Source organism: Streptomyces sp. NPDC002994 (assembly GCF_040611155.1).
Classification (GTDB): domain Bacteria; phylum Actinomycetota; class Actinomycetes; order Streptomycetales; family Streptomycetaceae; genus Streptomyces.
This window is the reverse complement of record NZ_JBEXNQ010000032.1, coordinates 1-57,671: the sequence shown is the minus strand read 5'-3', so window position 1 is coordinate 57,671 and position 57,671 is coordinate 1. Positions and strand designations below refer to the sequence as shown.

General features: G+C 68.4%; 50 protein-coding genes and 3 tRNA genes. 23 read left to right on the top strand and 30 right to left on the bottom strand.

Annotated elements, in window-relative coordinates; all coding sequences use genetic code 11:
• Positions 1-239: 239 nt before the first annotated feature.
• Positions 240-322 (bottom strand) — tRNA-Leu (locus ABZX79_RS32025).
• A 378-nt stretch (positions 323-700) separates the two neighbouring features.
• On the opposite strand from ABZX79_RS32025, the gene ABZX79_RS32020 reads away from it, so the two are divergent.
• The 7 genes from ABZX79_RS32020 (at position 701) to ABZX79_RS31990 (ending at position 10,126) form a co-directional block, all read left to right on the top strand.
• Positions 701-1,582, top strand: a complete 882-nt coding sequence (locus ABZX79_RS32020; protein ID WP_355265559.1) for a DUF3662 and FHA domain-containing protein — start codon at positions 701-703, stop codon at positions 1,580-1,582.
• Between the two features lie 10 nt (positions 1,583-1,592).
• A complete protein-coding gene (locus ABZX79_RS32015; RefSeq protein ID WP_028810660.1) occupies positions 1,593-2,102 on the top strand; it encodes an FHA domain-containing protein in 510 nt (169 codons plus the stop codon).
• A gap of 137 nt (positions 2,103-2,239) precedes the next feature.
• The gene (locus ABZX79_RS32010) at positions 2,240-3,772 is read left to right on the top strand and encodes a Stp1/IreP family PP2C-type Ser/Thr phosphatase (protein WP_355265555.1); all 1,533 of its coding nucleotides are present in this window, start codon (positions 2,240-2,242) and stop codon (positions 3,770-3,772) included.
• A 22-nt stretch (positions 3,773-3,794) separates the two neighbouring features.
• Complete coding sequence (locus ABZX79_RS32005) at positions 3,795-5,210, top strand: FtsW/RodA/SpoVE family cell cycle protein (RefSeq protein ID WP_214967347.1); 1,416 nt, start codon at positions 3,795-3,797, stop codon at positions 5,208-5,210.
• Positions 5,207-6,667, top strand: a complete 1,461-nt coding sequence (locus tag ABZX79_RS32000) for a penicillin-binding protein 2 (protein WP_355265551.1) — start codon at positions 5,207-5,209, stop codon at positions 6,665-6,667. Before ABZX79_RS32005 ends, ABZX79_RS32000 begins: the two co-directional genes overlap by 4 nt.
• Before the next feature lie 168 nt (positions 6,668-6,835).
• Positions 6,836-8,881: a Stk1 family PASTA domain-containing Ser/Thr kinase gene (gene pknB / locus ABZX79_RS31995; RefSeq protein ID WP_355265549.1), complete on the top strand. Its 2,046-nt coding sequence runs from the start codon at positions 6,836-6,838 to the stop codon at positions 8,879-8,881.
• Between the two features lie 216 nt (positions 8,882-9,097).
• Positions 9,098-10,126 (top strand): restriction endonuclease, encoded by a 1,029-nt coding sequence (locus ABZX79_RS31990; protein WP_355265546.1) that lies wholly within the window; start codon positions 9,098-9,100, stop codon positions 10,124-10,126.
• 150 nt (positions 10,127-10,276) lie between these two features.
• On the opposite strand, the gene ABZX79_RS31985 is transcribed toward ABZX79_RS31990, so the two are convergent.
• From ABZX79_RS31985 to ABZX79_RS31960, 6 genes are read right to left on the bottom strand one after another with little or no spacing between them, the layout of a single operon-like run.
• Positions 10,277-11,023, bottom strand: coding sequence for a class E sortase (locus tag ABZX79_RS31985; RefSeq protein WP_355265543.1), 747 nt, complete (start codon positions 11,021-11,023; stop codon positions 10,277-10,279).
• 51 nt (positions 11,024-11,074) lie between these two features.
• Positions 11,075-12,448, bottom strand: coding sequence for a class E sortase (locus tag ABZX79_RS31980; protein WP_355265540.1), 1,374 nt, complete (start codon positions 12,446-12,448; stop codon positions 11,075-11,077).
• Positions 12,445-13,083, bottom strand: coding sequence for an aminodeoxychorismate/anthranilate synthase component II (locus ABZX79_RS31975; protein WP_355265537.1), 639 nt, complete (start codon positions 13,081-13,083; stop codon positions 12,445-12,447). The genes ABZX79_RS31980 and ABZX79_RS31975 overlap by 4 nt, the downstream gene beginning before the upstream one ends.
• Positions 13,080-13,250, bottom strand: coding sequence for a hypothetical protein (locus ABZX79_RS31970; protein WP_214967332.1), 171 nt, complete (start codon positions 13,248-13,250; stop codon positions 13,080-13,082). Before ABZX79_RS31970 ends, ABZX79_RS31975 begins: the two co-directional genes overlap by 4 nt.
• Before the next feature lie 58 nt (positions 13,251-13,308).
• A complete protein-coding gene (locus tag ABZX79_RS31965; protein ID WP_355265533.1) occupies positions 13,309-14,010 on the bottom strand; it encodes a class E sortase in 702 nt (233 codons plus the stop codon).
• 20 nt (positions 14,011-14,030) lie between these two features.
• Positions 14,031-14,798, bottom strand: a complete 768-nt coding sequence (locus tag ABZX79_RS31960) for a DUF881 domain-containing protein (RefSeq protein WP_355265530.1) — start codon at positions 14,796-14,798, stop codon at positions 14,031-14,033.
• A gap of 142 nt (positions 14,799-14,940) precedes the next feature.
• Here ABZX79_RS31960 and crgA point away from each other — a divergent pair, with 142 nt between their 5' ends.
• Positions 14,941-15,201, top strand: a complete 261-nt coding sequence (gene crgA, locus ABZX79_RS31955; RefSeq protein WP_214967326.1) for a cell division protein CrgA — start codon at positions 14,941-14,943, stop codon at positions 15,199-15,201.
• A 299-nt stretch (positions 15,202-15,500) separates the two neighbouring features.
• On the opposite strand, the gene ABZX79_RS31950 is transcribed toward crgA, so the two are convergent.
• Both ABZX79_RS31950 and ABZX79_RS31945 read right to left on the bottom strand, forming a co-directional pair.
• Positions 15,501-16,349 carry a rhomboid family intramembrane serine protease gene (locus ABZX79_RS31950; RefSeq protein WP_355265527.1) on the bottom strand — a complete coding sequence of 283 codons (849 nt, stop codon included), beginning with the start codon at positions 16,347-16,349 and terminating at the stop codon, positions 15,501-15,503.
• Between the two features lie 138 nt (positions 16,350-16,487).
• Positions 16,488-17,015 carry a peptidylprolyl isomerase gene (locus ABZX79_RS31945; RefSeq protein ID WP_355265524.1) on the bottom strand — a complete coding sequence of 176 codons (528 nt, stop codon included), beginning with the start codon at positions 17,013-17,015 and terminating at the stop codon, positions 16,488-16,490.
• A gap of 243 nt (positions 17,016-17,258) precedes the next feature.
• Between ABZX79_RS31945 and ABZX79_RS31940 the strand changes: the two genes are divergently transcribed.
• From ABZX79_RS31940 to ABZX79_RS31930, 3 genes are all read left to right on the top strand, one after another.
• Positions 17,259-17,969: a DUF5324 family protein gene (locus tag ABZX79_RS31940; protein WP_355265521.1), complete on the top strand. Its 711-nt coding sequence runs from the start codon at positions 17,259-17,261 to the stop codon at positions 17,967-17,969.
• A gap of 163 nt (positions 17,970-18,132) precedes the next feature.
• Positions 18,133-19,872: a histidine kinase gene (locus tag ABZX79_RS31935; protein ID WP_355265664.1), complete on the top strand. Its 1,740-nt coding sequence runs from the start codon at positions 18,133-18,135 to the stop codon at positions 19,870-19,872.
• Between the two features lie 27 nt (positions 19,873-19,899).
• On the top strand, positions 19,900-20,559 hold the full coding sequence (locus tag ABZX79_RS31930) for a response regulator transcription factor (protein ID WP_355265518.1): 660 nt from the start codon (positions 19,900-19,902) through the stop codon (positions 20,557-20,559).
• Positions 20,560-20,613: 54 nt separating this feature from the next.
• Here ABZX79_RS31930 and ABZX79_RS31925 read toward each other — a convergent pair.
• A tRNA-Ala gene (locus ABZX79_RS31925) sits at positions 20,614-20,686 on the bottom strand.
• Between the two features lie 161 nt (positions 20,687-20,847).
• On the opposite strand from ABZX79_RS31925, the gene ABZX79_RS31920 reads away from it, so the two are divergent.
• Both ABZX79_RS31920 and ABZX79_RS31915 read left to right on the top strand, forming a co-directional pair.
• Positions 20,848-21,396, top strand: coding sequence for a DNA-binding protein (locus ABZX79_RS31920; protein ID WP_355265515.1), 549 nt, complete (start codon positions 20,848-20,850; stop codon positions 21,394-21,396).
• Positions 21,397-21,427: 31 nt separating this feature from the next.
• Positions 21,428-22,828, top strand: coding sequence for a serine/threonine-protein kinase (locus ABZX79_RS31915; RefSeq protein ID WP_355265512.1), 1,401 nt, complete (start codon positions 21,428-21,430; stop codon positions 22,826-22,828).
• 33 nt (positions 22,829-22,861) lie between these two features.
• On the opposite strand, the gene ABZX79_RS31910 is transcribed toward ABZX79_RS31915, so the two are convergent.
• From ABZX79_RS31910 to dnaA, 13 genes are all read right to left on the bottom strand, one after another.
• Positions 22,862-24,211: a hypothetical protein gene (locus ABZX79_RS31910; RefSeq protein ID WP_355265509.1), complete on the bottom strand. Its 1,350-nt coding sequence runs from the start codon at positions 24,209-24,211 to the stop codon at positions 22,862-22,864.
• The gene (locus ABZX79_RS31905) at positions 24,208-24,810 is read right to left on the bottom strand and encodes a hypothetical protein (RefSeq protein WP_355265506.1); all 603 of its coding nucleotides are present in this window, start codon (positions 24,808-24,810) and stop codon (positions 24,208-24,210) included. Before ABZX79_RS31905 ends, ABZX79_RS31910 begins: the two co-directional genes overlap by 4 nt.
• Before the next feature lie 797 nt (positions 24,811-25,607).
• Positions 25,608-25,940 (bottom strand): hypothetical protein, encoded by a 333-nt coding sequence (locus ABZX79_RS31900; RefSeq protein ID WP_355265503.1) that lies wholly within the window; start codon positions 25,938-25,940, stop codon positions 25,608-25,610.
• Between the two features lie 286 nt (positions 25,941-26,226).
• The gene (locus tag ABZX79_RS31895) at positions 26,227-26,361 is read right to left on the bottom strand and encodes a DLW-39 family protein (protein ID WP_355265500.1); all 135 of its coding nucleotides are present in this window, start codon (positions 26,359-26,361) and stop codon (positions 26,227-26,229) included.
• Between the two features lie 290 nt (positions 26,362-26,651).
• Positions 26,652-26,725 (bottom strand) — tRNA-Ile (locus ABZX79_RS31890).
• A gap of 61 nt (positions 26,726-26,786) precedes the next feature.
• Positions 26,787-27,416: a DUF3566 domain-containing protein gene (locus ABZX79_RS31885; protein ID WP_355265497.1), complete on the bottom strand. Its 630-nt coding sequence runs from the start codon at positions 27,414-27,416 to the stop codon at positions 26,787-26,789.
• 93 nt (positions 27,417-27,509) lie between these two features.
• On the bottom strand, positions 27,510-30,164 hold the full coding sequence (gene gyrA / locus ABZX79_RS31880; protein ID WP_355265494.1) for a DNA gyrase subunit A: 2,655 nt from the start codon (positions 30,162-30,164) through the stop codon (positions 27,510-27,512).
• A 55-nt stretch (positions 30,165-30,219) separates the two neighbouring features.
• A complete protein-coding gene (gyrB, locus tag ABZX79_RS31875) occupies positions 30,220-32,292 on the bottom strand; it encodes a DNA topoisomerase (ATP-hydrolyzing) subunit B (protein ID WP_355265491.1) in 2,073 nt (690 codons plus the stop codon).
• Positions 32,293-32,562: 270 nt separating this feature from the next.
• Complete coding sequence (locus ABZX79_RS31870; RefSeq protein WP_355265488.1) at positions 32,563-33,147, bottom strand: DciA family protein; 585 nt, start codon at positions 33,145-33,147, stop codon at positions 32,563-32,565.
• Positions 33,144-34,274 carry a DNA replication/repair protein RecF gene (gene recF, locus ABZX79_RS31865; RefSeq protein ID WP_355265485.1) on the bottom strand — a complete coding sequence of 377 codons (1,131 nt, stop codon included), beginning with the start codon at positions 34,272-34,274 and terminating at the stop codon, positions 33,144-33,146. The genes ABZX79_RS31870 and recF overlap by 4 nt, the downstream gene beginning before the upstream one ends.
• 34 nt (positions 34,275-34,308) lie before the next feature.
• Entirely contained in the window at positions 34,309-35,187 is an 879-nt protein-coding gene (gene gnd, locus ABZX79_RS31860; protein WP_355265482.1) for a phosphogluconate dehydrogenase (NAD(+)-dependent, decarboxylating), read from the bottom strand.
• A 69-nt stretch (positions 35,188-35,256) separates the two neighbouring features.
• Positions 35,257-36,387, bottom strand: coding sequence for a DNA polymerase III subunit beta (gene dnaN, locus ABZX79_RS31855; protein ID WP_355265479.1), 1,131 nt, complete (start codon positions 36,385-36,387; stop codon positions 35,257-35,259).
• Positions 36,388-37,260: 873 nt separating this feature from the next.
• The gene (dnaA, locus tag ABZX79_RS31850) at positions 37,261-39,000 is read right to left on the bottom strand and encodes a chromosomal replication initiator protein DnaA (protein ID WP_355265476.1); all 1,740 of its coding nucleotides are present in this window, start codon (positions 38,998-39,000) and stop codon (positions 37,261-37,263) included.
• A gap of 366 nt (positions 39,001-39,366) precedes the next feature.
• On the opposite strand from dnaA, the gene rpmH reads away from it, so the two are divergent.
• The 9 genes from rpmH to ABZX79_RS31805 all read left to right on the top strand — a co-directional run bounded on the left by rpmH (position 39,367) and on the right by ABZX79_RS31805 (position 46,178).
• A complete protein-coding gene (gene rpmH / locus ABZX79_RS31845; RefSeq protein WP_078606731.1) occupies positions 39,367-39,504 on the top strand; it encodes a 50S ribosomal protein L34 in 138 nt (45 codons plus the stop codon).
• Between the two features lie 18 nt (positions 39,505-39,522).
• A complete protein-coding gene (gene rnpA / locus ABZX79_RS31840) occupies positions 39,523-39,894 on the top strand; it encodes a ribonuclease P protein component (RefSeq protein ID WP_214967164.1) in 372 nt (123 codons plus the stop codon).
• Positions 39,891-40,232: a membrane protein insertion efficiency factor YidD gene (yidD, locus tag ABZX79_RS31835; protein ID WP_355265472.1), complete on the top strand. Its 342-nt coding sequence runs from the start codon at positions 39,891-39,893 to the stop codon at positions 40,230-40,232. The genes rnpA and yidD overlap by 4 nt, the downstream gene beginning before the upstream one ends.
• A 3-nt stretch (positions 40,233-40,235) precedes the next feature.
• Positions 40,236-41,471: a membrane protein insertase YidC gene (gene yidC, locus ABZX79_RS31830; protein ID WP_355265469.1), complete on the top strand. Its 1,236-nt coding sequence runs from the start codon at positions 40,236-40,238 to the stop codon at positions 41,469-41,471.
• Positions 41,472-41,487: 16 nt separating this feature from the next.
• A complete protein-coding gene (locus ABZX79_RS31825; protein WP_355265466.1) occupies positions 41,488-42,000 on the top strand; it encodes a R3H domain-containing nucleic acid-binding protein in 513 nt (170 codons plus the stop codon).
• 106 nt (positions 42,001-42,106) lie between these two features.
• Positions 42,107-42,823 carry a 16S rRNA (guanine(527)-N(7))-methyltransferase RsmG gene (rsmG, locus tag ABZX79_RS31820; protein WP_355265463.1) on the top strand — a complete coding sequence of 239 codons (717 nt, stop codon included), beginning with the start codon at positions 42,107-42,109 and terminating at the stop codon, positions 42,821-42,823.
• 253 nt (positions 42,824-43,076) lie between these two features.
• A complete protein-coding gene (locus tag ABZX79_RS31815) occupies positions 43,077-44,153 on the top strand; it encodes a ParA family protein (RefSeq protein WP_355265661.1) in 1,077 nt (358 codons plus the stop codon).
• Positions 44,150-45,253, top strand: coding sequence for a ParB/RepB/Spo0J family partition protein (locus tag ABZX79_RS31810; RefSeq protein WP_355265460.1), 1,104 nt, complete (start codon positions 44,150-44,152; stop codon positions 45,251-45,253). The genes ABZX79_RS31815 and ABZX79_RS31810 overlap by 4 nt, the downstream gene beginning before the upstream one ends.
• A 307-nt stretch (positions 45,254-45,560) precedes the next feature.
• Entirely contained in the window at positions 45,561-46,178 is a 618-nt protein-coding gene (locus ABZX79_RS31805; RefSeq protein WP_214967151.1) for a GNAT family N-acetyltransferase, read from the top strand.
• 80 nt (positions 46,179-46,258) lie between these two features.
• Here the strand turns inward: ABZX79_RS31805 and trxA are convergent, their stop codons facing one another.
• The 7 genes from trxA to ABZX79_RS31770 form a co-directional block, all read right to left on the bottom strand.
• Positions 46,259-46,609, bottom strand: coding sequence for a thioredoxin (gene trxA / locus ABZX79_RS31800; RefSeq protein ID WP_355265456.1), 351 nt, complete (start codon positions 46,607-46,609; stop codon positions 46,259-46,261).
• Positions 46,610-46,661: 52 nt separating this feature from the next.
• On the bottom strand, positions 46,662-47,636 hold the full coding sequence (gene trxB / locus ABZX79_RS31795; RefSeq protein ID WP_355265453.1) for a thioredoxin-disulfide reductase: 975 nt from the start codon (positions 47,634-47,636) through the stop codon (positions 46,662-46,664).
• 125 nt (positions 47,637-47,761) lie between these two features.
• Positions 47,762-48,655: a hypothetical protein gene (locus ABZX79_RS31790; protein ID WP_355265450.1), complete on the bottom strand. Its 894-nt coding sequence runs from the start codon at positions 48,653-48,655 to the stop codon at positions 47,762-47,764.
• Positions 48,652-49,365 carry an RNA polymerase sigma factor SigM gene (gene sigM / locus ABZX79_RS31785; protein WP_355265447.1) on the bottom strand — a complete coding sequence of 238 codons (714 nt, stop codon included), beginning with the start codon at positions 49,363-49,365 and terminating at the stop codon, positions 48,652-48,654. The genes ABZX79_RS31790 and sigM overlap by 4 nt, the downstream gene beginning before the upstream one ends.
• 29 nt (positions 49,366-49,394) lie before the next feature.
• Positions 49,395-51,110, bottom strand: coding sequence for a serine/threonine protein kinase (locus ABZX79_RS31780; protein WP_355265444.1), 1,716 nt, complete (start codon positions 51,108-51,110; stop codon positions 49,395-49,397).
• Positions 51,111-51,232: 122 nt separating this feature from the next.
• A complete protein-coding gene (gene murJ / locus ABZX79_RS31775) occupies positions 51,233-53,431 on the bottom strand; it encodes a murein biosynthesis integral membrane protein MurJ (RefSeq protein ID WP_355265441.1) in 2,199 nt (732 codons plus the stop codon).
• A 160-nt stretch (positions 53,432-53,591) separates the two neighbouring features.
• Positions 53,592-55,940, bottom strand: a complete 2,349-nt coding sequence (locus tag ABZX79_RS31770) for a DUF6049 family protein (protein ID WP_355265438.1) — start codon at positions 55,938-55,940, stop codon at positions 53,592-53,594.
• A 183-nt stretch (positions 55,941-56,123) separates the two neighbouring features.
• Between ABZX79_RS31770 and ABZX79_RS31765 the strand changes: the two genes are divergently transcribed.
• Positions 56,124-57,566: a CCA tRNA nucleotidyltransferase gene (locus ABZX79_RS31765; RefSeq protein WP_355265435.1), complete on the top strand. Its 1,443-nt coding sequence runs from the start codon at positions 56,124-56,126 to the stop codon at positions 57,564-57,566.
• Positions 57,567-57,671 lie beyond the last annotated feature (105 nt).

The following is a 57,671-nucleotide window of genomic DNA, read 5'->3' as shown; positions in this document are numbered from 1 at the left end:
CCAGCGCCAACACCCCCACGGCGTACGCCCAGGAAGGCACCCGCCGCAACGCCTGCACAGCGCGCCGCCAGGGCGGGGGTATTCGCTCCCCTCACAGCGGCCGCGACATCAGCCACGCGCCACGACAACGGCAGCCTTCCTGCGGCTCACCCCGAGATCCCCCACCCCGAACAGAACCCACAAACAGAAACGGGCCCCATCGCGTAAACGATGAGGCCCGGATCATGGGTCAAACTAAGTGCGCGAGGGGGGATTTGAACCCCCACGTCCCTAAGGACACTGGCACCTGAAGCCAGCGCGTCTGCCGTTCCGCCACTCGCGCATGAGTGGTGCCGTTCGAATCTCTCACTGGTTTGTGCGAGCGCCTGACGACATGCAGAAGATTAGCACGGTGGCCAGGGTGGATTCACACCCGTTGTTCGGGGGGACCCGAGGAAGGGAACGAGGAAGGAACCAGGTGCGGACGACGGGCAGCAAGGAAGGGACCGAGCCCAGAGAACGATCAAGGGAACGCCGCCGCCCGTGACCCACTCCTCCAGAGTGCCCACCGAGTGCGGGACACTGTCAGCAGGCCACCTCTACGATCCCTGTGAGAGGTGACACTCATCCACTGTGCAGACAAGGGGAACCAGCCGATTTCCCGACGCGTGGATACGATCAGTAAGCAGTACCAGGACGGCAACGACGGAGGAGGTGCCTCATGGGAGTCCTGAAGAAGTTCGAGCAGCGACTCGAAGGTCTGGTCAACGGCACCTTCGCCAAGGTGTTCAAGTCCGAAGTCCAGCCCGTCGAGATCGCCGGCGCCCTCCAGCGCGAGTGCGACAACAACGCGACGATCTGGAACCGCGAGCGGACCGTCGTCCCCAACGACTTCATCGTCGAGCTCTCCACCCCGGACTACGAGCGCCTCAGCCCGTACTCCGGCCAGCTCGGCGACGAGCTCTCCGGCCTGGTCCGCGACTACGCGAAGCAGCAGCGCTACACCTTCATGGGCCCCATCAAGGTCCACCTGGAGAAGGCCGAAGACCTCGACACCGGTCTCTACCGCGTACGCAGCCGCACCCTCGCTTCGAGTACGTCGCAGGCAGCCCCGCCGCAGAGCCCGGCCCCCGGCCGGCACAGCCCCGCACCCGCCGCCCCCCGCGGCGGCGGCTACGGCTACCCGCCGTCGGCCGCCCCCGGAGCGCCCCCCATGCCCGCGGCCCCGCCATCCGGCGCGAGGCCCGCGGGACCGGCAGCCGCGCCCGCCGACCGCAGACCGGCCGGACCGGGCGCGGGCCCCGGCCCCATGCCCGGCGCACAGACGCGGCGCTGGATCGAGATCAATGGCACACGCCATCAGATGTCCCGCCCGACGCTGGTGCTGGGCCGCAGCACCGAAGCCGACGTGCGGATCGACGACCCCGGCGTATCGCGCCGGCACTGTGAGATCCGGACCGGAACGCCCCCGACGATCCAGGATCTCGGGTCCACCAACGGCATCGTGGTGGACGGACAGCACACCACCCGCGCTACGCTCCGCGACGGCTCGCGGATCGTCGTGGGCAGCACGACCATCGTTTATCGGCAAGCCGAAGGGTGAAGCGGGGGCAATGTCAGAGCTGACCCTGACGGTCATGCGGCTAGGTTTCCTGGCCGTTCTGTGGCTGTTTGTGATTGTGGCCGTCCAGGTCATCCGCAGCGATCTGTTCGGTACGCGGGTAACGCAGCGCGGCTCACGCCGCACCGCGTCCGCCGACGCCAGACCGCAGCAGGCCGGACGCCAGCAACAGGCTGCGGCGCCGCCGCAGCAGCGCCAGCGCCGCGGCGCCCCCACAAAGCTGGTGGTGTCCGAAGGCACACTCACCGGCACGACGGTGGCCCTCCAAGGGCAGACCGTCACGCTGGGGCGGGCGCACGATTCGACGATCGTGCTGGACGACGACTACGCGTCCAGCCGTCATGCCAGGATCTACCCGGACCGTGACGGCCAGTGGATCGTCGAGGATCTCGGGTCCACCAACGGCACGTATCTCGACCGGACCCGACTCACCACCCCGACCCCCATTCCGCTGGGCGCGCCGATCCGCATCGGCAAGACCGTCATCGAGCTGCGGAAGTAGTGCTACACCATGAATGAGCGCGAGCGGAGCGAGCGAGCCGCGGCGGCCGTGACAGCGGATCCCCGATGGCTCCCGACCGGAGGGTGGGCAGTGTGGCTCGAGACCGGCTGTACCCGGAGCCGACGGGCGAGGTGCGCATGAGTCTGTCACTGCGCTTCGCCGCCGGATCGCACAAAGGCATGATCCGGGAAGGCAACGAGGACTCCGGTTACGCCGGCCCACGCCTTCTCGCCATCGCCGACGGCATGGGCGGACAGGCCGCGGGCGAAGTGGCGAGCTCCGAGGTCATCTCGACCCTGGTCACGCTCGACGACGACGTACCCGGCTCGGACATCCTCACCTCGCTCGGCACCGCCGTGCAGCGGGCCAACGACCAGCTGCGCATGATGGTCGAGGAAGACCCCCAGCTGGAGGGCATGGGCACCACGCTCACCGCCCTCCTGTGGACCGGTCAGCGCCTCGGGCTCGTACACGTCGGCGACTCACGGGCGTACCTGCTCCGCGACGGCGTACTGACGCAGATCACACAGGACCACACCTGGGTGCAGCGCCTCGTCGACGAGGGCCGCATCACCGAGGAAGAAGCCACCACCCACCCGCAGCGCTCCCTGCTGATGCGCGCCCTGGGCAGCGGCGACCACGTCGAACCCGACCTCTCCATCCGTGAGGTCCGGGCCGGCGACCGCTACCTGATCTGCTCCGACGGCCTGTCCGGCGTCGTCTCCCACCAGACCATGGAAGAGACGCTCGCCAGCTACCACGGCCCCCAGCAGACCGTGCAGGAGCTCATCCAGCTCGCCCTGCGCGGCGGCGGACCCGACAACATCACCTGCATCGTCGCGGACGTCCTCGACGTCGACGGCAACGACACCCTGGCCGGGCAGCTCAACGACACCCCCGTCGTCGTCGGCGCGGTCGCCGAGAACCAGATCCAGCAGGCCGCCGACAACGCGGCCGCGATGCAGACCCCCGCGGGCCGCGCGGCCGGCCTCGGCCGGCCCGTTCCCCCGCAGTCCGCACCGGGAGGCGCCTTCGGCCCTCCCGGCAGCGGTGACAACGGCGGTTACGGAGCGGCCCCCGACGGCGCCTTCGGTGCGTACAGCGACGAGGACTTCGTCAAGCCGCGCGCCGGCCGCAGGTGGCTCAAAAGATCGCTCTACCTGATGCTCGCCCTCGCCGTCGTAGGCGGCGGTCTGTACGGCGGCTACCGCTGGACCCAGACCCAGTACTACGTCGGCGCGAACGACGAGCACGTCGCGCTCTACCGGGGCATCAGCCAGGACCTCGCCTGGGTCTCCCTCTCGGAGATCGAGAAGGACCACCCCGAGATCGAACTCAAGTACCTCCCGCCCTACCAGCGCAAGCAGGTCGAGGCGACCATCACCGAGAGCAGCCTCGCCGACGCACGCGAGAAGGTCGCCGAACTCGGCACCCAGGCCTCCGCGTGCAAGAAGGACGAGGAGCGCCGCAAGGCAGAGCGCGAAAACCGCGAGAAAGCAGCGCGTACGGGCGAGGGCGAGGCAGGCGGCACGACCGGCTCCGGCGCCACGACACAGGCCGCCCAGACCGCCCAGACCCAGAAAATTCCGACGGCTACAGCTCCGCCCACACCTGGCCCCAGCCTCTCCGAGGAAGAGCAGAAGCTCGTCTCGCAGTGCGGTAAGCCGTAAAGCCGTAGGGGGCCTTACCACCATGAGCGTTGTCACCAACACGACCACCATCGGCGCGATCGAAGCACCGAGCCGGCGCAACACCGAGCTCGCCATGCTCGCGTTCGCCGTCATCATCCCGGTCTTCGCGTACGCCAACGTCGGCCTCGCCAAGGACGGCAGCCTGCCCGCCGGCATGCTCGGCTACGGCATCGGGCTCAGCCTCCTCGCGGGCGTCGCGCACCTGATGGTGCGCAAGTTCGCGCCGTACGCCGACCCGCTGATGCTGCCACTGGCCACCCTCCTCAACGGGCTCGGCCTGGTGCTGATCTGGCGGCTCGACCTGGAGCCGTCCATCACCACACCCGCGCTGGGCGGCGCGATGGCACCCAAGCAGATGATGTGGTCGGCGGTCGGCGTCGCACTGTTCCTGTGCGTCCTGCTGTTCCTCAAGGACCACCGCGTACTCCAGCGCTACACGTACATCTCCATGGTCGTGGCCCTCGTACTGCTGATCCTGCCCATGTTCTTCCCCGGCGTGAACGGCGCGAAGATCTGGATCACCATCCCCGGCCTCGGATCACTCCAGCCAGGCGAATTCGCGAAAATCATCATCGCGATCTTCTTCGCCGGCTACCTCATGGTGAAACGCGACGCCCTCGCCCTGGCCAGCCGCCGCTTCATGGGCATGTACCTGCCCCGCGGCCGCGACCTCGGACCGATCCTCGCCATCTGGGCCCTCAGCCTCATGATCCTGATCTTCGAGACCGACCTGGGCACCTCGCTGCTCTTCTTCGGCCTCTTCGTGATCATGCTGTACGTCGCCACCGAACGCACCAGCTGGGTCGTCTTCGGCCTCACCCTCAGCGCCGCCGGCGCCGTCGGCGTCGCCTCCTTCGCCAGCCACGTACAGACCCGCGTCGACAACTGGCTCAACCCCCTCGCGACGGTCTGCAACGCCGCCGGCGAGTGCGGCCTCGTCACCGAGACCGCCCAGTCCGTGTACGCCTTCGGCTCCGGCGGCCTCTTCGGCTCCGGACTCGGCCAGGGGTACTCCAAGCTCATCGGCGGCATCGCCCCCAAGAGCGACTACATCCTCGCCACCGTCGGCGAGGAAATGGGCCTCACCGGCCTCATGGCGATCATCCTGCTGTACGGCCTGCTCATCGAGCGCGGCGTACGCACCGCACTCGCCGCCCGAGACCCCTTCGGCAAGCTCCTCGCCATCGGCCTCTCCGGCGCCTTCGCCCTCCAGGTCTTCGTCGTCGCCGGCGGCGTCACCGGCGTCATCCCGCTGACCGGCATGACCATGCCGTTCCTCGCGCAGGGCGGCTCCTCCGTCATCGCCAACTGGGCACTCATCGCCATCCTGCTGCGCATCAGCGACACCGCGCGCAGGCCCGCGCCCGCCCCCGCACCTACCTCCGACGCCGAAATGACCCAGGTGGTCCGCCCGTGAACAAGCCCCTGCGCCGGGTCGCGATCTTCTGCGGCCTCCTCGTCCTCGCCCTGCTCGTACGCGTCAACTGGGTGCAGTACGTCAAGGCCGACGAGCTCACCAAGGACCCCAATAACCGCCGTGTCCTGATCGACCGCTACGCCCACAAGCGCGGCGACATCATCGTCGACGGCAAGGCCATCACCGGGTCCGTCGAGGCCAAGAACGGTGACCTCAAGTACAAGCGGACCTACAAGGACGGCGCCATGTGGGCCCCCGTCACCGGCTTCGCCTCCCAGGTCTACGGCGCCACCCAGCTCGAAAGCATCGAGGACGACATCCTCACCGGCACCGACGACCGGCTGTTCTTCGACCGGACGCTCTCCATGTTCACCGGTGACAAGAGGCAGGGCGGCAACGTCCTCACCACCCTCAACGGTGACGCCCAGCGCGCCGCGTACAACGGCCTCAAGGGCAAGAAGGGCGCCGTCGCCGCTCTCGACCCGCGCACCGGCAAGATCCTCGCGCTGGCCAGCGCACCCTCGTACGACCCCTCGACGATCGCCGGCATGGGCGACGGCAAGGCGTGGGAGAAGATCGACAAGAAGCTCAACCCGGACGACCCGTCGCTCAACCGCGCGCTTCGCCAGACCTACCCGCCCGGCTCGACGTTCAAGGCGGTCACGGCCGCAGCGGCCCTGGAGCACGGCCTGTACGACAACGTCGACGAGAAGACCAAGTCGCCGCTGCCGTGGAGGCTGCCGCTCTCCACCAAGAACCTGGTGAACGACGGCAACCACCCCTGCGAGAACGCCACCCTGCGCGTCGCCCTCCAGTGGTCCTGCAACACGGTCTTCGGCAAGATCGGCGCCGACCTCGGCAACGAGAAGATGCTGGAGACCGCGGAGAAGTTCGGCTTCAACGAGGAGCAGTTCGTCCCGGTGCGCGCCACCGCGAGCGTGTTCTCCAAGGACATGGACAAGGCCGGGACCGCGCTCTCCTCCATCGGCCAGTTCAACACCGCCGCCACCCCCCTGCAGATGGCCATGGTGACCGCCGCCATCGCCAACGACGGCAAGCTGATGAAGCCGTACATGGTCGACCGGCTCACCGACCCGAACCTGGACGTCCTGGAGAAGACGAGCCCCGAGGAGATGAGCCAGCCGCTCTCTCCCGAGAACGCTCAAAAGCTCCAGGAAATGATGGAGACGGTCGTCAAGGAGGGCACCGGCACCAGGGCCCAGATCCAGGGCGCCACCGTCGGCGGCAAGACCGGCACCGCCCAGCACGGCGTCGACAACAGTGAGAAGCCGTACGCCTGGTTCATCTCGTACGCCAAGACCGACAACGGCTCACCCGTCGCGGTCGCCGTCGTCGTCGAGGACGACAACGCGAACCGTGAGGACATCTCCGGCGGCGGTCTCGCGGCCCCCATCGCGAAGGACGTGATGCAGGCGGTGCTCGAGAGGGAGAAGTGACGCCGGTCACCTGACGGCCGCGTACGCCCACGTCGCGGTACCGGTCGGGTATCAGCTGACAGTCACGGGAGGATCGGATACGGCCCGCCCGGTACCGTATGCGCGGACAGCACACCGCCGGACCACACACCGGTGCGGTCGGGACAGACGGAGAGGGCTGGATTAGCTATGGAAGAGCCGCGTCGCCTCGGCGGCCGGTACGAGCTGGGCTCGGTGCTCGGCCGTGGTGGCATGGCCGAGGTCTACATCGCGCACGACACCCGGCTCGGCCGCACCGTCGCCGTGAAGACGCTGCGGGTGGATCTCGCCCGCGACCCGTCCTTCCAGGCCCGGTTCCGCCGCGAGGCCCAGTCCGCGGCCTCGCTGAACCACCCGGCGATCGTCGCGGTCTACGACACCGGCGAGGACTACGTCGACAACGTCTCCATCCCGTACATCGTGATGGAGTACGTCGACGGGTCGACCCTGCGTGAGCTGCTGCACTCCGGGCGCAAGCTGCTGCCCGAGCGCACCCTGGAAATGACCGTAGGCATCCTCCAGGCGCTCGAGTACTCGCACCGCGCCCAGATCGTGCACCGCGACATCAAGCCGGCGAACGTCATGCTGACGCGCACCGGCCAGGTCAAGGTCATGGACTTCGGCATCGCCCGCGCCATGGGCGACTCCGGCATGACCATGACGCAGACCGCCGCGGTCATCGGCACCGCCCAGTACCTCTCCCCGGAGCAGGCCAAGGGCGAGCAGGTCGACGCCCGCTCGGACCTCTACTCCACCGGCTGCCTGCTCTACGAGCTGCTGACCGTACGGCCGCCGTTCATCGGGGACTCCCCGGTCGCGGTCGCCTACCAGCACGTACGGGAAGAACCGCAGCCCCCGTCGAACTTCGACGCCGAGATCACGCCCGAAATGGACGCCATTGTCCTGAAGGCGCTGGTCAAGGACCCTGACTACCGCTACCAGTCCGCCGACGAGATGCGCGCCGACATCGAGGCCTGCCTCGACGGCCAGCCCGTCGCGGCCACCTCCGCGCTCGGCGCGGTCGGGTACGGCGGCTACGGCCACGGCGGCCACGGCGACGACCAGCCCACCACGGCGATGCGCTCCGCCGACGGCGGCGGTGCCCCCACGTCGATGCTCCCGCCGGTCAACCCGGACGACGGCGGCTACGGCTACGACGACCGCCCGGACCGCCGCAGGCAGCAGAAGAAAAGCAACCTCTCGACGATCCTGCTCGTCCTCGCGGGCATCCTCGTCCTCGTCGGCGCGATCCTGATCGGCAAGGCAGTCTTCGGCGGCGAAAGCGACAAGGGCACCCGCACGGTGCCGCTCCTGGTCGGCGAGACACTCGCCAAGGCGAAGGATCTCGGCACGAACGCCGACCTCACCGTCCAGGTCGGCGAGCGCAAGGAGTGCGAAGAGCAGCCCAAGGGCAAGATCTGCAGCCAGTCCCCGGACAGCGGCCAGGAGGTCAAGGAAGGCGACACCATCACGGTCGTCGTCTCCACGGGCGCTCCGAAGATCGAAGTCCCCGACGTCATGGACCAGTCGAGGGACCGGGCCACCAAGAACCTCGAAGACAAGGGCTTCAACGTCGACACCGAGCAGGTCGAGTCCGAGAAGGAACCCGGCACGGTCGTCGACCAGGACCCGGAGGGCGGCACAAAGGCGGAGAAGGGCGAGACGGTCACCATCTCCATCGCCAAGTCCACCAAGGCGGATGTCCCGCCGGTCGTCGGCCAGACCTTCGACGCGGCCCAGAAGCAGCTCACGGACCTCGGCTTCCAGGTCACCCGCGTCGATGAAGAATCGACCCAGCCCCCGAACACGGTCATCAAGCAGGACCCCGTGGGCAACAGCCAGACCGACAAGGGCGGCACCATCACCCTGACCGTCGCGAAGGCCCCCGCCCAGGAACAGGTCGCGGTACCGGCCGTGGCCGGCCAGAAGGTCAAGGACGCCCGCAAGGCGATCGAGGACGCCGGCCTGACCGTCGGCACGATCACCGAGCCCCAGGACGACGAAGCCATCGTCGTCCTCGCCCAGCCCGCAGTCGGCCAGCAGGTCCCCAAGGGCACCGCGGTCAATCTGACCACCGTGGCCGGCGGCGGCGGTGGCGGTGACGGCGGAGGCGACAACGGTGGCGGCAACAACGGCGGCAACGACGCCGGCGGCCTCTTCGGCGGCGGCTTCGGCCGAGGCGGCGACAGCGACTAGCCCCCGGGCGCAGCACACAGAAGGGCCGTGGACTTCGAAAGAAGTCGACGGCCCTTCTTGCTTGCCACTGACCCCCCTTGAAGGGGGCAGTGGGAGCCGTCGAACGGCGCAGCGAAACCCGATCGTGTCTTCATATGTACGGACTCGTTAAGCAGATCTCCACTGAGGTCCTTCAAGGACCTCAGTTCAGACCGCGTCGGATAGAGGAGCAAGAGCGTGTTTAACGAGACCGTTCTCCTGGAGTCGAAGTCACTGCGCGAGAGCGTGGCCACCCGGACCGACGTACTCGACAGGGTCAAGGTCCTGTCGCTGTTGCCCGATGACATGCACGTCACCACAGCCATGGTCGCCACCTACTTCGAAGTCGCCGATAGCGTCATTCGTGCTGTGGTCTTCGACCACCGGGAGGAAGTCGAAGCCAACGGCTATCGCGTCCTCACGGGTGCGGAACTGAGTTGCTTCAAGCAACGCGGTCAGATTTCCTCCCGCACCGCGTCTCTCGCCGTCTTCAGCCGACGAGCCGTCCTCAACGTCGCCATGCTGCTCCGCGACAGCGAAACCGCACGTCAGGTGCGTACGTACCTCCTCGACGCCGAATACATCGCCCGCACCCAGCCTGTGGATAACTTTGTCCCCACAGCCCCTGACCCCCTCGACGACCGCATCGACCGACGCATCACCGACATCCTCGGCAAGGCCGTCGTCCCCATGTTCAACGCCCTCATCGAAAGCTCGGGCGAGCAGCGCAAGGAGCTCATCTCCCTCCGCGACGACGTGCAGCGCATCGAGCGCAAGCTCGTCCAGCACGACGTGCGGCTGGTCAGGCTGGAGCGGGTCCAGGGGCAGCGCGGCCTCGCCGGGGTGATGGCTTCCATCGACGGCATGAACTGGCGGGAGTTCGAGGAGCACGTGGCCCAGCTGCTCCGCCGCGACGGCTGCACCGACGTCGAGATCCACGGCGGAAGCGGCGACCGCGGGGCGGACATCAGCGGTCGTACGGCCGACGGGCGCCGGTTCGTCGTGCAGTGCAAGCACTGGGCTCCGTACCGCTCCGTGTGGAGCGGGGAGATGCAGAAGTTCGTCGGCACCAAGACCCTGCACCAGGCGGACGTGGCGGTGTACGCCGCGACCTGCCCGTTCTCACCCGAGTCACTCGCCATCGCCGCCCAGGCCGGCGTCACCGCCGTACACCGCGGCCTGCTGGAAACCTGGAGCGCAGGCGCAACCCTGGAAGTCCTGCGCTAGCAGCAGTCGCCAAAAAAGGGCCCGAAGCCGCAAGTCAAAGTTGCGGCTTCGGGCCCAGCTCATGGCGAGAGTGACACCGCGTCACTCTCGAAGAGACAGCCTGTCGCTCTTTCTAAGATGCAAGCTGCAGCTTAGAACCAGCCCGGCACGCTAGCGCAGCTCCGCCGGCGGCGTCCGGTGCCTGTCGACCTTTTCCGTACGCTCCAGCTCGCCCCACACGATGTACCGGTACTTCGACGTGTAGACCGGCGTGCACGTCGTCAGCGTGATGTAGCGGCCCGGCTTCTTCTTGCCCGACTCCTTCGGGACCGGCTTCAGTACGTCCACGTTGTACTTCGAGGTCTCGGGGAGCTTCGCGTACACCTTGTAGACGTACCACGTGTCCTTCGTCTCGAAGACGACCGAGTCCCCGTCCTTCAGCTTGTCGATGTTGTGGAACTTCGCGCCGTGCCCGTCCCGGTGCGCCGCCAGCGAGAAGTTGCCCTGCTTGTCCGACGGCAGCGCCGACTTGACCGGGTCCGTGTAGTAGCCGGCGACACCGCGGTTGAGGCCCTTGGCGTCGGTGCCCTTCCTGACCAGGATCTCGCCGTTCTTCATCGCGGGTACGTGCAGGAAGCCGATGCCGTCCTTCGTGTCGAGGGCTCCGGGGCCACCCGCCCACCGGTCACGCACCTCGTTGCCCTGCTCGTCCGCGTCGCGGTCGGCCAGCACGTTCGTCCACCACAGCGAGTAGACGACGAAGAGGCCGAGGATCAGGCCCGCCGTGATCAGCAGCTCCCCGAAGACGCTGACCGCGCCCGCGATACGTCCGCGCTTCCGCCGTCCCGCAGCAGCCGGTGCCGACGCGGGCACGGGCGTGCCGCTCTGCTCGTCCTGCTCGGTCGTCCTGACTGCCACCGCACCCGTCCCCGTCCTGAGTCTCTTACATCGCGTCCGGCCGGCTCGGTCTCAGCCGACGAGCGCGTCGGGTTGCCCCTTACTGCGCGGCCGTTCGTCGACCATCTTGCCCCACACGATCATTCGGTACGTACTCGTGAACTCCGGCGTGCAGGTCGTCAGCGTGATGTACCTGCCGGGCCTGGTGAACCCGGAACCCGGCGGCACCGGCGCGATCACGCCCACGTTCGACGGCGGGGTCTGCTGCAGGATGCTAGCCATCTCGTACGTGTAGTACGTGTCCTGCGTCTCGACGACGATCGGGTCGCCCGGTTTCAGCTGATTGATGTACCGGAACGGTTCGCCGTGGGTGTTGCGGTGCCCCGCGACCGCGAAGTTGCCCTGCTTGTCCGACGGCATCGCCGTCTTGAGCTTGCCCTCCGCGTAGTGGCCCACCATGCCGTTGTCGAGGACCCGCGCCTTGTCGATGCCCTCGGCGATCGGGACGACAACGTCCAGCTTGGGAATGTGCATGATGGCGAAACCCTGGCCGGGCTCGAACACCCCGGGCTTGCGCCCCTGGTCCCAGCCCTCCTGGATCTTCTCCGTCTCGTTGCCCGCGAACCAACCGGAACGGACATTGGTCCACCACAGCTGGTACGTGACGAACAGCAGCATCAGCATGCCGAGCGTGATGAACATCTCCCCGAAGAAGCGGCTGGCGACGACGGCCGGGCTGTCCTTGGCGGCCCGGGCGGCGCGCCTGGCCTCGAGGCGGGTACGCGGCGCCCCGGCGCTCCCCTCGGGCTCAGGGGCAGGGGCTTTGCCGCGCGTTCCCTGCCCCCTGGCCTTGGCGGCTCTACGGCGCTCTGCGCGGCCACCGGTGACCGGCGGTGCGGGCCGCGTGACCGGTACGGGCTCCGGCTCGGCTATTCGCCGGGTGTCGTCCGTCCGCAGGGCCACGGTCTCGTCGTCGAACACCGGCTCGGGGGGCGCTACGGGCTGCTGGGCGCCGTACGGGCCCTGGGTGGCCCCCGGGGAGTCGTACTGCCCCTGAGGCTGCTGGAGGGGCGCCTGAGGCTCTTGAACGGCCTGTGCGGGCTCTTGTACGGGGTCCGGGTACGGCGCGTACTGCTGCGGCTGGGGGTACTGCGGCTGCCCGTACCCCTGATCCGGCTGCTGCGCGGCCTGCGGCACGGTCCCCGACCGGAACCACGGCGAAGTGGCTTCAGGGTCGGGACCAGCGCCGACGCCAGTGCCAGTGCCAGGACCAGGGCGAGGGACCGGGTCCACAGCAGATGCCGCCCGCTCCTGCCCCGGCAGCGGATCGTTCAGCGGATCCGCGAGCTGCTCCACCGCCGCCTCGAACGCGCCTGCCGCCCCGTACGCACCCTGCCCGTACGAGGCTTCCCGGCCGGCGTCGTGTTCGGGGCGGAGCGCCGTCACGCGGCGGCCTTGCCCACCACCGGCGCGAGCCCCGCCGATCGCTCCACCGCCCCCGGATCGCCGCACCGCACAAGCCAGTTGGCCAGCATCAGATGCCCGTGTTCGGTCAGCACCGACTCGGGGTGGAACTGCACACCCTCGACCGGCAGATCCCGGTGACGCAGCCCCATGATGATCCCGTCGGCCGTCCGCGCCGTGACCTCCAGCTCGGCGGGCAGCGCCTGCGGTTCGGCGGCCAGCGAGTGGTAGCGCGTCGCCGTGAAGGGCGACGGCAGCCCGGCGAAGACGCCGGCACCCGTGTGCGTCACGGGCGACGTCTTGCCGTGCAGCAACTCGGGGGCCCGGCCCACCACACCGCCGTACGCCACCGCCATCGACTGCATCCCCAGGCAGACACCGAAGACCGGCACACCCGTCGCGGCGCAGTGCCGCACCATGTCGACGCACACGCCCGCCTGTTCGGGGGCGCCGGGGCCCGGCGACAGCAGCACGCCGTCGAAGCCGTCCTGCGCGTGGCTCAGCTCCACCTCGTCGTTGCGCCGCACCTCGCACTCGGCCCCGAGCTGGTAGAGGTACTGGACGAGGTTGAAGACGAAGCTGTCGTAGTTGTCGACGACCAGGATTCGCGCGCTCACTGGCCCTCCTCCCCGGCGACCGTCACATCGTTGAACGGAAGCAGCGGCTCCGCCCATGGGAAGACGTACTGGAACAGTGCGTAGACGACCGCCAGGATCAGTACGAGCGAGATCATCGCCCGCACCCATACGTTGCCCGGCAGATGCCGCCAGATCCAGCCGTACATGCTGTCCCTTCCGTTCGGTCGAAACCCAGAGTAAAGGGCGACGGCGAACGCTCGTGGGTCAGCCGCTCAAAGCGCGCGGCTTGCCGTCCTCCACGGGCTGGGTCGCGTCGAGGTGCGCCCACACGATCAGCCGGTGACTGCTGCCCCACTCCGGCTCGCACGTCGTGAGCGTCAGATAGCGCCCGGGACCGTCGAAACCGGCCTTCCGGGGAACGTCGTCGATCACACCGATGTCGCTCGGCACCGTCCGGTGCGGCCCGGTGGCGATGCGGTACGTGAACCAGGTCGCCCCGTCCGTCAGCACCACCGCGTCACCGGGCCGCAGCTTCGGGAAATCCTTGAAGGGATCACCGTACGTACGGCGGTGACCGGCGACGGAGAAGTTTCCCGTCTCGCCGAGCCGGGCGGTCCCCTCGTAGTGCCCGAGGCCCTTCTGGAGGGTCTTGGTCCGCGTGCCCTCAAGGACCGGCCAGTCCCAGTCCTTGCCGAGGCGCGGCACGTACATCACGGCGAAGGGGCGGCCCGGCTCGTACGCCTCGGGGGCGGGCGGGGCGTCCTCGGCGGTCGGCGCCGGCGCCGGGGCGGGCGCCGGGAGGGGGCTCTGCGCCCACGTGTCCTGGAGCGTTTCGATCTGCCCGTCGCTCGCGTCGGCGGCCTTGATCCCGGTCCAGAACATCACGTACACGACGAAGAGCACGATCAAGGTGCCGACGGTGATGCACAGTTCGCTGAAGGTCCGCACGATCAGTCGCACCGGCATCCAGGCGCCTCCCCCAGGGGCTACTTCACAGGCTTCGCGTAGTGGAGATCCACTGTGCCCGAGTAGCCGGGAAGAGTCATCGCCTCGTGTTCGTCGACTTTCCAGCCGAGGCCGTACGCCTTCACGTACAGCTGGTAGTTCTGGAGCGCCGTGGAGGCCGTCATCGCGCGCTGCAGCTGGTCCTGGTCACCGATCGCCGTCACCTTGTACGGCGGCGAGTAGACGCGGCCCTGGAGGATCAGGGTGTTGCCGACGCAGCGCACCGCGCTGGTGGAGATCAGGCGCTGGTCCATGACCCTGATGCCCTTGGCGCCGCCCTGCCAGAGGGCGTTGACGACCGCCTGGAGGTCCTGCTGGTGGATGACCAGGTCGTTGGGCTGCGGCTCGGGGTAGCCAGGGTTGGCCCTGGCGTTCGGCGGGGCGTCGTCGAGCGTGACGGTGAGACCGGGGCCGGCGAGCTTCTTGGTGCCGGCGGCCGCCTCCAGCGCCTTGAGCTTCGCGTCCTCGGCCCGCGTACTGCTGTCGCCGCGCTGCGCGAGCGCGTCGACATCGTCGCGTACGGACGCCGTCGACTCGTCCAGTTCCTTGTTCTTGTGGCTGCGCTGATCAATGAGGTCGGAGAGCTTCAGCAGCGAGGCATCCGTACGGATATTGGTGCCCTTGGCAGTATTGAAGCTGGTGACGAAGATGAGCCCGGCCAGCGCGAACACTCCGGCCGTCAGCAATCTGACCGGCCGCAGGGCGGGGCGCCGGGCGGGTTCCGTGGGAGAGTCGGCAGAATTGCTCAACGTACCCTTATCTCCTTCGACGCCTCGGAAGCACTACGCTAACGGACGCCCGGGGGAGGGCAGTGTTCCCCTTCGCTCCCGCACCGGGCACCAGCCACAGTTCCCTGCGCGGTAACGCAGCGCATCGACAGGAGAGTCCCTCGTGCCGAAGTCACGTATCCGCAAGAAGTCAGACTTCACGCCGCCTCCGGCGCCTTCGAAGCAGGCGACGAGCATCAAGCTGACGAACCGCAGCTGGGTCGCTCCGGTGATGTTGGCGCTCTTCCTCATCGGGCTCGCCTGGATCGTGGTCTTCTACGTGACCGAGGGCGATCTGCCGATCCAGAGCTTCGACAACTGGAACATCGTCGTCGGCTTCGGCTTCATCGCAGCAGGCTTCGGCGTCTCCACTCAGTGGAAGTAGACAGAGCAGGGGCTAAGTAGGCCCTGTCCTGTCTGGGCCGCGCAAGCCTTGACCAGAGGTTATCCACAGCGTTGTCCACACGGTGGGGAAAGGTCAGACGATCTGTGGATAACTCACAGGGTGTTGACGCCGGTGTGACTGCTTGAGCCGTCTGAGGCGTATGGCGTGCCCCTTGTCCCGCTTGGGAAAAGCCCAGATCAGGGAGAAGGGGCACAGCTGTTCCCATCCGTCTCCCTGCATGCACAAGGTTCGCCGCCCGCTGTGGACAACTGAAATCGCGCAACCGATACCACGGGCGCTCAGGTGAGCATCGCGGTTCTCGCCACGACGAGACCGGCGGTCACGAGCAGCACCAGCCCGCAGGTGCCGTACTGCACCAGCGTCCGGTGCTCGCGCGGGGCGTGCACCATGGCGGCCGCGACGATGGTGCCGGCGACGAGACCGCCGACGTGCGCCTGCCAGGCGATGACGTCGCTGAAGGCGAACGTGATGACCAGGTTCAGCGCGAGGAGCATCAGGACGGGCTTCATGTCGTAGTTCATGCGGCGCATCAGGACGGCGGTCGCACCGAGAAGCCCGAAGACGGCGCCGGACGCGCCGAGCGAGCCCTGGGAGGGAGCGGCGATGAGGTACGTGAGCGCGCTGCCTGCCAGGCCGGAGATCAGGTAGAGCGCCAGGAAGCGCGTCCGGCCGAGCGCCGCCTCCAACGGGCCTCCGAGCCACCACAGGCCCAGCATGTTGAACACGATGTGCCATGGCGCCTCGTGCAGGAACATCGACGTGAAGAGCCGGTAGTACTCGCCGCCCGCGACGCCTTCGACGGGTACGTACGGGCTGGGCCACCACGCGCCGCGCAGCACGAGATCATTGACGAGCCCTTTGCGGGCCTGCACGGCGATGAACAGCGCCACGTTGATGGCGAGCAGGATCTTGGTGACCAGCCGGGGGTCGGCGGTGATCGTGCCGCCGGCGAGCGTGCGCGGCTGGTTCGGGGCCGGGGAACGGCCCGTACCGGAGCCTTCGCGGACACATTCCGGGCACTGGAAGCCCACCGACGCACTGATCATGCACTCGGGGCAGATCGGGCGTTCGCAGCGCGTGCAGCGGATGGCCGTCTCACGGCCCGGGTGCCGGTAGCAGTGGTCCATCGGTCCGTCCCCAGTGTCCCTAGGTGTGCCTCTTGGCGGTACAGCTGTGCTGCTCAGTGCAACGCCCCGCGTATCGAGTACGGACGGACGGGGCGGTTTGGTTCCCGGCGGACGGCCGAGGCGTCTTCAGCGGCGTCTTCAGCGGGTCTCGACGACAACCGACTCGATGACCACGTCGGTGACCGGACGGGCGGTGCGCGGATTGGTCTGCGTACCCGCGATGATGTCCACGACCTTCTGGCTCGCGGGGTCGGTGACCTCGCCGAAGATGGTGTGTTTGCCCGTCAGCCACATCGTCGGCGACACGGTGATGAAGAACTGCGAGCCGTTCGTGGCCGGGCCGGCGTTCGCCATCGCCAGCAGGTAGGGCCGGTCGAAGGCGAGGTCGGGGTGGAACTCGTCCTTGAACTCGTAGCCGGGGCCGCCGGTGCCGTTTCCCAGCGGGTCGCCGCCCTGGATCATGAAGCCGCGGAGCACACGGTGGAAGACAGTGCCGTCGTACAGCCGGTCCGTGGTCTTGTGCCCCGTTTCGGGGTTCGTCCACTCACGAGCACCCTGTGCCAGTTCGACGAAGTTCTTGACCGTCTTCGGCGCGTGGTTCGGCAGAAGCCGGATCTGGATGTCGCCCCGGCTGGTCTTCAGGGTGGCGTAAAGCTGCTCGGCCACGTGTTGCCTTCCTTGAGTCTTCACTGACGTGTCCCGATCCTCGCACGCAGCGTTTGGGACGAGTACCCGCCGAACCGCCGCGCGGGGCGGCGAACCGTGGCAGTGTCGTGCGCGGGGTTTGCCCCGAGTCGCCGCCCATGACCCGGATGCCCGCCCGCACGTGCCGTGATGGCCTTCGGCGGGCATGATTTCGAAATGGGTGGACAGGCGATAAACCGAACCGCCACCAAGGAGGAGGATCCAGTGACCCGCATCGACAGCGTGCGCGCCGCATCCGAATCGGCGAAGGAAAGCGTGCTGCACGCCGCGGAAGTGGTGGCGCCCTACGCCGGTACGGCCAAGGAACAGGCCACGCAATACGCACACGACGCCCGCGTACGGCTCGCGCCGAAGGTGTCCCAGGCCAAGCGTCAGGCCCGTGTCCAGTACGGGGCGTATGTGGCGCCGCGCATAGAGCAGGCCCGTACGCACGTGCCGCCGAAGGTGGACGTGGCCGCACACCGGGCTGCTGTGCGCACCCGGAACGCGGCCCGGCAGGCGGCCGACTACACCGTTCCGCGCGTAGAGCATGCGATGGCGGCCGCTCAGCCCGTGCGCGAGGCGGCAGCCGCGCGCAGTGCGGCAGCCGTGGCCGCCCTGCGCGGACAGATCACGGCGAAGGACATCCGCAAGCTCGCCAAGAGGCATGAGCGGCGGGCCAAGGCCGGCCGGCTGGCCAAGGGCCTCGCGCTCGTCGGCGTGCTGGCGGGTGGCGCCTTCGCGGCCTGGAAGTGGTGGGACAAGCAGGCCAATCCGGACTGGCTGGTCGAGCCCCCTGCCGCCACCGAGGTCTCCGACCGTGCGCCGCTGACCTCGGTCGACGGCAGCGGTCAGGCGGTGCTTGACCCGGACGTCGAGGCGAAGCAGGCCCAGGCGGAAGCCGAGGCGGCGGAGCGCGACCGGAAGAACGACTGACGGTCCGCCGACGCGTACTGACGGGTGCCCACGGGTGCCTGGAGACCTTCGGGTCTCCAGGCACCCGTTTCTTTGTCGCCGCGTGTTCTCTTTGGTAGCGGCCCGGGGCGACGAAAGGGGGCCGTCCCCGCCGCAGGGATTTGCCTAGAGTGCGGCCGTGGACATGCCATCGAAGATCAGGGCCGGACGGCAGTGGCTGGCGGGCCCCGATCCCTGGTCCGGGCGCCGGATCGCGGGCGAAGCCGTAGTCGCCGCGGTCCTGGCGCTGCTGGCAGCCGGGGCCCAGGAGGTGATGGGCAGCACCGGAGCGGTGCAGTTCGCCACCGCGCTCGCCGTCGCCGTGCTGTCGCTGCTGCGCCGCCGGCTGCCGGCGAGTGTGCTGGTGATCTCGGGCGGCGCGGCGGGTGTGCTGGCCGGTTTCGGGCCGCTGCTGATGGTGTCGGGGTGGTCGGCGGGGCGCCGGATCCCTGGAGCCGGGCGGGCGCTGGCGGCGTTCACCACGTCGTACGTCCTGTCCGTCAGCATCGGGGTCGCCGCGGAGTGGCCGCGGTACTCCCCGCTGGCACTGATCCTGTTCAGCACCCTGTACTTCCTCGCGACCACCGTCGTACCGGGACTCGCCAGCCGCTACTGGACCCAGCGCCGCACCCTGCTGCACGCCCTGCAGACCCACAACGCCCAACTGCTGCGCGAGCGCGCCATGGTGGCCGGCCAGGCGCGGCTGCGCGAGCGCCAGCGGATCGCCCAGGACATGCACGACAGCCTGGGTCACCAGCTGGCGCTGATCTCCGTCCACACAGGAGCTCTGGAGGTCGACCCGGCACTGACCGACCGTCAGCGCGAGGGCGTGGGCGTACTGCGGAACGCTTCGGTGGCCGCGATGCACGAACTGCGCGAGGTCGTCGGCATCCTGCGGGACGGGGTGGAGCGGGACGACGCGGCCACCGCGCCCGCTGCGCCGCCCGGCGAGGATCCCCACCCGGCGGCGCGCGGCGCCGCGGGCATCGAGGGCTTGGTGGAGGCGGTGCGGGCGGCCGGCGACGGGGTGGAGCTGCGGTGTACGGGCGGGCGGCGGCCGCTGGCCGCGGCCGCCGATCACGCGGCGTACAGGATCGTGCAGGAGGCGCTGACCAACGCGTACAAGCACGCGCCGGGCGCCGCGATCACCGTCGAGCTGCGGTACGAACCGGACTCGCTGATCGTCGAGATCGCGAACGGCCCCGCCCCGGCGGACCCGGGTGACGTCGTCAGCGGCGGGCAGGGCCTGACGGGCCTGCGCGAGCGGGCGCGTCTGGTGGGCGGCATGGTCCACGCCGGGCGTACGGACAACGGGGGGTTCCGGGTCGCGGGCGTCCTGCCGTACGGCGCCGACGGGCTCCCGCCGGCCACAGGCGCAGCGCCTTTCGGAGCGCCTATGGTCGATGTGGAGGACGACTTCCGGCAGCAGTCTCCCTCGGTCCCTGTCGGCGACGGTGGTCCGGTCATGGACTGGACCGTTGTGCAGAGGGAGCTGGCGATGAGCAGTGGGCGCGGGGGCAGGGCCGGCGGGATCGCACTGGGCTGCGGGATCGCGGTGGTGGCAGCGGTGCTGCTGGTGATCGTGGGCGGATTCGGGCTGTTTTTCCTCGTGGGATCGATGGACAAGGGCATGATCGAGCCGCGCGAGTACGAGGCGGTGAAGGTCGGCACGGCGGAGAACAAGGTCCGCGACCGCCTGCCGGACGGTGATTCCTTCATGACGTCGGGCCTCGCGGACAGCGGGCCCGCGGAGCCGGAAGGTTCCGACTGCCTGGTCCTCGCCTCCTCGGAGATCGGCGACAGCCTGACGCAGGAGCCGGTGTTCCGCTTCTGCTTCAGGGACGGCAAGCTGATCGAGAAGAAGTCGTACGACGTCGAGCAGTAGATGCGCGGCAGCTGTAGGGGGACAAGCATGACGGTTGCGCACGTCAGGGTCGTGATCGCCGATGACGAGCCCCTCATCCGGGCGGGGATCCGGATGATCCTCACCTCGGACCGGGCCATCGAGGTCGTGGCGGAGGCGGCGAACGGCCGCGAGGCCGTCGAGCTGGCGCGCGTCCACGCCCCGGACGTGGTGCTGCTCGACCTTCAGATGCCCGTGATGGACGGGCTCACCGCCCTCGCCGAACTGGGCAGGGCGGTGCCCGGGGCGCGCGTGATCGTACTGACGACGTTCGGCGAGCGGGAGAACGTCCTGCGCGCCCTGGAGAGCGGCGGCGCGGGCTTCCTGCTGAAGGACTCCGCGCCGGCCGAGCTGATCCGTGCGGTACGGGCCGCCGCGGCCGGGGACGCCTACCTGTCGCCGGGGGCGACCCGGCACGTCGTGGAACAGCTCGCCTCGGGGCGGGCGCCGGCCCGCGCCGAGCGGGCGCGGCAGCTGGTCACGGCGCTGAGCGTGCGGGAGCGCGACGTCCTCGCGCTGCTCGGCGAGGGCCTGTCCAACGCGGACGCCGGCAAACGGCTCCACATGAGCGAGGCCACGGTCAAGACGTACGTGAGCCGGATCCTCGCGAAGCTGGGCTGCGAGAACCGCGTACAGGCGGCGCTGCTCGCCCGCGACGCCGCGCTGTGAAACCAAAAATGTCCCTCTGACCTGCGGAAACAGGCCAGAGGGACATCTGCGGTGTGGAGCCTAGGAGATTCGAACTCCTGACATCTGCCTTGCAAAGGCAGCGCTCTACCAACTGAGCTAAGGCCCCGCGAACGGGTGGCGACGACCGGCCGGAACCTGCCGTGGCCACCGCCGCAGAACAGAGTACCGGGTGTCCCCCCTGTTCCTGCAAAAGGATTGGGACTCCCGGTCCGCGACCACGCTCCGTAAGATGCTCGGCGAGGTTCGCAGCAGCGAAGGGGAGACGCAATGGATGCAGCGCAGCAAGAGGCGACGGCCAGAGCCAGAGAGCTTCAGCGCAGTTGGTACGGGGAGCCGCTGGGGGCGCTCTTTCGTCGGCTGATCGACGATCTGGGCCTGAATCAGGCCAGACTCGCCGCCGTGCTCGGCCTGTCCGCACCCATGCTGTCCCAGCTGATGAGCGGCCAGCGCGCCAAGATCGGCAACCCGGCCGTGGTCCAGCGTGTCCAGGCTCTGCAGGACCTGGCCGGGCAGGTCGCCGACGGCAGCGTCAGCGCCGCCGAGGCCACCGACCGGATGGAAGAGATCAAAAAATCCCAGGGCGGCTCCGTGCTCAGCAACACCAGCCAGACCACAGCCAGTTCCGGAGCGCCGACCGTGCGGCGCGTGGTGCGTGAGATCCAGTCACTGCTGCGCTCGGTGGCGGCGGCCGGCGACATCATAGATGCGGCGGACACGCTCGCCCCGACCCACCCCGAACTGGCAGAGTTCCTCCGGGTGTACGGCGCCGGGCGCACCGCCGACGCGGTCGCCCACTACGAGGCGCACCAGAGCTGAAGCAAGCGGACCGGGGAGCGGGCGCAGCGCAATGGGTGAGATCTTCGCTGGTCGGTACGAGCTGATCGACCCGATCGGACGCGGTGGAGTGGGCGCGGTCTGGCGGGCGTGGGACCACCGGCGCCGCCGGTATGTGGCCGCCAAGGTGCTCCAGCAGAGCGACGCGCACACGCTGCTGCGTTTCGTGCGCGAGCAGGCCCTGCGCATCGACCATCCCCATGTCCTCGCCCCGGCCAGCTGGGCCGCGGACGACGACAAGGTGCTGTTCACCATGGATCTGGTGAGCGGCGGTTCGCTGGCGCATGTGATCGGGGACTACGGCCCGCTGCCGCCCCGCTTCGTGTGCACCCTTCTCGACCAGCTCCTCTCCGGTCTCACGGCGGTCCACGCGGAAGGTGTCGTGCACCGCGACATCAAGCCGGCCAACATCCTGCTGGAAGCCACCGGCACCGGGCGTCCCCATCTGCGGCTGTCCGACTTCGGTATCTCGATGCGCAAGGGCGAGCCCCGCCTCACCGAGACCAACTATGTGGTGGGCACGCCGGGTTATTTCGCGCCCGAGCAGATGATGGGAGCGGAGCCGGACTTCCCGGCCGACCTGTTCGCGGTCGGCCTGGTCGCCCTCTACCTGGTGCAGGGTCAGAAGCCCGACTCCCAGGCCTTGGTGGAGCACTTCGCGACGTACGGCACACCGGGCGCCCCGCAGGGCATCCCGGAGCCGCTGTGGCAGGTCATCGCCGGGATGCTGCAGCCGGACCCGCAGGCGAGGTTCCGGACGGCGACGGGCGCGCGCAAGGCGCTGACCGCCGCCGTCGAGATGCTGCCCGAGCCGGGCCCCGGCGAGGAGCCGGTGGAGGTCTTCGACCAGATCGGTCCGCTCCCGCCGGGCTTCGGCCCGGACGGGCCCGAAGCACCGCCCGCCCGCGGCCCTCAGGACCATGCACGCCCCCAGGGCCAGGCAGGAGAGAGCGGCGGCCACAGCGGCGACGAGAGCGGCGGCCGGCAGTCCCAGCCCGTACAGCAGCAGCCGTCGCCCATGTCGGAGACCGGCAGCTTCCACCTGGCACCGCCCCCGCAGCAGCCCCCGCAGTCCCCGCTGCCGCACCCGGCGCAGCCCTCCACGCCGCCCACCGCGGCCCCCGCACCCACCCCCCTGCACGCGCATGCGACCTCCCCCCTCTCCGGCGCGGCCCAGAACCCCTCCCAGGGCCCTGCGGCCGCGGTGCAGTACGAACAAGCCCTTACTCGTCCATACACCGCTCAAGGCCCGGAGGTTCCACTTCCCCCGGCCCTTCCGGTCCCCGGAGGCACCCACGCCCCCGTACAGGCCCCGCACAAACGGCCGGGACCGCCCCCGAAGGTGACGGTCCCGGTGCTGCTGCTGGCGCTGGCCTGTTTCGCGGTGGGCATCTGGGCGCTGACCCAGAGCTGAGCCGGAGCTGAACCGGAGCTGAACCGGAGCGTCCTACCAGGCGGCAGGCGGCCCGTACTGCGTAGGTGCCCCACTGTCATGGCCGGGACCAACGCCGGTCCCGGACTCCGCCCCCGCGCGCCGCCTGGCAACGAGCGTCCACACCCCCAGCCCGAGCACCAGCACGGTGCCCGCCCCGATCCCGGCCGCCGCGACGAGCCGCATCGTGTCGCTCTTCGCCGCCGCGGGCGTGCTCAGCCCGTTCGCCGCCGCGTTCAGGTCGTCGTCGGTGACCTGGAATTCACCGGGGGCCCCGGCATAGGCGGGCGGGTTCTTCGCAGGCCCCTTGACGGTCAGCCGCAGGGACAGCCCGAGCGGCTTCGTCCCGAACTCCTCCTTCACCTGAGGACTCAGACTGACCCTCAGGTAGTACCAGCCCGCGAACCGCATCCCGTTGACGTCCTCGGACGAGTCGAAGCGGTTCTCGTACGCCACCGGCGGCAGCGGATCCAGTGCCGACGACTTCGGCTCGCCGTCGTACGAAATGTCACTCGCGCTGTCGACGAACCCCCGCGCCGGGTTGAACAGCGCCATCGTCAGCGCGCTCGACACGTACCCGTCACCGGCCGTGCTGCCGAGGTCCGCACTGGCGAACAGCTGCTGCCCCCAGCCGACCGGCACCTTGTAGAACAGCGTCTCGCCCGGCTTGATCCTGTCCCGCCACTCGCCCTGCTCCAGAGCGGTCGCACTGTAGAAGCTCGTCCCGCCCCTGCGGTCCCGGGCCTCACCCGCAGTCGTCGCGGGCGAGCTGCTGGGCCAGCTCTCCGGAGCCGCTGTCGCCCCGCCCGCCTTCACCCCGGGCTCCTTCAGATGCCGGATCTCCAGCTCCCACGGCTCACTCGACGAGGTGGCCGCACTGGTCCGCTCGATCAGCACGTAGTACCTGTCCTGGCTCTGACAGGAAGTGCTGTCCTGCTCCATGGTCCGGTGCGCGTACGTCCCGATCGGCCGGGCGTACTCCGCCGAGCTGAACCGCGCGGTGTTGTAGCTGCACGAAGAGCCGTCGCGGTCCTGCAACGTCACCTTCAGCTCGTCGGCGTACCCGACCTTCGTCCCCAGCCTCGGAACAGCCATCGCCGACACGTAGGCGTTGGACTTCGCGTCGAGCTCCACACGGTAGTAGAGCTTGCCGCCCGGCTTGATCGAGTCCCGGTACGTCCCGCCCGGCTTCAGCTCCTCGGCGTCGGTGTTGGTCTCTGCCCCCCTGACCGTCGTCGCCGACGGCTCGAAGGTGTACGGGCTGGGCTCACCCGCCGCCCACGCCTGCGCCGGCAGCGCCGCCACCGCGCACAGCGCCGCCACCACGGCCGGCACCACCCTGCCCCTGCTGCGCTGCTTCCTCACGCGCCACCCCTCGTCGTCTCCTTGGCCGCCGCCCTGCGCCGCATCGCCGCGAACACAGCGAACCCGAGCCCCGCGGCCAGGACCACAGCGCCGCCCGCCGCCACGGCGGTCGCGGTGCCGGTCCATCCTGCCCCGCCGGCCCCAGTGCTGTCTGCGCGGACCGCCCTATCACCGTCGTTGTCCGCTTTGTTGTCCGACGTCACGAGAACGGGCGCATCGTGCTGCGGCCCCGCCAGTTCGTCACCGACGACATCGACCCGCAGGACAACACCGATCGCCGGGTTCTCGGCGAACGTGGCGGCCTCGGGGCCGAGCGACACCGCGATGTAGTAGTCACCCGCGCTGCGCACCGGGACGACATGCCCAGCCGTCTCCCACCGGTTCGTCCAGGCCACCGGCACGGTCCCGGAGTCGACGGCGGCCGGCTTGCCGAGATACATGGTGTGGTCGGTGAACTCGCCGCCGCCGGAGATCGGCCTGCGGCCCGGGCTGTACGCCGCGGTGTCGACGAAGCTCGCCTCCGCGCTGTTCTCCCCAAGGGTCGGCTCGTTGCCGAAGTCGACGGCGTAGCGCAGCTGCTGACCCCAGCCGACCCGCACCTTGGCGCCCAGGCGTCGTTGAACCCCGTGCCGCCCGCCCCGTCGTCGATGTCCTTCGGGTCCCCCATGGGCGGTACTGCGTCCTTGCCGGCCTTGCCGGCCTCGCCGTACTCGGTCGCGGACTCGGCGGGAACGGTCCCCTTGGCGAGCGGCCGCTCCGCCGCGTACCTCAACTCCAAGGGCCGGCGCGCCCGGTCGGAACCTGAAGCGCTCGTGCGGTGTACAGAGAGCAGATAGCGGCCCGCCGGGTCGCAGCACCGGTCGCCGTCGGGGGAGGGGACGCGGCTGACAGCGGTGGCGAGCACCATCGCGCCTTCGTCCTGCCCGAAAATCCTCTGCGCGGTGTCACAGGTGACGCCCCCGGCCTTCTCGTCGGTGGTGAGCTTGAGTTCGATCCCGTCCGCGAAAGCGGCCTTTACGCCCGGCTGCGGCACGGTGGTCACGGCGAGGTCCGCCGCCGACTTCGCGTCGAGCCGCGGGGCGTACCAGTGGGTCTCGCCGGGCCCGATGGTGTCGGTGCACTGGCCGGGCGCGAGGGCGGGGGGCGCCGGCCGCGCTCGCACCGCCCTCGACGCGCTCGCCGCGCAAGCGGTATCCGCTCGCGGAAAGCTGCGAGGCGCGCTGCAACTGCCGGGCCGGCGCGTGGGCGTCGGGTGCGACGCATTCGAGCTGCTGCCTGGCCTTGCCGCGTACCTGGAAGCCGATGGTGTCGATCCGCAGGTCGATGCCGTCCTCGCCGAGCTGCCGGGCGACTTCGCAGGGCTGCGGAGTCCCGCAGTTGTCCTCGCCGTCAGAGATCAGCAGGATCGTACGCCGCCCGAGTGCGCCGTCGGCGGGCTCGGGCAGTCCTTGGCGGCCTTGTGCGGGGAGAGCCCGATGGAGGTGTCACCCTTGGGCCGTACGCCGTCCACAGCCCTCTTCATCGCGTCCCTGTCCAGCGGCCGTACGGGCCGCACCAGCCGGGTGTCGGAGCACCCCGAGGCGCGGTCGGCGCCGTACACCCGCAGGCCGGTGGGGTAGCCGTCCGGGAGCGTGTCCTCGACCGTGGAGACCGCCGCACGGGCTGCCTCCATCCGCGTACTCCCCGAGCCGTCGTCGTCGGCCATGGAGCCGGAGGAGTCGAGCACCATCACCAGGCTGCCCCCGCCGTCAGCGCGAGCAGTGACCCGCCGATGATCACGGCCCCTGTCCGGCAGCTCAGTCGTCCCCCCACCCGTTCCCCCTCACCCGTTCCCCCTCAAAAAGATCCCTCTCCTTTGCTCTCGCAAGCTATTGATTTGCTTGCGTGAATTCAAGAAAGATCCCGTCACGGTCCAGCAACAACAGACCGCAACCCATTCGGCCGTCTTCCGCCACCCAGACAGCACGAAGCCCCGGCCGCTGAGCGACCGGGGCCAGTGTTCGGACTACTGGGTCTCACACACCCGAACCTGCGGGCACGGAGTCAGTCGCCTCCGTCCACAGATCCTGCTCGGCGCGATCCGCCTGGATCTGGCGGTACACGAGGAGCCCGCCGATGGCGGCCAGTGTGACCAGGAGAAGCTTCTTCACCGCGCGACCTCGTCTTTCCTTGACGTAGGAGACTTCTGGCGCCCGACTATACACACCGACCGATACCGATCGGTGACCTAGATACCCACCCAACTGACGCGCGCCACACAGCGAAAGCCCCGGCAGATCTATCGAACGTCGACGCAGTCGCCCGCGGCCTTGACCGCGGGAGTCGTCATGGTGCCCTTGCGCATGAAGTCCCCGAGACGCGTCCGGGACCGGCTGATGCCGGCTGGGGCCCGGGTACGCCAAAGGCCCCCAGGCTGATCGCCTGAGGGCCTTCGCGCGAGTGGGGCTAACAGGATTTGAACCTGTGGCCTCATCCTTATCAGGGATGCGCTCTAACCAACTGAGCTATAGCCCCGCGCTGCCCCTGAAGATTAGCGCACCTCGGGGGCAGTACCAAAATCGGTTCCGCCGGGTTCCTACTCGTCCTCGGCGAGCGTCAGCTCGACGCCGCCGACGAAGCCCGCCGACAGGTTGTAGATGAAAGCGCCCAGCGTCGCGAGCGCCGTAGCCAGCACCACATCGATCATCGCGATGACCGACGTGAAGATCAGCACCCGCGGCAGCGAAAGGAAGGACTGCAGGTCGAAGCCGTTGTTCTCGTTGGAACCCGTCGCCTCGCTGATCGTCCCGCCCACCGTGGAAAAGACGCCCATCGCGTCCATGACCATCCACAGCACCGCCGCCGCCACCACCGTGCAGATGCCCAGCGCGATGGAAAGCAGGAAGCTCACCTTCATCACCGACCACGGGTCGGCCTTCGCCACCCGCAGCCGCGCCTTGCGCGTACGCGGCGTCGTACGCGCCCCCGTCCGCGGCAGACGCACCGCGGCGACACCAGGCTGCTGCCCGGCCCGCTGCGGGGCGCCCTGCGTCCCTGCCGTACCGCCACCACCCTGCGTACCACCGCCCGCAGGAGACGGATACGCCTGCGGCGGGTGATACGGCGTTGCCGGCTGGCCCTGCCCCTGCGGCTCACGCTCACCGGGCAGCGGCCCGCTCGCGTAACCGTCGTAACTCTGAGGCTGAGGCCCCCGCGTATCGGTCACAGTCCCCCCCTGGGAGTCCGCGGCAGAGCCACGGGCACCGGGTGCTCCAGATTCGGAAGCGGCCGCTCCGGCGCCCGTGGCTCCACTCACGCTTTACTCCTCGTGCTCCCCGGCCGAAGGCACTGCGCCCTCGGCGGATGAAGGCTCAGCGCCCTCGACGGATTCGGCAACCTCGACCGCGTCGCCTTCGACCGCATCGGCGTCGGCCCCCTCGGGACCTTCCACCTCTTCGGCCTCACGACCGGCCTCGGCATTACGAGCGATACCTACGACGGCATCGCGCTTGCCCAGGTTGATCAGCTGGACGCCCATGGTGTCACGGCCCGTCTCCCTGACTTCGTTGACTCGCGTACGAATCACACCACCGCCGAGCGTGATGGCGAGGATCTCGTCCGTCTCCTCCACCACCAGCGCGCCGACCAGCGAACCCCGGTCCTCCACAATCTTGGCGGCCTTGATACCCAGACCACCGCGACCCTGAACCCGGTACTCGTCGACGGGGGTCCGCTTCGCGTACCCACCATCGGTGGCGGTGAACACGAACGTACCGGCCCGAACGACATTCATCGAGAGCAGCTCGTCCCCTTCACGGAAACTCATGCCCTTCACACCCGAAGTCGCACGCCCCATCGGCCGCAACGCGTCATCCGTCGCCGTGAACCGGATCGACTGCGCCTTCCGGCTGACCAGAAGCAGATCGTCCTCGGCCGACACCAGCTCCGCACCGATCAGCTCGTCGTCGCTGCCGTCCGCGGTCTCCCGCAGATTGATCGCGATGACACCACCCGAACGCGGCGAGTCGTAGTCCTTCAGCGACGTCTTCTTCACCAGGCCACCCTTCGTGGCCAGGATCAGATACGGCGCCGCGTCGTAATCACGGATCGCCAGGATCTGCGCGATCTGCTCGTCCGGCTGGAAAGCCAGCAGGTTCGCCACATGCTGACCCCGCGCGTCCCGGCCGGCATCCGGCAGCTCGTACGCCTTCACCCGGTACACCCGGCCCTTGTTCGTGAAGAACAACAGCCAGTGGTGCGTCGTCGACACGAAGAAGTGGTCGACGATGTCGTCTTCCTTCAACTTCGCACCGCGCACGCCCTTACCGCCGCGCTTCTGCGACCGGTAGTCGTCCGTCTTCGTACGCTTCACATAGCCGCCACGCGTGATCGTGACGACGATGTCCTCCTCGGCGATCAAGTCCTCGATGGACATGTCACCGTCGAAGGGCACCAGCTTCGAACGCCGGTCGTCACCGAACTTGTCGACGATCGCCGCCAGTTCCTCGCTGATGATCTGCCGCTGACGCCCCGGCGAAGCGAGGATCGCGTTGTACTCATTGATCTTCGCCTGAAGCTCGTCGTGCTCCGCGACGATCTTCTGCCGCTCCAGCGCCGCCAGCCGGCGAAGCTGCATCTCCAGGATCGCGTTCGCCTGGATCTCGTCGATCTCCAGCAGGCCCATCAGGCCCTCACGCGCCACATCGACCGTCTGGCTGCGCCGGATCAGCGCGATGACCTCGTCGATCGCGTCCAGCGCCTTGAGCAGACCACGCAGAATGTGCGCCCGCTCCTCCGCCTTGCGCAGGCGGAAGCGCGTACGCCGGACGATGACCTCGATCTGGTGCGTCACCCAGTGCCGGATGAACGCGTCGATCGACAGCGTGCGCGGCACACCGTCGACGAGCGCCAGCATGTTCGCACCGAAGTTCGTCTGCAGATCAGTGTGCTTGTACAGGTTGTTCAGGACGACCTTCGCGACCGCGTCCCGCTTCAGTACGACGACCAGACGCTGGCCCGTACGCGAAGACGTCTCGTCACGGACGTCAGCGATGCCGCCGACCTTGCCGTCCTTCACCAGGTCGGCGATCTTCTGCGCCAGATTGTCCGGGTTGGTCTGGTACGGAAGCTCCGTGACCACCAGGCACTGACGGTTCTGGATCTCCTCGACCGCCACCACCGCGCGCATCGTGATCGAGCCACGGCCCGTCCGGTACGCGTCCTCGATGCCCTTACGGCCCACCACCAGCGCACCGGTCGGGAAGTCGGGGCCCTTGATGCGCTCCATCAGCGCGTCCAGGAGCTCCTCGTGACCCGCCTCAGGGTTCTCCAGGAACCACTGCGCACCGGCCGCCACCTCCCGCAGGTTGTGCGGCGGGATGTTGGTGGCCATACCGACCGCGATACCCGCCGAACCATTGATCAGCAGGTTCGGGAAGCGCGCCGGCAAAACCGTCGGCTCCTGGTTACGGCCGTCGTAGTTGTCCTGGAAGTCGACGGTCTCCTCATCGATGTCCCGGACCATCTCCATGGCCAGCGGCATCATCTTGCACTCGGTGTACCGCATGGCCGCGGCCGGGTCGTTGCCCGGAGAGCCGAAGTTGCCGTTGGAGTCCACCAGCGGCATGCGCATCGACCAGTGCTGCGCCAGACGCACCAGAGCGTCGTAGATCGAGGAGTCGCCGTGCGGGTGGTACGTACCCATGACGTCACCGACGACACGGGCGCACTTGTAGAAGCCCTTCTCGGGCCGGTAACCACCGTCGTACATCGCGTACAGCACCCGGCGGTGCACGGGCTTCAGACCGTCCCGCACGTCGGGCAGCGCACGCGACACGATGACGGACATCGCGTAGTCGAGGTAGGAGCGCTGCATCTCCGTCTCGAGCCCCACGGGCTCGACACGCATGCCCACACCCTCGACGGGCGGCACCTCTTCGGGCGTCACGGGGACAGGAATGTTCTCGTCGGCCATTGCTGGTCAAAATCCTTTCGAGCTGCGGCTGCGGCTGGCGGCTTGCACGGCCGACTCAGATGTCGAGGAAGCGGACGTCCTTGGCGTTGCGCTGGATGAACGAGCGCCGCGCCTCGACGTCCTCACCCATCAGCACCGAGAACAGGTCGTCGGCCTGCGCCGCGTCGTCCAAAGTCACCTGGCCGAGGACACGGTGGTCCACGTCCATCGTGGTGATGCGCAGCTCCTCGGCGTTCATCTCACCGAGACCCTTGAAGCGCTGGATCGAGTCGTCCCTGATCCGCTTGCCGTTCTGCTTGCCGAGCTCGACGAGCGCGTCGCGCTCACGGTCCGAGTAGGCGTACTCGAAGTCGTCCCGGCCCCACTTGATCTTGAACAGCGGCGGACGCGACAGGTACACATGCCCCGCCTCGACCAGCGGCCGCATGAAGCGGAACAGGAACGTCAGCAGCAGCGTGTTGATGTGCTGACCGTCGACGTCGGCGTCCGCCATCAGAATGATCTTGTGATAGCGGAGCTTCTCGATGTCGAAGTCCTCATGCACACCGGTACCGAAAGCACTGATCAGCGCCTGGACCTCGGTGTTCTGGAGGATCTTGTCGATCCGCGCCTTCTCGACGTTCAGGATCTTGCCCCGGATCGGCAGGATGGCCTGGTACATCGGGTTACGACCGGACTTCGCCGAACCACCGGCGGAGTCACCCTCGACGATGAAGATCTCGCACTTCGTCGGGTCGTTCGACTGGCAGTCACTGAGCTTGCCCGGCAGCGACGCCGACTCCAGCAGACCCTTACGACGCGTCAGGTCACGCGCCTTACGGGCAGCCACACGGGCCGTCGCGGCCTGGATCGCCTTGCGGATGATGTCCGCGGCCTCGTTCGGATTGCGGTCGAACCAGTCATTGAGGTGCTCGTGCACGACCTTCTGCACGAAGGTCTTCGCCTCCGTGTTGCCCAGCTTGGTCTTCGTCTGACCCTCGAACTGCGGCTCGCCCAGCTTCACCGAGATGATCGCCGTCAGACCCTCGCGGATGTCCTCACCGGCGAGGTTGTCGTCCTTCTCGCGCAGGAACTTCTTCTCGCGCGCGTAACGGTTCACCAGACCCGTCATCGCCGCACGGAAGCCCTCCTCGTGCGTACCGCCCTCATGCGTGTGGATCGTGTTCGCGAAGGAGTACACGCTCTCCGTGTACTGCGAGTTCCACTGCATCGCGATCTCGACCGAGAGCAGGCGCTCCTTGTCCTCGGCCTCGACATCGATGATCGTCGGGTGGATCATCTCGCCCTTGCGCGAGTTCAGGTACTTCACGAAGTCGACGATGCCGCCCTCGTAGTGGTACGTCACGCTCCGGGCCTGCGGCTCGGCGGCAGCGTCGACGTCCGGGTCGTCCGCGCCCACCGTCGCCTTCGCCGAATCACGCTCGTCCGTCAGCTTCAGCGTCAAACCCTTGTTGAGGAACGCCATCTCCTGGAAACGCCGCGACAGCGTCTCGAAGGAGTAGTCGGTCGTCTCAAAAACGTCCGGATCCGCCCAGAACGTGACAGAAGTACCCGACTCGTCAGTGGCCTCATTACGCGCCAGCGGCGCCGTCGGCACACCGAGCTTGTACTCCTGCGTCCAGCGGTAACCATCGCGCCTGACCTCGACAGCCACCCGCGACGACAGCGCGTTCACGACGGACACACCCACGCCGTGCAGACCACCGGAGACGGAATAACCCCCGCCGCCGAACTTGCCGCCCGCGTGCAGAACGGTCAGCACGACCTCGACGGCCGGCTTCCCCTCCGACGGGACGATGTCGACCGGGATACCACGGCCGTTGTCAATGACGCGCACTCCGCCGTCAGGCAGGATCGTCACGTCGATCGTGTCCGCGTGACCAGCCATGGCCTCGTCGACAGAGTTGTCGACGACCTCTTGCACAAGGTGATGAAGACCACGCTCACCGGTCGAGCCGATGTACATACCGGGCCGCTTGCGGACCGCGTCCAGGCCCTCGAGCACGGTGATCGCGCTGGCGTCGTAGGCCGCCGAGACGGCACCCTCGCCGCCCGCGACGACAGTGGAAGGAATGTTCTCGTTGGGGTCGCCGGAATCGGCCACGAAGCGCCCTTTCTGGCACAGCACGAGCCGAAACCCCGACAAACGGGACCGGCCGCGTCGTTCTGTATAAGTCGACGTGTCCCGCAAGCGGGCGGGATTGTGCACCAGTCTACCGGTAGCGCGGACACTCATGGGGGTTTGCCGGTACCTGAGTACCCATGTGCCGTCCTGAACCGGCGCCGTCCGACTCCCCATATCCGGGAAGGGGCTCCAAGAGGCTCACACGGGCATTCAGCGCTTCGGACTGTCAACCACCCACTACCGTGACGGACACCTCACGCGTACGCCCACACCTCAGCCGTACGTACCCCCCGGACCCGTACTCCCCGGAGCCCGCAAAGCACCAAAACGACGCGGCGGACCCCCCGGCCCCCAAATCTTGATCACCCGCACCGTGTCCCGGCCAAGATCAGCATTCAGCCGCGTCAACAGCTCCCGCTGCATCAACCGCAACTGCGTCGCCCACGCCGTCGAATCACACTGCACCGTCAGAACCCGCTCATCCTCGTCATACCGCTGCGGCACACAGTGATTCGCCAGATCCCCACCCACAATCTCCGGCCACCGGCCCATCACCCCGCCGACCGCCATCGGCATCTCCCAGCCGCGCTCCGTCTTCAACCGATCCAGTGCCGCCCCCAACGCCAACGGATCACGACCATCAACACCCGACCCCGACCGCACCCCACCACCACGCCTGACCTGCTTCTTCTGCTGCGCCGCAGCACCCCGCGCCCGCGCCTGCTCCTTCGCCGCACGAAGCGCCACCCGCGCCAAATCCACACCCACCGACTCACGCGCCTCCGGCGCCGCCGCCTGCCCAGGCACCTTCGCCGACTCCTGCGGCAACTCCCCGCCCGCACCACTCAGCCCACTCATACCCGCGCCACCTCGCCACCGGACACCACAAACCGCGCCCCCGCCAGCACCCCCGGCACATCGTCATCCACCGCAGCCGTCACCAACACCTGCTCACCCGGCGCCACCAACTCCGCCAACCGCTCCCGCCGCCGCGCATCCAGCTCCGCGAAAACGTCATCAAGCACCAGCACCGGCTCATTACCCTCGGAACGCAACAGATCGTACGAAGCCAGCCGCAGCGACAACGCGTACGACCACGACTCGCCATGACTCGCATAACCCTTCGCCGGCAACTGCCCCAGCTTCAACACAAGATCATCCCGATGCGGACCGACCAACGTCACACCCCGCTCGATCTCCTGCTTCCGCGCATCAGCCAACGCCGCGATCAACTGCCCGCACAGCTCCTCACGCGACCGCCCCACCCCGACACCCTCACCAACCGAACTCCGGTACTCCAACAACACCGGACCACCACCCGGCGCCAACTGCTCATACGCCTTGTCCGTCAGCGGCTGCAACGTCCCGATCAGGTCCAACCGCTGCGCCAGCAGCTCCGCACCCACCTGCGCCAGATGCTGATCCCACACATCCAGCGTCGACATGTCCATCGACCGGCCACCATGCCTGCGCGCCATCGCCGCCGACTTCAGCAACGTGTTGCGCTGCTTCAGCACCCGCTCGTAATCCGACCGCACACCCGCCATCCGCGGCGACCGCGCCGTGATCAGCTCATCCAGAAACCGCCGCCGCTCACCCGGATCACCCTTCACCAGAGCAAGATCCTCCGGCGCGAACAGCACCGTCCGTACGATCCCCAACACATCACGCGGCCTGACCTGCGACGACCTGTTGATACGCGCCCGATTCGCCCGGCCCGGATTCAGCTCCAGCTCCACCAGCTGCTGCCGCTCACCCTGCGTCACAGCCGCCCGGATCACCGCCCGCTCCGCGCCCATCCGCACCAGCGGCGCATCGGACGAAACCCGGTGACTGCCGAGCGACGCGAGATAGCCGACCGCCTCGACAAGATTCGTCTTGCCCTGCCCGTTCGCCCCCACGAAAACGGAAACGCCCGGATCGAGAGGGACCTCGACCCGGGCGTACGAGCGGAAGTCGGCCAGCGACAGATGCGTGACGTGCATGGCGTGCGCCGACCTTCTCCCAGCTCTGAACTGCTTACTTCTTCGACTCGACCGCGTGACCACCGAACTGGTTGCGCAGAGCGGCGATCATCTTCATCTGCGGGGAGTCGTCCTGACGCGAAGCGAACCGCGCGAACAGCGACGCAGTGATCGCGGGCAGCGGCACCGCGTTGTCGATCGCGGCCTCGACGGTCCAGCGACCCTCACCGGAGTCCGCGGCGTACCCGCGCAGGCCCTCCAGGTGCTCGTCGTCGTCCAGCGCGTTGACCGCCAGATCCAGCAGCCAGGAACGGATGACCGTCCCCTCCTGCCAGGACCGGAAGACCTCACGCACGTCCGTGACGGAGTCGACCTTCTCCAGCAGCTCCCAGCCCTCGGCGTACGCCTGCATCATGGCGTACTCGATGCCGTTGTGAACCATCTTCGCGAAGTGACCGGCACCGACCTTGCCCGCGTGCACCGAACCGAATTCACCCTCCGGCTTCAGCGCGTCAAAGACCGGCTGCACCTTCGCCACGTTCTCGGCGTCGCCGCCGTACATCAGCGCGTAGCCGTTCTCCAGGCCCCAGACACCACCCGAGACACCGCAGTCGACGAAACCGATGCCCTTGAGGCCCAGCTCCACCGCGTGCTTCTCGTCGTCCGTCCAGCGGGAGTTCCCGCCGTCCACGACCACGTCACCCGGCTCCAGCAGCTCGGCCAGCTCGTCCACGGTGGACTGCGTCGCGGCACCGGCCGGGACCATCACCCACACCACCCGAGGGCCCTTGAGCTTGGCCACAAGCTCCTCAAGGCTGTGGACATCGGCGACATCCGGGTTGCGGTCGTAACCGATGACGGTGTGGCCTGCGCGGCGGATGCGCTCACGCATGTTGCCGCCCATCTTGCCGAGGCCGACGAGACCGAGCTCCATCAGAGATTCCTTAAGCGTCGAGGCGAGATTCGTACCCAGGGCCGAGCCTACGCCCGGCCCGCAGGACCATCAGCCCGAGAGCCGCACCGGCATGATCAGGTACTTGTACGCCTCGTTCGCCTCGGCATCCACCGCCGGCCTGCCGCTCAGCAGCGCCGGCTTCGTGGACGTCGTGAAGGACAGCTGGGCGACCGGCGAGTCGATCGCGCTCAGGCCGTCGAGCAGGAAAGTCGGGTTGAAGGCGATCGAGATGTCGTCGCCGTCGAGGTTCGCGTCGACCCTCTCCACAGCCTGTGCGTCGTCGCTCGAACCCGCTTCGAGGATCAGCGCGCCCTGCTCGAAGCTGAGCCGCACCGGGGTGTTCCGCTCCGCGACCAGCGCCACACGCTTGACGGCCTCGACGAACGGGGCGGTCTCGATGACGGCGATCGAGTTGAACTCGGTCGGGAACAGCGTCCGGTACTTCGGCAGGTCGCCCTCGAGCAGTCGCGTGGTCGTACGCCGGCCCGCACCCTCGAAACCGATCAGGCCCTCACCCGCACCGGAGCTGGAGAGCGCGATGGTGACCGTGTCCCCGTTGGTCAGCGACTTGGCGGTGTCCAGCAGCGTCTTGGCGGGCACCAGCGCGACAGCCGACGCCTCCGGGTCCTCCGGCTTCCACATGAACTCGCGGACCGCGAAGCGGTAGCGGTCGGTGGAGGCCAGCGTGACCCGGTCGCCCTCGATCTCGATCCGTACGCCGGTGAGCACGGGCAGCGTGTCGTCGCGGCCGGCGGCGATGGCCACCTGGGCGGCGGCGGAAGCGAAGACCTCACCGGGAACGGTGCCGGTCGCGGTCGGCATCTGCGGCAGCGCCGGGTACTCCTCCACAGGCAGCGTGTGGAGTGTGAACCGCGAGGAGCCGCAGACCACGGTCGCCCGTACACCGTCTGTGGAGATCTCCACCGGACGGTTCGGCAGGGCGCGGCAGATGTCGGCGAGGAGCCGGCCGGAGACGAGAACGGTGCCGTCCTCCTCCACGTCCGCCTCGACCGAGACCCGCGCCGAGACCTCGTAGTCGAAGCCGGAGAGGCTCAGCGCGCCGTCCTCGGCCTTCAGAAGAAGTCCCGCGAGAACGGGGACCGGCGGACGGGCCGGAAGGCTGCGAGCCGTCCAGGCCACCGCCTCCGCGAGTACATCGCGCTCAACCCGGATCTTCACCGGAACCGCCTCCTGCTTGTTGCTGGCTCGCCCTGCTGGCCGTCGTGGTCTGGGGTCGTCTGGCTGTGTTGCCGGGGACCAGTCTGACGCACGGCACCGACAGTCGGTGCGGCTCGGGGTCAAGTCGTGGCGAGAGGCGCCGAGGGCTCCGGGCCGAAGTTGTGCACAGGCCCTTCTTCCCAGCGGATTCCGAGCTAACTCTAAGTGGGAGTAGTAGTAGGGCCTGTGGAAACGGTGGATAACCCCGTTTTCGCAGGTCAACGCCACTTTTTTGTCCACCGCGCCTGTGGGCGGAGCCGGTGGACAACTCGGTCTTTCTGTGGACGCCCGAAAGTTACACACACTCGGTGCACAGGCAGGGGTGACTTCTCCCCAGCGCTGTCCCCAGCTTTACCCACGTTCCCCACAGCCCAACCGACCTCCTTGGTGTGACCGCTTTCACTCGCCCCGGTGAGAGCGCGTGTTTCGTTGCCGAACAGTGGACAGAGGTGTGGATTAGCTGTGCACAAGCCGGTCCAGCCTGTGGGCCGCCGGTGGACAACCAAGATCACGCCCTGTGGACAGTTTTTCTGTCCACAGGCTGTGGACGAAGGTTGACCACAAATCCCCAGCCACCTGACCAGGGGTGATGAAGTCTCAGGAACCGCGCCTGTGGACCCAGTCTGGACAACTTTTGAGTCCCCAGGGTGTGGACGGAACATCCTGCCCTGTTCTGTGGAGAAGAGAGCCCTGCGGGCAGGTATTCGAACACCCCGGAGGCACGGAACGACTGCGGAACGACCGCTGGGACGCCCGCAGAACGACCGCAGAACGACGAAGGGCGCCCCGGGAGTTCGTCCCTGGGCGCCCTTCGGAGGGTCTCGCGGTGCCGCGTCAGCCGTTCTTGATGCGGTTGGTGAGCTCGGTGACCTGGTTGTAGATGGACCGGCGTTCCGCCATCAGCGCGCGGATCTTGCGGTCGGCGTGCATCACCGTCGTATGGTCGCGTCCGCCGAACTGCGCGCCGATCTTGGGCAGCGAGAGGTCCGTGAGCTCCCGGCACAGGTACATCGCGATCTGCCGCGCGGTCACCAGCACGCGGCTGCGGGACGACCCGCACAGGTCCTCCACCGTCAGCCCGAAGTAGTCGGCGGTCGCCGCCATGATGGCGCCGGCGGTGATCTCGGGAGACGCGTCCTCGCCGCCGGGAATCAGGTCCTTGAGCACGATCTCGGTGAGGCCGAGGTCGACCGGCTGCCGGTTGAGCGACGCGAAGGCCGTCACCCGGATCAGCGCACCCTCCAGCTCGCGGATGTTGCGCGAGATGCGGGAGGCGATGAACTCCAGCACCTCGGGCGGGGCGTTCAGCTGCTCCTGGACCGCCTTCTTGCGGAGGATCGCGATGCGCGTCTCCAGCTCGGGCGGCTGTACGTCGGTGGTCAGGCCCCACTCGAAGCGGTTGCGCAGCCGGTCCTCCAGAGTCACCAGCTGCTTGGGCGGCCGGTCCGAGGACAGCACGATCTGCTTGTTGGCGTTGTGGAGCGTATTGAAGGTGTGGAAGAACTCCTCCTGCGTCGACTCCTTGCTCGCGAGGAACTGGATGTCGTCGACGAGCAGGATGTCCACGTCGCGGTAACGCTTGCGGAACGCGTCGCCCTTGCCGTCGCGGATGGAGTTGATGAACTCGTTGGTGAACTCCTCGGAGCTCACGTAGCGCACGCGCGTGCCCGGGTAGAGGCTCCGGGCGTAGTGCCCGATCGCGTGCAGCAGGTGCGTCTTGCCGAGGCCCGACTCCCCGTAGATGAAGAGGGGGTTGTACGCCTTCGCCGGCGCTTCGGCCACGGCGACGGCGGCCGCGTGCGCGAAGCGGTTGGACGAGCCGATGACGAAGGTGTCGAAGAGGTACTTCGGGTTGAGGCGGGCGTGCGGCTCGCCGGGGCCCGGGGTGGAGGCCTGTGCGGCCAGGGGGCCGGGGGCGCCACCGCCGCCGGGCTGCATCGAGGAGCCGGGGCCGCCGCGGTGCGGGGCGGACTGGTCCTGGTGGTCGCGGCGCTCGGGGCGTTCATGACGCGGCGGCTGGTCATAGTGCGGCTGCTCGTACTGCTGGTGCTCGGGCGCCTGCTGCCGGTAGTCGTGCTGCGGGGGGCGGGAGGCGTACGGGTCGCGTTCCTGGAAGCCGCCGAGCCGGGGCTGCTGCCAGCCGTGGTCCTCCTGCGGGCGGGGCCAGGCGCCCTGCTCGTGGCGGGGCTGGCGGTAGTCGGGGTACGCGGGCCTGGCGGTCGGAAGGTCGTCCGCCGGCGGCCGGTGTCCGTAGGTGTCGTACGACTCGTGCTGGGGCTGCTGCTGGGGGGCGGGCTCCGCGGCGGAGTCGTCGACGGTGATCGCGATCCGGATGGGACGGCCGCACTCGCGGCTCAGCGTCTCGCTGATGAGCGGCGCGAGCCGGCCTTCGAGGACGCGCTTGCCCCATTCATTGGGGACGGCGAGCAGCGCGGTGTCGGCGACCAGGGCGAGCGGCTGGCAGCGCTCGATCCACTGCTTGTCCTTGGGTTCGATGCCCTGCTGGCCCTCTCCGAGGAGATGCTCCAGCACTCGTGGCCACACTGCGGCAAGATCGGCAGGTACGTCAGCCACAGGGCACGCTCTCTCACAGGTCCCACGAATGTGTGGTTCTTGGGACGGGATGGGACGGACAGGCAAGGACACAACGGATAAGAATCCAAGTTCATGCACGGTAGTCGCGGGTCGTCGCGTGCATCAAGTTGTTGTCCACAGCCTGTGCATAGTGGACCCTGGAGACGGGTCGGTTTGACCGGATGGCGTAGCCGCGCGTACCGTGACCAGGTCGAGTTGTCGATGGCTGCTGCCGCCTGCCTCCGATGGGCAATGATCACGGTCTGTGATCGTGAAGCGGTGCACACGGGCGTTGCGAGCTTCCTCGTGGGCGCACGGTGACAGCCAGGCGATGCCCCGCCACCACACCACTTCTGGAGCCCCCGAGTGAGCAAGCGCACCTTCCAGCCGAACAACCGTCGTCGCGCCAAGACCCACGGTTTCCGTCTCCGCATGCGGACGCGTGCCGGTCGCGCCATCCTGGCGACTCGCCGTGGCAAGGGCCGCACGCGCCTTTCCGCCTGATCACCTACAGGTCATGACGTGCTGCCTACCGAGAATCGGCTGAGGCGGCGCGAGGACTTCGCGACCGCGGTACGCCGAGGACGCCGGGCCGGACGCCCGCTCCTCGTCGTCCACCTACGCAGTGGTTCAACGGACCCGCACGCGCCTGGGGAGAGCGTTCCCCAGCCGCGTGCGGGTTTCGTCGTCAGCAAAGCCGTTGGCAATGCTGTCGTACGGAATGTGGTGAAGCGCAGGCTTCGCCACCTTGTCCGGGACCGTCTGTCGGAGCTGCCCCCCGGTAGCCTGGTTGTCGTACGGGCATTGCCCGGAGCAGGCGATGCCGACCATGCACAGCTGGCCCGAGACCTGGATGCCGCACTTGAGCGGCTGCTGGGAGGGGGCGCGCGATGAAGTACCCGTTGCTGGCTCTGATCAAGCTGTACCAGTGGACGATCAGTCCGTTGCTCGGGCCTGTCTGCCGGTACTACCCGTCGTGTTCCCACTACGGGTTTACGGCCATCGACCGGCACGGTGCGGTGAAGGGCACGGCCCTGACCGCCTGGCGCATTCTGCGGTGCAATCCGTGGTCGCCGGGTGGTGTGGACCATGTTCCGCCGCGCACTCGTCCGCGTTGGCACGAAGCGCTGCGTAATGCGTGGAGCGGCAACCGCGGCAGCAAGGGCGGGCAGCACTCCGCCGCTGAGATCAACCCGGCCGCAGAGCCCCCGCCCAATGCTCAAGGAGCCTGATTAGTGGACACGATTGCCAGTCTGTTCAGCTTTATCACCACCCCAGTTTCCTGGGTCATCGTCCAGTTCCACACGATGTACGGGGCGGTCTTCGGGCCTGACACCGGCTGGGCATGGGGTCTGTCCATCGTGTCCCTGGTGGTGCTGATCCGGATCTGTCTGATCCCGCTGTTCGTCAAGCAGATCAAGTCGACGCGTGGCATGCAGGCGCTCCAGCCTGAGATGAAGAAGATCCAGGAGCGCTACAAGAACGACAAGCAGCGTCAGTCCGAAGAGATGATGAAGCTGTACAAGGAGACGGGTACCAACCCGTTGTCCTCGTGCCTTCCCATCCTGGCGCAGTCACCGTTCTTCTTCGCCCTGTACCACGTGCTCTCCAGCATCGCTTCGGGCAAGACCGTCGGCGTTATCAATGACTCGCTGCTGGCGAGCGCGCGTGAGGCGCACATCTTCGGCGCTCCGCTGGCCGCAAAGTTCACGGACAGCGCGGCGGACATGGTGAAGTTCGACGCCTCTCTCCTCGATGTCCGCATCATCACCGCGATCATGATCGTCTTGATGTCGGCGTCGCAGTTCTACACACAGCGCCAGCTGATGACGAAGAACGTCGACCTGACGGTCAAGACGCCGTTCATGCAGCAGCAGAAGATGCTGATGTACATCTTCCCGGTCATGTTCGCCGTGATGGGCATCAACTTCCCCGTCGGTGTCCTCGTCTACTGGCTGACCACCAACGTGTGGACCATGGGCCAGCAGATGTACGTGATCCACGGGAACCCCACTCCGGGCAGCAAGGCGCAGGCTGAGCTGCTGGAGCGGATGCAGAAGTCGATCGTCAAGCACGGCAAGGTGCGCGGCCGGCGCCAGCGCAACGTCGTCAAGCAGATCGCCGACAAGGGCCGTGAGCGCAACGAGGCCGAGCGCAAGTTCGTCAGGGGCCTTGGGCTGGCGCGGCTGACCGTTCAGTCTGACGGCACTGTGGCGAAGGGTGAGCCCGAGGTCGAGTCCGAGGACGGTACGACGTCGGAGTCCGGCGCGAAGCGGCAGCAGCCCAAGCGTCTGACGAAGGCGCAGCGTCAGGCCGCCGCCGAACCTGCGGCGAAGACGTCGCTGCAGAAGGAAGAGCCGCAGGACGACAAGCCCAAGACGGCCGGCAAGCCTGCTTCCGGTTCCGCACGCCAAGCCAAGTCCGGGCAGCGCAAGGGCCAGCAGCGGCCCAAGCACCCGTCCAAGAAGTAATAAAGGAGTCCATCCCGTGACGGAAGGCACCACCTCCGCGGCCGCTGAGGGTGGCGACACCCTGACCCGCCTCGAGCAGGAAGGGGAAATCGCGGCCGATTACCTCGAGGGCCTGCTCGACATCACCGACCTCGACGGCGACATCGACATGGATGTCGAGGCCGACCGGGCCGCGGTCTCGATCATCAGTGACGCGGGCAGCCGTGATCTGCAGAAGCTCGTGGGCCGGGACGGCGAGGTGCTGGAGGCGCTTCAGGAGCTGACGCGTCTCGCTGTGCACCGTGAGACCGGGGACCGGAGCCGGCTGATGCTGGACATCGCGGGTTTCCGGGCCAAGCGGCGCGAGGAGCTCTCCGCGCTCGGCGCCAAGGCCGCGGACGAGGTGAAGAGCACCGGTGAGCCGGTGAACCTGGACCCGATGACGCCGTTCGAGCGCAAGGTCGTGCATGACGCGATCGCGGCGGCGGGTCTGCGCAGTGAGTCCGAGGGCGAAGAGCCGGAGCGCTTCGTCGTCGTTCTTCCGGCCTGATCGGCCTGTTTGTCTGTCGGCCCCGTCTGTTCGCAGGCGGGGCCGATCTTTGTCAGCCTGTTAGTCAGCCATCAGTTCGGTAGCGCGGTACGGAAGGACGGTCCCCGTGACGGAGGAAGCAGAGCTTCCCCAGGCGCCTGCAGAGGCACGGGCGGTATTCGGCGAGTTCTTTCCAGCGGCTGTCCGGTACGCGGAGCTTCTCGCGGACGCCGGCGTGAAGCGAGGCCTGATCGGTCCTCGTGAGGTGCCGCGGCTGTGGGAGCGGCACTTGCTGAACTGTGCGGTGCTCTCCGAGGTGGTTCCCGAGGGCGTCACGGTCTGCGATGTGGGTTCGGGGGCCGGGCTTCCGGGCATTCCGCTGGCGCTGGTGCGCCCGGACCTGAAGATCACATTGCTGGAGCCGCTGCTGCGGCGTACGAACTTCCTTCAGGAGGTCGTCGAGCTGCTGGGTCTGGAGCATGTGACGGTGGTGCGCGGCCGTGCGGAGGAAGTCCTCGGGAAGCTGCCGCCGGTTCATGTGGTGACGGCGCGCGCTGTGGCGCCGCTGGACCGGCTGGCCGGGTGGGGGGTTCCCTTGCTGCGTCCGTACGGCGAGATGCTGGCACTCAAGGGTGACACCGCCGAGGAGGAGCTGAAGAGCACTCGTTCCGCGCTGAGCAAGCTTGGTGTGGTGAAGACGGAGGTGCTTCAGGTCGGTGAGGGCGTGGTGGATCCGTTGTCCACGGTGGTGCGTGTGGAGGTCGGGGAGAGCCCTGGCGGGGTGCGGTTCGCGGCCAAGCGGGCCAAGGCGGCTCGGCCGTCGCGTACGCGTCGGCGGCGATGATCTGCCCTGTCTATCAACGATGCTCCATACAAGCTTCCATACGTATGCATTTGGGAGTGTCGTGAGGGTGTAGGTGCGCCGCCGGTGCATCGTGTTTCACGTGAAACGTCGCTCTTTGCTGCATGGAATCATCAGTCGCGGTCGTGCGGCTGCCGCGCCGCGCGACCGCAGGCCCGTGAGGGGGACGGAGTTGTCCACACAGGTGGATTCCTCCACAGAAGAACGGGCCTCGCTGGTTCATGACCCCGAAAGCATGGCAGGCTCTGTGCATTGCGAGCCTGAAGTCGAGGAGAGTGAATCCGTGCGGTCCGACGCCAATATCGCGGGGCCGATGACCGATCCGGTCCCCGGCCCCCGAACCGAATCGGCGGGGGAGGATGTTTCACGTGAAACACCGCCCCCGATGGACGACACCCCTATCGGTCGTGCTGCCCAGCTGGCGGTAGAGGCTCTTGGCCGTGCGGGCGAGGGCCTGCCCCGGCCCGAGCAGACCCGCATCATGGTGGTGGCCAACCAGAAGGGCGGCGTCGGGAAGACCACATCGACGGTCAACCTTGCTGCTTCGCTCGCGCTGCACGGTGCGCGCGTCCTGGTGATCGACCTTGACCCGCAAGGCAACGCTTCTACGGCGCTGGGTATCGACCACCACGCCGAAGTTCCTTCGATCTATGACGTCCTGGTGGACAGCAGACCGCTTTCCGAGGTGGTCCAGCCGGTCCCGGACGTCGAAGGTCTCTTCTGCGCACCGGCCACCATCGATCTCGCCGGTGCGGAGATCGAGCTGGTGTCGCTGGTGGCGCGGGAGAGCCGCTTGCAGCGGGCGATCCAGGCGTATGAGCAGCCGCTGGATTACATCCTCATCGACTGCCCGCCCTCCCTGGGCCTGCTGACCGTCAATGCGATGGTCGCCGGCGCCGAGGTGCTGATCCCCATTCAGTGCGAGTACTACGCGCTCGAAGGGCTGGGTCAGCTTCTTCGGAACGTCGATCTGGTGCGGGGGCATCTCAACCCGGACCTTCATGTGTCGACGATCCTGCTGACCATGTACGACGGAAGGACCCGGCTCGCCTCTCAGGTGGCCGACGAAGTGCGCACCCACTTCGCCAAGGAGGTGCTCAGAACGAGCATCCCGCGGTCCGTGCGTATCTCCGAAGCACCGAGCTACGGGCAGACCGTACTCACCTATGACCCGGGATCCAGTGGATCGCTTTCGTACCTGGAAGCGGCCCGCGAGATCGCGTTGCGGGGCGTCGGGGTGCACTATGACCCGCAGCATGCCCACTCGGGCAGCCAGAACAGCCAGCAGAGCATGTCGGAGGGGATCCAGTGAGTGAGCGACGTAGAGGGTTGGGGCGTGGGCTCGGTGCGCTGATCCCTGCCGCTTCGCAGGAGAAGCCGAGTTCGCCCGTAGGGTCGGCCTCGACGTCCCCCGGGGCCGTGCCGGTGCTGACCGCCGAGCGGGGGGTGGCGGCCGCGAAGGTCACGTCGCTTCCCGCGGGGGCCGTTTCACGTGAAACGCACGCTCCCGGTCAGGTGCCGCAGCCGGAGCCGGCGGGACCCGATGAGGTGGCCGGGGTTCACTTTGCCGAGCTTCCGCTGGATTCCATCAAGCCGAACTCGCGTCAGCCGCGGGAGGTGTTCGATGAGGACGCGCTGGCGGAGCTGGTCACCTCCATCAAGGAGGTGGGGCTTCTTCAGCCCGTCGTCGTACGGCAGCTGGGGCCCGAGCGCTATGAGCTCATCATGGGCGAGCGCCGGTGGCGCGCCTGCCGGGAAGCGGGTCTGGAGAGGATTCCCGCGATCGTCCGGGCCACGGACGACGACAAGCTTCTCCTCGACGCGCTGCTGGAGAACCTGCACAGGGCGCAGCTGAACCCGCTGGAAGAGGCGGCGGCGTACGACCAGCTACTGAAGGACTTCAACTGCACGCATGACCAGCTGGCGGACCGGATCGGGCGTTCGCGTCCGCAGGTGTCCAACACGCTGCGCCTGCTGAGGCTGTCGCCCTCGGTGCAGCGTCGGGTCGCGGCGGGTGTGCTGTCCGCCGGGCATGCGCGGGCCCTGCTGGCGGTGGAGGACTCCGAGGAGCAGGATCGTCTGGCGCATCGCATCGTGGCCGAGGGGCTGTCGGTGCGTGCGGTCGAGGAGATCGTCCATCTGATGGGCTCACGTCCGCAGAGCACTCCGAAGGCGAAGGGGCCGCGTGCGGGTGGCCGCCTGTCGCCGGCGCTGTCCGGTCTCGCTTCGCGGCTCTCGGACCGGTTCGAGACGCGGGTGAAGGTCGACCTGGGGCACAAGAAGGGGAAGATCGTCGTCGAGTTCGCGTCGATGGAGGACCTGGAGCGGATCCTCGGGACGCTCGCACCTGGCGAGGGTCGGGTCCTGGGCAAGGGGCTCACGGAAGAGGGCGCGGAGGGCGGCGAGAGCTGACCTGTCGCCAAGGGCTGTTGCAGGGCGGGCCGTGTCCGGAGCAATCTGGAACACGACCCGCCCTTTGCTTTCTCACGGCGTCCGTTCGATCGCCGGGTGGATACGATGCGTTCTGGTATGGCGCATCCACCTTGGTTCACTTGAGAAGGAGGGCGGGGGCCATGCGATCGGTGAGCCGCAGCCAACTGGTGACAGCGGGGCTGAGTGTCGGAGCGGTCGGCGGGTTCGTCGGCAGTCTGCTCCGGGAACGGGGCGCGCTGGCAGCCGCTCGTGACGCGGCAGGCCAAGGAAGTGAGGAACATCCTTCATGGGGCGTCGGCTCGTACCGCTCACGCTGGACAATCTTCCGGACCTCCCCAAGCGCTGCCGGTCCTGCGTCTTCTGGGAGCTTGATCCGGTCAGTGGAGAAGCAGCCGTAAAGGCGGGCACTCCGGAGCTGGAGAAGGAAGCCTGGATCTCGGCTGTCCTGCTCGAGTGGGGGTCGTGCGGGCGGGTCGTCTACGTCGACGAAGTTCCCGTGGGCTTCGTGCTGTACGCGCCGCCGGCCTACGTACCGCGCTCGACGGCTTTCCCGACGAGCCCGGTGTCCCCGGACGCTGTGCAGTTGATGACCGCCTGGATCATGCCCAGTTATCAGGGGCAGGGGCTGGGGCGTGTCATGGTGCAGACCGTTGCCAAGGATTTGCTACGACGTGGGTTCAAGGCAATCGAGGCTTTCGGCAACGCCCGCTGGACGGAGCCCGCTTGTCTGCTGCCCGCGGAACACCTGCTGTCGGTCGGCTTCAAGACCGTACGCCCGCACCCGCTGCACCCTCGGCTGAGGCTGGAGCTGCGGACGACGCTTTCCTGGAAGGAAGACGTCGAGCTGGCTATCGACAGGCTGCTGGGTGCGGTTCAGAAGGAGCCGGTGCTGCGTCCGCTGTGAGGGGTGAAAAACGTGTGTGGGCTCATCCCTGCCAGGGATGAGCCCACACACGTTTCACGTGAAACACAATCCGCCTACGGTCAGGCCTTGGTGGCCTCTTCGCCGATGAACTCCTCGAGGTCGCGCAGGAGAGCGGCCTTCGGCTTGGCGCCGACGATGGTCTTGGCGACCTCGCCGCCCTGGTAAACGTTCAGCGTCGGGATGGACATGACGCCGTACTTCGCTGCGGTGGCCGGGTTCTCGTCGATGTTGAGCTTGACGATCTCGATCTGGTCGCCGTGCTCGGCAGCGATCGCCACGAGCGACGGGGCGATCTGACGGCACGGACCGCACCAGGCGGCCCAGAAGTCCACCAGTACGGGCTTGTCGCTCTTGAGGACGTCCTCCTCAAAGGACGCGTCGGTCACGTTCTTCAGGTCGTTGCCGGCCACGGCAGTCTCCTTAACTTCAACTTCGGGTGGGGTGTGGGGTGGGGCGGGAGGATCAGGCGGCGGCGGTCTTCTCGGGCTCGGCCACCTTGTCGGTGTCGGCGAGAGCGGCCAGGAAGCGCTCGGCGTCGAGTGCGGCGGAGCAGCCGGTGCCGGCCGCCGTGATGGCCTGCCGGTAGGTGTGGTCGACGACGTCACCGGCGGCGAAGACACCGGTGAGATTCGTACGGGTCGACGGCGCGTCGACCTTCACGTAGCCCTCGTCGTCCAGCTCCAGCTGGCCCTTGAACAGTTCGGTGCGCGGGTCGTGGCCCACGGCGATGAACAGTCCGGTGACGGCCAGCGGAGTGGTCTCCCCGGTCTTGGTGTCCCGCAGCGTCAGGCCCGCGAGCTTCTGGTCGCCCTGGAGTTCGGCGACAGAGCTGTCCCAGGCGAACTTGATCTTCGGGTCGGCGAAGGCACGGTCCTGCATGGCCTTGGAGGCGCGCAGGGTGTCCCGGCGGTGGACGATGGTGACGGACTTGGCGAAGCGGGAGAGGAAGGTTGCCTCCTCCATCGCGGTGTCGCCGCCGCCGACCACGGCGATGTCCTGGTCCTTGAAGAAGAACCCGTCGCAGGTGGCGCACCAGGAGACGCCGCGTCCGGAGAGGGCGTCCTCCTTGGGGAGGCCGAGCTTGCGGTGCTGGGAACCCGTCGAGACGATGACCGCCTTGGCTCGGTGGACCGTGCCTGCGGTGTCGGTGACGGTCTTGATGTCGCCGGTGAGGTCGACGGACACGATGTCGTCCGGTACGAGCTCGGCGCCGAAGCGCTCGGCCTGGGCGCGCATGTTGTCCATCAGGTCGGGGCCCATGATGCCGTCGCGGAACCCGGGGAAGTTCTCCACGTCGGTGGTGTTCATCAGAGCACCGCCTGCGGTCACCGCGCCCTCGAACACCAGCGGCTTCAACGACGCACGCGCGGTGTACAGCGCGGCCGTGTAGCCGGCGGGCCCGGAGCCGATGATGATCACGTTTCGGACGTCGCTCACGGGTTATTTCCTCGTCTCTGCGGACTGCCTGCTGCCTACTGGGGGCCTGTCTAGGACTCTCACCCCACCCAACGGATCCTACGGGGCTTGCATTCCCGAGGTGTCCGACCCCATTCCGCGTGATGTCAACGGCGGGGATAGGCCTGTGTCAGCAGAATCTCACCCTTGGCGGGCGGAGCCGCCCCCTCACACGCGGCGTCGACGATGTAGGCCTGCACCCGTGTGACGTCGGTGGCGTGCGGGAGGACCAGGAGGAAGGCCTTCTTGCCGTTGTACGTCCCCTCCTGTGCGGCGAGCGGGACGGTGTTGCGGCCGGTGCCGTCCTGGACGCACTGGGGCACCGGTACATCCGTTTCCCGCAGGGGTGTGTGGGACTCGATGTCCATGGACGGGCCGTTCTCGGTCTTCTCGCCCTTGACCATCGGCTGCTGGGCGATCAGGCCCTGAACCCGGTCTTCGAGGGCCGTCTTGGAGAACCGGGGTCCCGTTTGCTTTGTGGCGGCCCTGTCGGCGGAGGAGTCGTTGCCGTCGGTCGACTGGAGCGTCTGCAGGAGGAGCGCGCCCATGCCGAGCGCGGCGGTCCCGAACACGGCGCCGAGGACGGCGGTGCGCCGGCGGCGCTTTTCCTTGCCGCCCCGGCCGGGTCCGGTGGTCGCGCGGGGGCGGCCTGCGGGGCGGTCCGCGGGGGCGGATTCGGCGGCGTGCGGAGCGGGCGCTGTTTCACGTGAAACATGCGCGGCCTCTTCGGGCGACGTGGCATCCAGGAGGGCTTCGGCGGCCAGGGCCGCGTCGATGCGGCCCGCGACATCGGCGGGCATCCGGTGCGGGCCGGGCAGGGTGCCGAGCAGGCCGCGGATTTCGTCCAGGGAGGCCTGTACGTCGGCGCACAGCGCACACGCGTCCAGGTGCCGGCGTACGTCCGCCGTGCGGGAGGGGGAGAGGAGGCCTTCGCTGAGATCGGAGATCTCCGAGACGTCCGGGTGCTGTGCTGTGTCGGCCCTGCCGGTCGTCGATGTCATGCGCGCCCACCTCCGCCCTTCACAGCAGCAGGATCACTCGGTCCTGCGTCCTTTGCTCCCGATGCCGGTGGGACGGATGCCCCGGGCGTCCGGTTCCTTCCCCCACCAAGGGCCTTGTTATCCCCGCCGGCCCCGGCATCGGTGCGCAGATGGGTGAGGAGTGGCAGCAGCCGGGCGCGGCCGCGCGCGCAGCGGCTCTTCACGGTCCCGGTCGGCACGTCCAGGACACGGGCGGCCTCCGCCACCGGATAGCCCTGCATGTCCACGAGCACCAGCGCGGCCCGCTGCTCCGGGGGCAGGGTGGCCAGGGCCGCGATGAGCTCTCTGTGGAGGTCCTGGCGCTCCGCAGGGGCCTCGGCGGACTCGTGGGGCTCCAGGAGCTGGTCCAGGCGCTCCGCGTCGTCGACGGGGGAGGTCTTGCGGGAAGCCGCTTTGCGGGCGCGGTCGAGGCAGGCGTTGACGGTGATGCGGTGCAGCCAGGTCGTGACGGCCGACTGGCCACGGAAGGTGTGGGCGGCGCGGTAGGCGGACACCAGGGCGTCCTGCACGGCGTCAGCGGCCTCCTCGCGGTCCCCCAGCGTGCGCAGGGCCACGGCCCACAGCCGGTCGCGGTGACGCCGTACGAGCTCACCGAAGGCGTCGGGGTCGCCTTCGACGTGGCCGGCCAGGAGGTCCTGGTCGCTTGTGGCGCTGAGCGCGGCGTCGTCCAACGGTGAGCCCCCTCCCCCTGGTGTGCCGGTCAGCCGGTGACCCTGATCTCCGAGATTCCGCCACGGAATCTGTTGGATGATCCCTCGGGCGGCAGTTCTGTGATGTGGATCAGGATGTACCGGGTCCGGACCGGCTTGTCGAGCGTGGCTTCCAGCTTGCCTTCCGCGAGCTCGAGTTTGGTCATCCGCTGCGGAAAATCGGAGACGGCGGCCGGATTCGACACCTCTTCCCCGGCTGCGAGGACTTCGACGGTCTGCCCGCTGCGGTACATGTCGATGTCGATGCCGGACACGTCCTTGACGCTGCCGAGATCGACGATGATCCCGCTGCCGTCCCTGCGGTGCGGGAGATTGCCGAAGTTGGCGAACCCCTGGTAGTGCGGGGTGATCCAGGCGGTGCCGGTCTCACCGTCGATGGTGTTCGGTACGTCCTCGGGCTCTATTCCGGAGCCGTTCGGGGCGAACACTGTGGCGTCGGCGATGCTCAGCGGCTTGGGGTCCGGCTTTTTGGGGGCCTCGTCGTCGTTCGGCTGGGAGGTCTTCGTGTCGCCGGAGTCCTGGCCGCGGTCCAGGAGGGTGTCCGCGAGCTGCCAGCTGCCGAGGCCGAGCGCGGCGATGAGCAGCGCGGCCACGCCCCACTTGAGGACCTTCCCGGTGCGGCTCTGGAGAGGGCGCGGCGGGACGGGGGGAATGGCCTGGGTGGCGGGGGCGCCCGGGTGCGGGCCGGGCCTGCCGTAGGTGCCCTGCTGGTAGGTGGTGCGCTGGTACTCCGGCGGGGCCGCGAAGGTGGGCTCCGGCGGGCGGATGCGGGGCATCGCGGCGACGGCCTTCGCCAGCTCGTCGGGGGTCGTGCAGGGCGGTTCCTGGCGTGAGGCGGTGGCGCCGTCGTTGACCAGGGCCCGCATGGCGAGCTCGGACAGACCCCGGTGGATGCCGGCGCGTACCTGGTCGGGGGCGATCAGACCGACGCCCTTGGGCAGCCCCGACAAGCCGTAGGCGTCCCGCTCGTACGGCCAGCGCTGCGTCAGGGCGGCGTACAGCAGTGCCCCGATCGCCTCGGTGTCGGTGCGCTGCGGGCGGTCGGAGGTGATGCCGCGCAGGGCGGCGTTCACCGCGAGACCCCGGATCCGGTACTGGCCGGAGGAGGTCCGCAGGATCGCACCCGGCGTGAGTCTGAGGTGGGCCAGGCCCTCGCGGTGGGCGGCGGCCATGGCCTGGGAGATCTGGCTGACGAGCTGGTACGCCTCGTGGGCCTCCAGCGGTCCCGCCGCGAGCAGCGCCGTCAGTTCCGTGGCGTCGGGCAGCCACTCGTGGACGACGTAGACGAGTTCGTTCTCCTCCACCGCGTCCAGGACCTGTACGAACCGCGGGTCGCCGAGCAGCGCCGACGAACGGGCCGCGGCGAGTACGGACCTGGCCCGCGGGTGGTCCGCGGGCAGCAGGTGCACGCCCACGGCGCGGCGCAGTTTCTCGTCGACCGCGCGCCAACTGCTGAAACCGTCCAGACGGGTGACGCACTCTTCGAGCCGGTAGCGCCTGGCGAGTTTGTGCCCGCTGTGCAGCTCAGGTGTGGCGATGGGGAGTTCGGCGCCGTGGTGCTCGCCGTCCGCGTCGCTCTTGTTGTCGTCCGCTGGCTCCTGGGCTTTTGCCACCCCGTCGGCCGTGGCCTTGTCCGCCTTGGCGGCCAGCGGTTCATCACCGCTGTTGTCTGCCACGTCGACGGCAGCCGTGCTACGTTCCGCCACCGTCGTTCCTGCCTCCCCATCCGTTGCGCGCTGTTGAACAGCCATGCCAATTGTGCCCACAGTCCGGCGCTATGCACGACACGCGGCGGCCGGTGATGGTTGTGCGGGGCCGCCCGGCCGGTTCAGCGGCCGAGGCGTCCGCGCACCATGCCGACCATGGCGTTGAGTTCCACGATCCGCATCCTCTTCGCGGCGAGGAAGAAGACTCCCAGGAGCACGATGCCGCCCGCGACCAGCGCCGCGAGCGATCCGAGGGCGTCGCTGCCCAGGACCCGCATGATGCCGAAGGCCGCGGCGCCGCCGAGGATCGCCGCCGGTAGGGACGCACCCGAGAGCCTGGCGTACGTACGCAGGACGTGCTTGCCGTCCAGGTCGCCCCCCAGCCGGTTGCGCAGGCGCCGCCAGGCCACACCGACGCCGATGGCGTACGCCAGCCCGTAGGAGCCCGCCATGCCCACCACAGCCCACTGGGCGGGCAGGACGACGTAACAGACGGCCGAGGCGGCGGCGTTGACGGCGGCGACGATGACGGTGTTGTAGAAGGGGGTGCGGGTGTCCTCGTAGGCGTAGAAGCCGCGCAGGACGACGTACTGCACGGAGTACGGGATGAGGCCGAGGCCGAAGGCCATCAGGATGAAGCCCATGGACTGGGCGCCCTCGTGGCCGGTGGAAGCGAACAGCAGCGTGCACATGGGGACGCCGAGTGCCAGGAACGCGAATGCGACCGGGACGATCGCGACGGCCGAGTTGCGCAGCCCCTGCGAGATGTCGTCGCGGACGGCACCCGGGTCGTTGTCGTGTGCGGCGCGGGAGATGCGGGGCAGCAGGGCGGCCATGACGGAGACCGTGATGATGGCCTGCGGCATGCCCCAGATCAGCTGGGCGTTGGAGTACGCGAGGATGCCCGCGCCGTCCCTGCCGGAGGCCTCGCCCGCCGCGGTGGCGAGCTGGGTGACGACGAGGACGCCGGCCTGGTTGGCGAGGACGAACAGGACGGTCCACTTGGCGAGCTTGACGGTCTTGCCGAGCCCGTGGCCCTTCCAGTCGAAGCGCGGACGGAAACGGAAGCCGGTCTCCCGCAGGTACGGGAGCATCGCCAGGGCCTGGACAGCGAGGCCGAGCAGGGTGCCGATGCCCAGCAGCCTGATGCCCTCGTCCGGAATGGTCTGGACGCCCATCTGGGATTCGGCGGAGGTGCCGTACACCCAGATGAACAGGCCGAACGTGGTGATCATGACGATGTTGTTGAGGACCGGGGTCCACATCATCGCGCCGAACTTGCCGCGAGCGTTGAGGATCTGCCCCATGACCACGTGCACGCCCATGAAGAAGATCGTGGGCAGGCAGTAACGGGCGAAGGTGACCGCGACACTGTTGGCCGCCTCGTTGCCGGCGATCTCCACGGACATCAGGCGGACCAGCAGCGGAGCCGCGAAGACCGCGACGACCACGATCAGGCCGAGCGCGACCATGACGAGGGTGAGGAGGCGGTTGGCGAAGGCCTCGCCACCGTCCTCGTCGTTCTTCATCGCCCGCACCAGCTGGGGCACGAAGACCGAGTTGAGGCCACCGCCGACGGTGAGGATGTAGATCATCGTCGGCAGGGTGTACGCCACGGTGAAGGTGTCGCCGAGCAGGGCCGCACCCAGCGCCGCTGTGATCACCAGGCTGCGTACGAACCCGGTGAGGCGGGAGACCAGCGTGCCCGCGGCCATCAGCGCGCTCGACTTCAGCACACTGGCCGCGCGCCCGGCGGGCTTCTTGGGCGGCGCGGGGGCCGGAGCCGGCTCGGGAACAGCAGCCGGGGTGGGCTGACCGGGCGCCTGCTGATCGCGATAGAGGTGGGCGAACGCGTCCTGCTCGGGGATCTCCTCGCCCGCCTTGGAGACCAGGTCGTCCACGCCCACGAACTCAGTGGTCGTCGGATCGTCGCCGTACGGCAGACGGCGCGAAGGGCCGTCCGGTTCGGGCGGCGGTGTCTGGGCCCACACGTGCGGATCCGGCGCATGCGGCGGCGCGGCCGGCTGCTGGTACAGCGGCTGCGGCTCCTGATACGTGCCGGGCGGCGGCGGGGGGTGCGAGGCGCGGTCGTACAGCGCCTCGGTCACCGGGTCCTGCGCGGAGGGGTCCTGGGAGCGGTACGGGTCGTGGCTGTAGGCGTCCTGGACATACGGGTCCGGGGCGACGTAGGGCTCCTGGGCGGACTCGGGATGCTGCGGCGACGGCACATGGCCTGCTGCCGGGGGCTCCGGGGGCACGCCCCGCAAGGGCGCGGTGCCACTCGCGCCCTGTCCACGGTCACCGTCGTACGGCGCGTTCACTGGTGCTCCCCTCGAGCTTCCTGTTCCGGCGAGCTGTGCCCCGTCGGCCGATCCTGTTGATCGTGTGGGCCGGCCGGGGATCCGGGGACTCTCCCCCGACATGACGCTGCATTGCAAGCCCACCTCATCGTCCCCGGCCGCAGACCGGCCACGGCGTAGCTCAACGGTCCACTTTCTCACCCGTGCCCGACGGGGCGCCGCTTTCGGGACCGGTGTCCGGTGTCGGGTCACTCGGCTGCTCGGAGTCGTCGCCCCCGTCAGCCCCCCCGTCAGTGTCGCCGCCGTCGCCGCCGTCCCCGTCGCCGTCGTCGCCGTTCGCTTCCTCGCGGGCCGCGGCGCGCTTGCGCTGGGTGTACATCCGGATGCCGGCGAGAACGAGCAGCAGCACACCACCGGCGATGACGAGCATCACGGTCGGCGTGAATTCGTTCACGTCGACCGTGAACTCCATCTGGCGGCCGTACGGCGTGCCGTCCTCGGTGTAGAGCTGGGCGGTCACCGGGACGGGGCCGTTGGCGTTGGCGGTGGCGGTGAACTTCACCGACTGGCTGTGGCCGCCCGCGATCTTCACCGGAAGCTCGGCGACGCTCTGGTCACCGTCCAGCTTGAGACGGGTCGGCTTGGTCGATTTGAGCCGCAGCACCAGGTGCTCCACACCCTGCACCAGCTGGTTCTGGACAGTCACGGGCACCGTCGCGCTGCGCCCCGACAGGGTCGCGTCGGACTTCTGGATGAGCTGCACCTCGTCGGTGAGGCTCACCAGATAGCTCTGCACCCCGTCGCGGTACTCCTGCGCCTTCGGCTCGCTGCCGCGCCACGACGTGGACATCGCGCGGTTGATCGCGTTGCCGAAGGGGGTGACCACCCGGTCGGGAGCGGTGAGGATCACTTTGAAGTTGTCGAGCTTGTCCTGGGTGGCCTTGATGTCCTGGAACGCCTTGGCCGGAAGCTCCTGCTTGCTCAGCGACCGGGGGTACGACGCCGGGCCGGGCACGTCGGTCGTCGCCCGGGCGTCGGGCTTGGCCTTCGCCGCCGCCACCAGATCCAGCGGCTGAGACCAGCGCTGGGCGTCGAGGCTGTGCAGGGCGCTCGCCATCGACTGCGCCTGGCTCGCGGACGGCAGCCGCTGCGGGGCGACCACGACGCTGCGCTGCTTCTCCTGGTCCTGGAGTGTCACCGCCAGGGTCTGGGCCAGGAATTTCTGGACGGCCAGGGTGGAATCCCCGGCCTTCGCCATGTCGCCCTCGAAGGCGGTGGACAGCCGGGCGTCGGCGACCACCGCGTTGGTGCCGCCGCCGATCGGCCGGGCAGCGGTGGGCGTGTACGGCAGGCCGCCCGTCTCGTGGAGGCTGTCGCTGCGGGCGATCACGTTGTGCGCGCCGGCCGAGGTGGCGACATCGACGACCGACGGGTCGACGGCGCCGTTCACCGGCCACGCGAAGTCGGTGGAGGGTTCCGTGTGGAGGATCGACTTCACGGCTGTCGCCGCGACGTCGGTCGCGCGCCGCAGGTGGCTGAGGGAGCCCGGAACGTCCTTGCCCCGGTGTGCCAGCGAGGCCAGATCGGGGTCGGCGAACGGCAGCGCGACGACCTTCCGGCCGCTGACCGCCTTCTGGAGATCGCTCAGCCACCGGTTGGCCACGGTCTGGTACTTGCCCGGGACGGTCGTTTCACCGTCCTGGGACTTGACCTGATAGCTCTCCGTCATGGCGTTGACGGTGGCGAGCAGGTCCGGGTCGACGACCCAGGTCACCGGCAGCTCATTGCCGAGCGACACGAGCTGGTTCAGCCGCCCGCCCGGGGCGAGCTCCGCGCCGAGGTTGTCGTTCTCGAAGACCGGCGTCTGCTGCTCGTCCGACCCCGTCTCCGCGGTGACATGCGTCGAGGAGATCAGCGGCCAGAGATAGGTGAGCTGGGTCTTCTTCTCCGTGGCCTCGGGCTGCCAGGGGAGGAAGGTCTTCCGGACGCCCAGCGTCTGCTCGTACGGACGGCTCTGGGTCTGCCCCGACAGGGACACCCCGAGCTGGTAGACGCCCTGGTCGTCAAGATCCAGCTTGTCGACCGGCACGGTGATGCTGAAGTCCTCGCTGATGCCGGCAGGGAGCGTCGCGAATTTCTTCGTGAATTTCCCGCCGAGCTCCGCGGGGGCACGGGCGTCCGCTTCCTGGCTGCGCTGGTCCACGGCGTCGATCGCCGCCCTGCTGGACAGCCGCGGGCCCACGCCGATCCCGACATGAGCGTCGGTGATGGCTTCCTTGCCCCGGTTGGTGACCGTGCCGGAGACGGTGACCTCGTCTCCCTCCACCGGGGCACCGGGGGTCAGTGCGTCCAGGGACACATCAACCGTGCGCGAGCCCGTGGCGTCCTCGGCGGCCTGCGCGGGCGCGGCAGCCGGGAGATACAGGAGACCCGCCAGCACCGGGGCACCGACGAGGAGCCCTGCCGTGCGCCGCAGCCACCGGCGGGCAGGTGAGGGAACCATCCCCTGAAAGTCTGCCGCCTCGGCCACGCCCACGCCCGTCCCTAGTCGTCGTCTGCTGTCGGTGTTGGTTGTCGGTTCTTGCGTCCACGCATGGTAACGAGGTGCGCTGTGGCGAAGTGCTGCCCACTGCTCCACATGATCGGAAGAGTCTTGTCGGGCGGCAATAAACGGGGAGGCTTCGGCCGGCCGGGGCACGTACCCTTTTCTGTTGTGCCGAACGCCAACGAAGACAACCCCAGCGCCCTCAATCAGGTGCAGCGCCGCGCGGTCAGCGAACTGCTGCGTGTCTCACCTGTCGCCGACGATCTCGCGCGCCGTTTCCAGGAGGCGGGCTTCAGTCTCGCGCTCGTCGGCGGATCGGTCAGGGACGCGTTGCTCGGCCGCCTCGGCAACGACCTGGACTTCACGACCGACGCCCGCCCCGAGGACGTACTAAAGATCGTCCGGCCGTGGGCGGACTCCGTGTGGGAGGTGGGAATCGCCTTCGGCACGGTGGGGTGCCAGAAGGCGGGCTACCAGATCGAGGTCACGACGTACCGCTCCGAGGCCTACGACAGGACCTCCCGCAAGCCCGAGGTGTCCTACGGCGACTCCATCGAGGAAGACCTCGTACGCCGCGACTTCACCGTGAACGCGATGGCGGTCGCACTCCCGGAGAAGGAGTTCATCGACCCGCACGGCGGCCTGGAGGACCTCGCTGCCCGCGTCCTGCGCACGCCCGGGACCCCTGAGGAGTCGTTCTCCGACGACCCGCTGCGCATGATGCGCGCCGCGCGGTTCGCCGCTCAGCTCGACTTCGAGGTGGCTCCCGAGGTGGTCGCCGCGATGACGGCGATGTCCGGACGCATTGAAATCGTCTCGGCTGAACGGGTGCGTGACGAGCTCAACAAGCTGATTCTCTCCCCGAACCCGCGCAAGGGACTGAGACTGCTTGTCGACAGTGGCCTCGCCGGATTCGTGCTGCCCGAGCTGCCCCAGCTGCGTCTGGAAAGTGATGAGCATCACAAGCACAAGGACGTCTACGAGCACTCGCTGACCGTCCTGGAGCAGGCCATGGACCTCGAAGAGGACGGGCCCGACCTCGTGCTGCGGCTCGCGGCGCTGCTGCACGACATCGGGAAGCCGCGGACGCGGCGCTTCGAGTCGGACGGCCGTGTCTCCTTCCATCACCACGAGGTGGTGGGCGCGAAGATGACCAAGAAGCGCATGACCGCCCTGAAGTACTCGAACGACCTGATCAAGGACGTCGCGACCCTCGTGGAGCTGCACCTGCGCTTCCACGGGTACGGCACCGGCGAATGGACCGACTCCGCCGTACGCCGGTACGTACGTGACGCGGGCCCCCAGCTGGAGCGGCTGCACAAGCTGACCCGCTCGGACTGCACCACGCGCAACAAGCGCAAGGCGAGTGCGCTGTCACGGGCGTACGACGGGCTTGAGGAGCGCATCGCGCAGCTTCAGGAGCAGGAGGAGCTGGACTCCATCCGGCCCGATCTGGACGGCAACCAGATCATGGAGATCCTTGGCATCGGACCCGGCCCGGCGATCGGCAAGGCGTACAAGTTCCTGCTGGAGCTGCGTCTGGAGAACGGGCCGATGGAACACGATGCGGCGGTCGCGGCGCTCAAGGAGTGGTGGGCGACGCAGAGCTGAGGTCATGTTTCACGTGAAACAGGTCTGGCCAGACGCGGGTTCCTGTTCGGCGGCTCCACCGGCACGGTGGTCAGCGGCGCGATGGGATGGCTGGACCAGCACGAC

Bases quoted from the DNA above. Each gene is read 5' to 3' on its own strand.
- ABZX79_RS32020 (WP_355265559.1), top strand. From the start codon at position 701: ATGGGAGTCCTGAAGAAGTTCGAGCAGCGACTCGAAGGTCTGGTCAAC.
- ABZX79_RS32015 (WP_028810660.1), top strand. From the start codon at position 1,593: ATGTCAGAGCTGACCCTGACGGTCATGCGGCTAGGTTTCCTGGCCGTT.
- ABZX79_RS32010 (WP_355265555.1), top strand. From the start codon at position 2,240: ATGAGTCTGTCACTGCGCTTCGCCGCCGGATCGCACAAAGGCATGATC.
- ABZX79_RS32005 (WP_214967347.1), top strand. From the start codon at position 3,795: ATGAGCGTTGTCACCAACACGACCACCATCGGCGCGATCGAAGCACCG.
- pknB (WP_355265549.1), top strand. From the start codon at position 6,836: ATGGAAGAGCCGCGTCGCCTCGGCGGCCGGTACGAGCTGGGCTCGGTG.
- ABZX79_RS31970 (WP_214967332.1), bottom strand. From the start codon at position 13,250: ATGTACGGCTGGATCTGGCGGCATCTGCCGGGCAACGTATGGGTGCGG.
- ABZX79_RS31965 (WP_355265533.1), bottom strand. From the start codon at position 14,010: ATGCCGGTGCGACTGATCGTGCGGACCTTCAGCGAACTGTGCATCACC.
- ABZX79_RS31950 (WP_355265527.1), bottom strand. From the start codon at position 16,349: ATGGACCACTGCTACCGGCACCCGGGCCGTGAGACGGCCATCCGCTGC.
- ABZX79_RS31935 (WP_355265664.1), top strand. From the start codon at position 18,133: ATGCCATCGAAGATCAGGGCCGGACGGCAGTGGCTGGCGGGCCCCGAT.
- ABZX79_RS31930 (WP_355265518.1), top strand. From the start codon at position 19,900: ATGACGGTTGCGCACGTCAGGGTCGTGATCGCCGATGACGAGCCCCTC.
- ABZX79_RS31920 (WP_355265515.1), top strand. From the start codon at position 20,848: ATGGATGCAGCGCAGCAAGAGGCGACGGCCAGAGCCAGAGAGCTTCAG.
- ABZX79_RS31915 (WP_355265512.1), top strand. From the start codon at position 21,428: ATGGGTGAGATCTTCGCTGGTCGGTACGAGCTGATCGACCCGATCGGA.
- ABZX79_RS31900 (WP_355265503.1), bottom strand. From the start codon at position 25,940: ATGGTGCTCGACTCCTCCGGCTCCATGGCCGACGACGACGGCTCGGGG.
- gyrA (WP_355265494.1), bottom strand. From the start codon at position 30,164: ATGGCCGACGAGAACATTCCTGTCCCCGTGACGCCCGAAGAGGTGCCG.
- ABZX79_RS31870 (WP_355265488.1), bottom strand. From the start codon at position 33,147: ATGAGTGGGCTGAGTGGTGCGGGCGGGGAGTTGCCGCAGGAGTCGGCG.
- recF (WP_355265485.1), bottom strand. From the start codon at position 34,274: ATGCACGTCACGCATCTGTCGCTGGCCGACTTCCGCTCGTACGCCCGG.
- gnd (WP_355265482.1), bottom strand. From the start codon at position 35,187: ATGGAGCTCGGTCTCGTCGGCCTCGGCAAGATGGGCGGCAACATGCGT.
- yidD (WP_355265472.1), top strand. From the start codon at position 39,891: ATGAAGTACCCGTTGCTGGCTCTGATCAAGCTGTACCAGTGGACGATC.
- ABZX79_RS31815 (WP_355265661.1), top strand. From the start codon at position 43,077: ATGGCAGGCTCTGTGCATTGCGAGCCTGAAGTCGAGGAGAGTGAATCC.
- ABZX79_RS31805 (WP_214967151.1), top strand. From the start codon at position 45,561: ATGGGGCGTCGGCTCGTACCGCTCACGCTGGACAATCTTCCGGACCTC.
- ABZX79_RS31790 (WP_355265450.1), bottom strand. From the start codon at position 48,655: ATGACATCGACGACCGGCAGGGCCGACACAGCACAGCACCCGGACGTC.